This is a genomic window from Nocardia sp. AB354, from assembly GCF_049538315.1.
Classification (GTDB): Bacteria; Actinomycetota; Actinomycetes; order Mycobacteriales; family Mycobacteriaceae; genus Nocardia; species Nocardia nova.
Genome location: NZ_JBMVFU010000022.1, coordinates 57,672 through 111,160 on the forward strand (window position 1 = coordinate 57,672; position 53,489 = coordinate 111,160).

The following is a 53,489-nucleotide window of genomic DNA, read 5'->3' on the forward strand; positions in this document are numbered from 1 at the left end:
GAGAATGTGGGCGTCGAGCACGGCGCTGGCGACGATGATGTCCCCCGGCCCCGGACCGGCCCCGGCATACGGCCAGTTGAACAGTTGCAGGCTGCGCCGGAACGTGCGCAGACCGCGCTCGATATCACCTTCCGCCAGTTCGAGTTCCGCCATCCCGGCTACGACGGCACCCTTGCGGTGGTTCGGTTGCGTCACCGGTTCGTCCAATCCGACGCCGTCGTCGATGACGCCCAGCGCGTGTTCGAGTTCCCGCCGCGCATCGGCCAGCTGTCCGGCGCCGACCATGGAGACCGCGAGGAAGCTGCGCAGTTCCACACTCTCCTCGAAGCAGCGCAACTCCTGCATCAGCTCCACCGCGCGCTGGTAGTAGCCCACGGCCTCGTTGTACCGCGCCGCCTGCGAGGCCATCTGCCCGAGATGCTGGGAGCACATCGCGGTGCCCCAGACATCGCGTCCCTCGAGCAATGCGAGAGCCTCGCGCGCATCGCGGATCGACCCGGCGGTATAGCTGGCGTTCTCGCGCATATTGGCGCGCAGCAGGAAGGCGAGCGCACGGACGAGGTCGTCGCCGGAGCGGGTGCCCGCCGCCATCAAACGCACGCCGTAGGCGACATCGATTCGCGCGCAGAGCATGTCACCGAGATACCGGATGCCGGGCGTGAGATCGGCGGTGGCGAGCACGCGGCGGGCCCGGGAGCGGATCACCGCGAGGGGCCGCACTCCGGGCTCGCCGAAGGCCAGATGCATCGCCAGGAATACGTAGCTCTGCAATTCCAGATCGGCCTCGATCCGAGTGCGCGGCCCCTCGGGCGGCGGCACCGGCACGATGCGGGGCGCCCAGCTCATCAGCTCCATATGCGCGCCACGCATCACCCAGAGCATGGCGACGGGCGCGAAAACCGAGAACACCGTACGGGAATCGGCATTCTCCACGGCATGGCGCAGCACCGCCAGCAGGTTGTCGAGTTCGGCGGCCAGCGACAGCACCGTGCGGACCTGATCCGGCCCGTCGTAGTTCAGTGCCGTGTGGTGCGCGAATTGCCGTGCCCAGCAGCACATCCGATCCATCACCAGATCGGCCTCGCCGGTCGCGAGCAGCTGCTCCTCACCGAATTCCCGCACCGTCTCGAGCATGCGGTAGCGAGTGGCTACCATCTCGTCGTCGGCCAGCACGGTGAGTAGCGACTGGCTCACCAGCCCGTCCACAGCGGCCACGGCGTCGATCGAATCCGGGCCCGCGACCACGGATTCGGCTGCTTCCAAGGAGAATCCGGCGGGAAAGCGGCACAGCCGCCGCAACGCCAGCCGCTGTTCGGGCTCGAGCAGATTCCAGCTCCACTCGATCACCGCGTGCAGGGTGCGGTGGCGTTCGGGTGAGCTGCGGTCACCGGAACGCAGCAGGGCGAAGCGGTGTTCGAGCCGGCTCTCGATCTCCTCCACGCTCATGGTCCGCACCCGGGCCGCGGCCAGTTCGATGGCCAGCGGCAGCCCGTCCAGGGTGCGGCACAAGCGCGCGACGACCGCCGGATCCAGCCTCGCCGAGGGTCGCACCGCCCGCGCCCGGCTGACGAACAGCTCGGTGGCCGGCGAGCCCTGCGCGTCGATCGCCAACGGCGGCAACGGATATACCGTCTCGGCGGTGATCGCCAGCGGCGCCCGGCTGGTGGTCACCACCGTCAGATGTTCACAACTGCCGACCAGGTCGGCGACCACCTCGGCGGCCGCGTCGATGAGATGTTCACAGTTGTCCAGGATCAACAGGACGGGACGCAGCGACAGCGCCTCCCGCAACCGGCGCCGGCCGTCGATGGCCTGGTTGCGGCGCAACACATTCGCTTCGCGGGAGTATTCGTTGACACCGAGGACCGCACCGATGGCCGCCTCGATCTCCGCGCACGTCGCGGCGTGGCGCTCACCGGGGTCGCCGTCGGAAGCGGCACGCAGCGAGGCCAATTCGACCAGCGCCACCGCCTGCTTGCCCGCGATCCGCGTGCCCAGCTCGTTGGCGACGCGAGTCTTGCCGGTGCCGCCCGGACCGAGCACGGTGGTCACCCGGAACTCCTGGACGAGCTTCTCCAGTGCCACCAGATCGCCGTCGCGGCCGAGCAGCGGATTGGGGGCAGCGCGCAGGCCGAGCGCCGTATTCGGTGGCGCGGCAGCGGTTTCCGGGTGCCCGTACGGTTCCGATGACAGCGCGTGCTGGGCGGTGGACACCCGCTGTGTCGCGGAGGTGGCCTGCCCCGATTGCGGCTGCACCGCCGGATGGTCGCCGCGCAGAATCGCGGTGTTCAACGCCACGAGCGCCGGACCGGGGTCCGCACCCAATTCCTCACCCAGTCGCGTCCGCAGTCCGGCGAAGACCTCCAGGGCCTCGTTCGCGCGTCCGTCGCCGGCCAGCAAGCGCATCAGGGTGGCATGCGCGGGCTCGTCGAGCGGTTCGGCCGCGGCCGCCCGCCGCGCCACCCGCAACGCACCGCCGAGATCGCCGGCGGCCTCCCGTGCCGCCAGTTCCACGGTGTCCAGCGCCGACCAGCGCGCGGCCGCGAATTCGTGCAGCTCGTCGGCGACGGGACCGGGCGGCAGATCAGCGCCGGGTTCGCCCCGCCACAGCGCGCGTGCCCGCTGCACCAGGCCGAGGCATCCGGCGGTATCGCCGCGCTCGAACCGCAGCTGCGCCTCCCGTTCCAGGCCGCGGGCCAGGCTCAGGTCGACCTGCTCCTCGGTCAGCAGCAGCCGATACCCCGCCGGGCCGATTTCCAGTGCCCCCTCCGGCAAGACGGATCGCAATCTCGATACCTGCGTATGCAGGGCGTTCATCGGTGCGCGCGGCGGCTGCTCGCCCCAGACGTCGTCGATCAGCGCCTGGGCGCTGCGGCTGCGGCCGGGATGCACCGCCAGTGCGGCGATCAGCAATCGCGCCCGGGCGCCGGGCACCGCGACGAGATCCGCGTCACGGCGCAGCGCGACCTCCCCCAGAAGCGCCACGCGAACGCCCGTCTCGGGCAGCCTTTCGTCCCGGCCGCTGCTGTCCGGTCGGGTGTGCGTCGTCCCAGCATCCGGACGGGCGGAGTGCGATGTCGACCCGGAGCCGCTGTGATCAGGAAACATGCCGTCGCAATCGTATGTGACCGGTCGAATGAATATCGGGCGCTGCGCCGGGGCCGACCGCTCCCCGGGCCGCGTCACGTCGTGCAGTTTACTCCGATATATCGTAATAATGTTATCGACAGGGTCCGGCAGTGACACTGCGCTGCCGCCTCCGGGCTACCACCATTAGGCTGTGTCGATTCTGCCCAATGGTGAAGCCCTCCGTGGTGACACTGCGCTGCCGCCTCCGGGCTACCACCATTAGGCTGCCGGATATGGCTAGTGCAGCACAATGGCTCGAAGGCGCCCGCCCGCGGACGCTGCCCAATGCGATCGCCCCGGTCCTCGTCGGCACCGGCGCGGCCGCGTCGCTGGACGCCGCGGTGTGGTGGAAGGCCCTGTTGAGCCTGCTGGTTTCGCTGGCTCTGATCATCGGCGTCAACTACGCCAACGACTATTCCGACGGCATTCGCGGCACCGACGACGAGCGCGTGGGCCCGCTGCGACTGGTCGGTTCCGGTCTGGCGAGTCCGGCCGCGGTGCGCGGCGCGGCGATCGCCTGCCTGAGCGTGGGCGCGATCTTCGGGTTGATCCTGGTGATCACCACCGCGTGGTGGCTGCTGCTGATCGGCGCGGCCTGCCTGGCCGGCGCCTGGTTCTACACAGGCGGCAGTAAACCCTACGGCTACAGCGGTTTCGGTGAGATCGCCGTCTTCGTCTTCTTCGGCTTGGTCGCGGTGCTGGGCACCGAATTCGTCCAGGCCGAACGGCTCGACTGGGCCGGACTGGTCGGCGCGATCGCGGTCGGCGCGTTCTCCAGCGCGGTGCTGGTCACCAACAACCTGCGCGACATCCCCACCGATTCGGTGACCGGCAAGACCACCCTCGCCGTCAAACTGGGCGACACCCGCACCCGCACACTGCATCTGGTGCTGATGGTGGTGCCGTTCGTGGCCTCGCTGCTGCTGGTGCTGCGCACCCCGTGGGCCCTGGTGGGCCTGCTGGCGATACCGCTCGCCGTCCGATCCAACGCCCCGGTGCGCGGTGGGCAGCAGGGACCGGGATTGATCCCCTCACTGCGCGATACCGGTTTGGCGATGCTGGGCTGGTCCCTGCTCACCGCACTGGCGCTCGGCCTCGGCTGACGAACGGCCGCACCGCAGCGTCAGTCCCGGCCGCCCTCGGGAACCAAGACGCCGAGCACCCAGTTGACGAGGGTCACGATGACGGCACCGAAGACCGCCGCCCAGAAGCCGTCGACCCTCAGCCCGTAATCGGTGGTTTCGGTGATCTTGGCGGTCAGCCACAGCATGAGGGCGTTGATCACCAGCAGGAACAGCCCCAGCGTGACGATCACCAGCGGTAGCGACAGCAATTTCACGATCGGCTTGACCAGCGCGTTGACCAGTCCGAAGACGATCGCGACGCAGACCACGACGAGAATCTTGCCGCCGGTGCCCGCATCGGGCGGATCCTTCAATTCGATACCGCCGACCCAGGCCGCCGCGAGCCAGATCGCGAGGGCGTTGATCGCCAAACGGAGCAGAAGTGCCATGCCGCAATGCTAACGGCGGACGGGGCGGGTTACCGGTCACGCGCTGCGACCCCTCCCCGCCCCTGACGACGGGTGCGCTCGCCCCTCACGCCGCGCGGTCGAGCATCTCCTGGACCGCGCCGCGCACGCGTTCCATCCCTTCGTTCCCGCCCAGCAGTTCTCGCGTGGCCGGGTTGGGCGCGCGCAGGATGCCGAGCAGTACGTGCCCCGCCTCGATGCGATCGTCACCGCGGGAGATCGCCTCGCGCAGTGACAATTCCAGCGTCTTCTTGGCCTCGCGGGTGAAAGGGATGTGACCGAAGCTCATTCCGCCGCCGAACCGGAAACGCCCGCGGCCCTTGTCCGGAACCGGCACGGCCTCGTCGAAGGCGCCCTCGCCGAAGGTGGCCTGCACACTGTCTCGCACCGCGTCCAGATCGATGCCGATCGACTTCAACGCGGCCGCGTCCTCCTCACCCAGCGGTTCCTCCGTCCGCACCCGGCTCGGCAGCGCGCGCCGAATCGCTTCGGCGGTGATGCCGTTGTCCTCCAGCACTTGTCGCAGCTGGTCGTCGGCGCAGGTCGCGAGCCCCAGCAGCAGATGTTCGACATCGATACTGGGCGAACGCAATTCACGCGCTTCCTCCTGCGCGTCCACGACGGCGGAGCGCGCCGCCTTGGCAAATCTCTCGAACATCAGCGGATTCCGCCTTTCCGGTTGTACTTCTGATGGACCGCCTGCCGACTGACCTCGAGCGCCTCGGCGATGGCTTGCCAGGACCAGCCCTGCTTACGGGCATTGGCCACCTGGATCGCCTCGAGCCGCTCGAGCAATCGCCGCAGCGCGAGCACCGCCCGCAGCCCGACCTGGGGGTCGGGACTGCCCGCGGCGGCCGCCAGCGTTGTCGCTTCACTCATGTACGTCAATTTACGTTGACATCACGGGTGCGTCAACCAAAATTGACATCGGGTCATGTTCACCTACGGCGAACGGTGAGGAAGCGATTCCGCGGCTCAGGCGGTCCAGATACCCGTGGCGGTGAATTCGTCGAGAATCGCGTGCGAATCGGTGAGGTCCAGCCCCTGCCCCGCGACCCACTCGTCGTTGAAATACGTTCCGGCATAACGGTCCCCGCCGTCGCACAGCAGCGTCACCACGCTGCCCTCGCGGCCGGCGGCGATCATCTCGGCGACGAGGGCGAACGCACCCCACAGATTGGTTCCGGTGGAGCCGCCCACCCGCCTGCCGAGCACGTCACTGGCGTGGCGGCAGGCGGCGATCGAGGCGGCGTCGGGTACCTCGATCATCCGGTCGACCACATCGCCGATGAACGAAGGTTCCACCCGCGGGCGGCCGATTCCCTCGATCCGCGACGGCATACCGGTCTGATATCCCGAGTCGGCGACCTCGTATCCGCCGTAGAACGCCGAATTCTCCGGATCGACCACGGCCAGCCGGGTGGCGTGGCGCCGGTAGCGGATATACCGGCCGATGGTCGCACTGGTACCGCCGGTACCCGCACCGACCACCACCCAGTCCGGCACCGGGTGGGTCTCCAAAATCATTTGCTGATAGATGGATTCGGCGATGTTGTTGTTACCGCGCCAGTCGGTGGCCCGTTCGGCATAGGTGAACTGGTCCATGTAGTGGCCGTCGGACTCGGCGGCCAGGCGCACGGCCTCGGCGTAGATATCGGGCGCGCGCTCGACGAAATGGCATCGGCCGCCCTGCGCCTCGATCAGGGCGATCTTCTCGGGCGAGGTCTTCGTCGGCACCACCGACACGAAGTCCAGGCCGAGCAGTTTCGCGAAATAGGCCTCGCTGATCGCCGTCGATCCCGAGGACGCCTCGACGATGGTCGTCCCCTCGCGCACCCAGCCGTTGCAGATCGCGTAGAGAAACAGCGAACGCGCCAGCCGATGTTTCAAGCTGCCGGTCGGATGTGTGGACTCGTCCTTGAGATACAACCGCACACCCCACTCGGGCGGCAGCGGATACCGCAGCAGGTGGGTGTCGGCGCTGCGCTGCGCATCGGCCTCGATCAGCCGCACCGCATTGTCGACCCACTCCCGCGAAGTACTGCGATCGCAGTACTTCACCGCGGTACCCGCTCGCTCACTGCGCCTCCCGTGCCATGCGGGACACCCGCACCCGATCGGCGCAGCGAGCCGCTACGCGATTGTCGCTCACTGCGCCTCCCGTGCCATGCGGGACACCCGCACCCGATCGGCGCAGCGAGCCGCTACGCGATTGTCGCTCACTGCGCCTCCTCGCCGCGCAGGCGAGCTCGCAGGTTCGCTTTGTCGTTGCGGCGCTTCTCGTCGACCGCCGCGATGTCCTCGTTCACGCGCGCCCGCAGCCGCTTGAACAGCACCAGCGACAGCGGCATCGCCACGACCAACGCGAACAGCAGCGCGACGATCAGCGGGATGTCGACGTTCACCACGTGCGCCACCACCAGGATGATGGCGGCGATCACGGCGACCAGAGCCAGCCGGGCCAGGGTGTACAGCGCCAGATTGCGCGCGAGCCGCCGACCCGCCGAGGCCGGGGCCCGATCGCTCGCGGCGTCGTCGGATCGGGATGCTTCACTCACACGACCAGGGTAGGCGACGCCGCCACACCCGTTCCGACCTGCCCGGGTACCACCGAATTCGATCGCCGGATATTCGCCGAGGCAACAAACCCAGCCGTACGTATATCCGTTTTGTCTATTACTTCCCCTTTACCAACGTTAGATCGTTCGAACACCTGGGGGTCCGGGTGCAACGATGTCGCTATCTGATGAGGGATCTGTCGATTACGGAAAGGTTTGCGAATGACTGCGATCACCGCGGCGAGCCGCACGTTGGGTTCCGTCAACGGCCAGGAGGCCCTCCTGACCCCGGGCCAGGTGGCGGCGCTGTTCCACGTCGATCCGAAAACGGTCACTCGATGGGCACATGCCGGGCGGCTGGGTTCGCTGCGCACCCCGGGCGGACATCGCCGTTTCCGTGAGTCCGAAGTAATGCAGCTGCTGAAGTCGCTGACCACCGAGGCAACCCGCCCCTGAGCCGACAGGACCGCCCATTCCGGCGGTCACAGTGCGACAGGTACGCGCACGGGATTACCCTCGATGTCAGGAGGTGAGCGACGTGGCGTACCTGTTGGCACTCATCGCGGTCGTGGCTGTCGCGGTGCTGTGCTGGAAAGCGTTCGGACCGGAGCATGCGCCCCGGATCGGCATCGGACGAGGACCCGAGAAGAGACGTCGAGTCGTGGGTCCCGATGACGATCCCGAATTCCTGTGGCGGATCTCCCGCCAACATCGCGACGGCGATTCCGGCTCGGATCACTGACGCGCATATCGGTCACCTCGGGTGATGGGCCCTGAGGCGGGCTCAGCCGATGGGGCCGGCTGCGGCCAGCGCCGCCGAGACCGAATCGGCGCACGCGGGCAGTAGCGGCAGGCGCACGTGCGCGCTCGGTATCCGGCCCTGCGCCGCGAGCACCCCTTTCACCACGGTCGGATTGGCCTCGGCAAACAGTGCCCGCGCCAGCTCGACCAACCGGTTGCCGATTTTGCGCGCCGCCTCGATCCGTCCGTCCCGCCAGGCCGCGATCAACTCCGCATAGGCCGCGGGCGCCACATTCGAGCAGGTCAGAATGGCCCCCTGGGCGCCCATCGCCAGCAGCGGCGCCGCGTACAGATCGTCGCCGCACAACACCGTCGTCCGGTCGCCGACCGCAGCCAGCCACGCGACCGTGGTCTCGTCGACGACGCCGACGGCGTGTTTGAAGCCCGCGACATTCGGCAGTTCGGCCAGTTCCGTCAAGATTTCCGTATCGAGCGGCCGGCCCGTGCGATGTGGGACGTTGTAGATCAGCAGCGGCACCGGGCTTCGCTGCGCGAGCCGCCGGAAGTGTTCCACCACGCCGCGCTGCGAGGGTTTCGTGTAGTACGGCACCACCGTCAGCGCCGCCGAGACGCGCTCGTCCAGCGCGGCCAACGCGTGTTCGGAATCGGCGGTCGAATTCGAGCCGGTACCCACGATCAGCGGCACGTCACGCTCGGCGCAGACCTGGGCGCAGATGTCGACCACCCGGGCCTTCTCCTCCGCCGTCAGGGTGACCGGCTCACCGGTGGTACCCAGGGCGACGAGGCCGGAGGCGCCCGCATCGAGGACCTCGTGCGCGAGCCGGGCCAGTGCGTCGCAGGCCAGCTCGCCGTCCGCCGTGAACGGCGTGACGAGTGGAACGAAGAGACCGCTGAACGTCATGCCACCTACCCTCGTCGAGGCGTTGATTCAGGTCCAGTTCACAAATCTTCTTTCGAGCTTAAGCTGAACTTATGCTCGATGTTCGCCGCCTACGGCTGCTGCGGGAGTTGGCCCATCGCCGGACGATTGCTGCGGTCGCCGAGGCCATGTCCTACACCCCGTCGGCGGTATCCCAGCAGCTCACCGCGCTGGAACGCGAGGCAGGAGTCACGCTACTGGAACGCAGCGGTCGCCGCGTCACCCTCACCGCGGCGGCGTGCCGCCTCGTGGAACACACCGAAGCGGTCCTCGCGATTCTCGAAGAGGCGGAGGCCGAACTGGCTACCGCCGAGCTCACCGGCGCTTTGCACATCGGCGCCTTCCCCACCGCCGTGCAGCGGATACTGCCGCATGCGCTGGTCTCGCTCAGCCGGGCTCATCCGCGCTTGGAACTGCATGTGACGGAACTCGATCCGGCAGCCGTGCCCGCGGCACTGCGTGCCGGCACCCTGGATATCGCGCTCATCCAGGAATACGACTACGTGCCCGCCGAACCGGAGCCCGGCCTGGACACCGAACCGTTCCTGGAGGAACCGGTCTATCTGGCCGCCCGCACCACCCAGCCGCTGTCCGCCTACCGCGATGCGGCATGGATCTCCGGGACACCCGGAACCCTCTGCCACACCATGACCGTAAGAGCTTGCGAGGCAGCGGGTTTCGTTCCCCATATCCGCCACCGCTCCGACGATTTCGGCACCGTCCTCGCCCTGGTCGCCGCCGGGCAGGGTGTCGCGTTCATCCCCCAGCTCGCGATTCCCCTCCATCCCGAAACCGACACCACCCCGGTCGAATTGACCCCGCTCCCCATTCGCCGCCGCACCCGGATCGCCTACCGCGCCGGCACCCGCACCCATCCCACGATCTCCGCCGCCCGCACCGCGCTGCACGCCACCACCGGAACGATCCCCCCGGTGGAAGATCTCACCTGAAGCCGGCCGTCACGTCAGAGGCTCCGGCCGTCCACCACACCGCGGAGTTCTTCCGGCTCCCAGAAATCCCGCACGCCCGGAAGTTCGGACAGGTAGCGCAGGATGCGGTCCGGCGGCCAGCCGTGGGATTCGCCGAGACCGCCGGCCAGCATGCCGAGGTACCGCGCGGACGGTTTGGTCAGGTCGCTGGTCAGCGGGCTGCCCGGGGAGGTGAAGGTCAGGACCGGAATGCCATCCACGTCGTCGACGTGCCACAGGGTTTCGTAGCGGCCGTCGCCGAGTTGGACGTAGCCCCGGCGAACCACCTCGGACGGATCGAAGTCGGGGCCGTCCCCGGGCTGGCGGTGCATCTCCTGGGCCATCAGATCGCTGAACTGCCCGACGGTCAACAGGTAACCACGCGCGGCCGCGCCGGCCGGCCAGTCCGAAGGTGGACGGTGGGCGTAGAACGCGACGCCACCGCTCCACACCGGGCTCTGCCCGGCGAAATAGACGCAGCCGGGCAGTGAGAGCGGCCGGTTCCGCGCGGGCGGCGTGGGATCCCGGAAACCCCCGTAGAGACGCGGGGTGCCCGGCGGGTTGCCGCCCGCCCGGTAGTAGGTGAACCGCTTCTCGAACAAATTGGATCCGTAAGCGGCGTACCAGACGAGTTCCGCGGTCATCGGAGCTCGTTTCCTTCCGGAGTGCGCACATGCCCGACCCTACGGGAGGACACTGCCGGGCCGTCGGGATCTGCCGGCCGCCGAGCTCATTCCCGCAGGTCCTCGATGCGCCGGCGCAAGTGATCGAGTAATTTCTCCGGATCGTCGAATTCCGCGGGATCGATGGGCGTGCCGAAGCGGATACGCACCCGCTGGCGGCGGTCGAACGCGGGGCCGTCGCCGCGGGTGCGGCGCATCGGCAGCACTCGATCGGTCCCCGTAGTGCCCACCGGAATGATCGGAACTCCGGTCGCCAGCGCCAGTTTCGCCACTCCCGGTTTGTACGGTTCACTCTAGCCCGGTGCGACCAGTCGCCCTTCCGGATAGATGATCAGCACGCCGCCGTGCCGCAGAATCTGTTCCGCCTGCGCCATCGCCGACTGCCCGGACGCACTGTCGCGCCGCACCACCGGAATATGCCCCAGGCGCCGCACCAGCCACCCGACCACCGGCCACGACCACAGCTCGGCCATCGCGATGGCAATTGCCCTGCGCCGCAACGCTCCCCACAGGAACACCGCGTCCAGCATCGAGATGTGATTGCTCGCCACGATCACCGGCCCCGACTTCGGCACCAGCTCTCGCCCCGTCACGGTGACGCGCACGAGATTCGACCACGCCAGCGTGCGCAGAATTCGCCGCACGAACTGCGTGGTGAGCCATGCCCGCTTCCCCAGCCCCTTGGGCCGACGCCCGGATTGCCCGCGCCGACGCCCGGATTGCCCGTTCATTTCCACCCCCCTGATTCCAACGAACGGAGTCGATTCTCCCACGCGCCACCGACATGTTCGGGCCCCGCTGTCGTGCGCCGGCGGGGACCGGCTACCGGGAATGTGTGCGCGATCAATTCGCATCTCAACCAGAATAGGGGTAGCGGCGCATCCACTTGGTCATGATCCATTTTTCGCCGGCGAGGACCGGCGCTCCGGCGTGCTTTGTGACCGGGTCGAGCTGTCCGATGTTATTGAAGTATCGGAAATAGACGGCATTGCCTTTGCGCGGGGAAATCGAAATGTCCGCCTCGGGAAAGACAGTTTCCCCGCCGCGTTCGACGTCATTGAGATACACCAGAAGTGTCGCCGTGCGCTGTCCGCCGCGAACGAGATGAGCGGCATGCCCCGGTTGGTCCGGTGGAAAGTAGTCGAAATGGGGACGGTACTCGCCCCCGGCCCCGTACCGCAAAATTTGCAGTCCCTCACCGTTTTCCAATGGGCAGTTCATCAGGGCGGAGATCCGCCGATCGAGTCGGTCGATCAACGGGTTCTCGGACAACGTGAAATATGTGCCTTCGCTGGAGCGATTCTTGATTGTCTCCGCATGCCCGGTTTCGGGGTCGACGATCGTGGACCGTTGCAATTTGCCTTGGGACAGCTCGATCACCTGATCGCATTCCTCGGCGGAGAGCACATTGCCGAACAGAATCAGCTGCGGCCGCTCCACCCTCAACACGGAGTAGATCTCGCGGTCGTGCGCGTGAACAATTGGATCCGGCGAAACGGGACACGTGTCGTACTCGTAGGACGAATAGCCCGGGGCCTCTCCCGCCAGCATTGCACGCACCGCCGCCGAGGCCACATCCTTGTCGAATCCGCCCCTGACCATCGATTCGACTACCGATTCGACAGAACAACCCCGTGCGAGATTTACCTGAAGCCAATTCCGCCACGAAGCATCCATTGCCACCGTCACATTTACAGAGTTTATGCAATGACACCATCGGGCCGACCTTCCACTGCTGGGAATTTCACAGTGGTATCGAAGAAATGCCGCGAGGCCCGATACACATGCCTGCCCATTTCGATCGGACGCCCGGAATCATAAGGCGACCCGCCGCATGGTGAGCAACGGCGCGTTGGTGCGCTCGTCCAGCAGTTGCGCCTCGGCCCGGGTGGCACTGCGCCGCACCGATCCGCTGCCGCGCCAGGGCGATGTAAATTCCCTTGGCCCGCAGGCATTCACAGAATGCGTGCAGTTCGAGCTGATCGGGTGCGGGGGCGAACTCGGCGGGCTCCGCCGCCCGTCTCTATCGTGAACGGGTGAGTATCAGCGCGAACGATGATCCGCGCGGCACGAGTGCACGGGATCGGCGGCGGGCGGAGCTGCGCGACTATCTGCGCAGCCGCCGGGAACGGCTCACGCCCGCCGAGGTGGGCGTGCCAGAGGCCGGGCGGCGGCGCACTCCCGGGTTGCGGCGCGAAGAGGTCGCCGTGCTGGCCGGGGTCGGCGTGTCCTGGTACACGTGGCTCGAGCAGGGGCGCGATATCAAGGTCTCGGGAGAGGTGCTCGACGCGGTGGCCCGCGCGCTGCTGCTCGACGAGGCCGAGCGCGCACATCTGTATCGCCTCTCCGGTCTCAATCCGCCGCAGCGTGCGGCCGCGCCGTCGGTTCCGGCGTCTCCGCAGATGCAGGCCCTGCTCGACGCATGGGCTCCGCGCCCGGGATACATCAGGGACCGGCACTGGAATTTCACCGCCGTCAACGATGCCGCGCGCCGCGTATTCGGTTACGGCGACACCGATCACAACTGCCTGGTGTCCTACTTCACCAATGCCCGCTACCGCGTCCTGCATCAGCAGTGGTCGGAGAATGCGCCGGGCGTGGCAGCCGGCTTCCGCGCCGACTCCGCCCGCTATCCCGACGATCCCGAATTCGACCGCATCGCAACCGATCTCGCCCAGGTCAGCCCGGAGTTCGCCGAACTGTGGGCGCGCCACGACGCCGCCGAACACAGCGTCGCGGTGAAGGCCGTCGAACATCCCGACGTGGGCTTGCTGATCTTCGACGCCACGCTGTTCCCGGTACCCCACCACCCCGGCCACCACCTGATCCTGCACAACCCGCGCCCCGGCACCGACACCGCCGAACGCCTGGAACGGCTGTTGCAGCCTGGTGGTGCCACACCCAGGATGAGCTGACACTGCCTCCTCGACTTCCGCGCGCCGAGGATCGTTGTCATGAGCACTACACAGATGCAGGCGATCACCATCCCCGAATTCGGTCCCGCGGAGGTGCTGCGGCCGGCCACCGTCGACATCCCGGAACCCGGTCCCGGCCAGGTTTCCATCGACGTCGCCTATGCGGGAGCCAACTTCGCCGAGGTGCTGTATCGGCAGGGCGTCGTCGGTGTGCCGTTGCCGTTCGTGCCGGGTATCGAGGTTTCGGGCCGGATCCGCGCGGTCGGCCCGGATGTGACGGACCTGACGGTCGGCCGGCAGGTCGCGGCGCTGACCATCGTCGACAGCGGCGGTTACGCCGAGGTGGTCGTCACCTCCGCGGCGTTGGTCGCACCGCTGGACGGCCTCGACCTGAGCCTGGATCTCGCGGCGGCGCTGCCGTCCAACAGCACCACCGCCTTTCTCGTCCTCGACCGCGTGGCGCGCATCGAACCCGGCGAGAGTGTGCTGGTGCACGCGGCAGCGGGCGGCGTCGGCAGCCAACTCGGCCAGGCCGCGCGATTGCTCGGCGCGGGCCGGGTGGTCGGCACCGTCGGCAGCGCCGAGAAGATCGAGGTAGCCAGATCTTTCGGCTATGACGAGGTGATCCTGCGCGAGGACATCTCCGGTGCAGGGGAATTCGACATCGTGGTCGATATGGTCGGTGGCCCGGCCCGCCGCGCGAGCCTGGACCGGCTTCGTCCGCTGGGCCGAATGATCGTGATGGGCAACGCGTCCGGCGCCGAGGACGTCGGAGTTTCGACGAACGAGCTGTGGTTCACCAACAAGACGGTCTCCGGATTCAATCTCGCCGCCTTCGCCGCCGCCTACCCCGCCGAAGCGGGCGCCGCCCTGCGGCGGGCAGTCGAAGCAGCCGCTCGTGGCGCACTTCGCGTCCAGGTCGAGTCCCTGCGGTTCGAGCAGGTTGTCGAGGCTCACCGTCGCCTCGAATCAGGAACGAGCACAGGCAAGTTGGTGTTGGCGACGGCGAAAGGATGACGGCCGCGGCCGGGATGCGCTCCCGTTTGCGGCCTCGGCGCCCGGGTACTGCTGAGAAGCCGCACACCGGAATCCATTCGGCCCGGACGCTCGCGGCACAGAAGGAGTGATCATGAACTTGTTGCTGGCTGCCGCCCACACCGATCCGGAAGCGGCCGGATTCATCCTGCGCGGTGTCAAAGGAATCTTCGTCGCCATCGGCAGCATCATCGCCGCGTTCATCTGCGCCGCCATCGCCGCAGCCAAGGGCCGCAACCCGTTCGGGTGGGGGCTACTGGGCCTGTTCTTCAGCATCCTGACCCTCATCGTGGTCGTCGTCATTCCCAGCAAGAAATCCTGACCGTTCGATTCGCATGACGTCGGAGGTAATGGACTCCAATCGCCCGCACGGGCAGAGTCGGAACGGTGAATGATGCCGCGCTCACCCGCACCGTCGTCGAAGATCTGCTGGCCCGCATGGCCGCCGGCGATCCGGGGAACATCGCCGCGTTGTACGCCCCGACGAGCGACTGGAAACTGAACTGGCCGGAAGACGAGCACGGCCGCGTCGCGACCCCGTGGATCACACACCGCTCCACCCGCGCCGACGCGGCCGCGCATTTCCGCGCAATCGCCGAGCACCATATTCCCGAAGAGGTCGATACGGTGGTCGAGCGAATTCTCGTCGACGGCCCGGATGCGGTGGTACTGGGCGAAATTCGCCAGACCGCACGCGCGACCCGTCGCCCCTACCGCGCACGGTTCGCCCTTCACCTGACAGTCGAGAACGGCCTGATCACCCGTCACCACGTCTACGAGGACAGTCTTGCCGTCGCCCGGGCGTTCGATCCGGAGTGACGGAACCCCTGAACTTTTCGTGCAAACCTCGCCAATTTTTTGAGTTTTCCGCAAATCTCGCGAAGGTTTGCACGAAAAGTTCGGCCCCGGGTTTTTTTGCTAGAGACCAGCGCCGATCCACGCCGCGAATCCCAGCAACCCCTCGGACTGACGGCGCTGCGCGGCGGCGATGCCGTACACGGTTTCGCGCACCGAAGGATGCAGTCGCGTCTGCTGCGGCGCCGCGGCGCGGGCTTTGTTGAGCGCCGCCAGCGCTCGATCCGGCTTACCGGACATCAACCACGCCCGCGCATTGTCCTGCCAGTGATGGCCGAGGCGCGGTGCGGCGACGTCGGACGGGATCCGCAGTTCCGCGCCTTCGCGGGCCGCCCTGCCGGGATCACCGGCTTCCAATTCCACGGCGCAGGCATGAATCTCGACGTTGCCCGGGCCGAAATCTGTTGTGTACAAGTCGCTCTCATGGCTCATCGGCCGCGCGATGTCACGCGCGGCGGCGATGTGGTCCTGCGCGAGTTCCAAACGGCGGCCGCGTGCGGCAACGATCGCCGCCCGCAGGTGCCCGTAACCGCGTAAAACCCGCTCTCCCTCGGCGTCCCCCGGTACCAACGCCATCCCTCGTTCCACCAAATTCATTGCCACATCGGTTGAATCGTGCGCCATGAGCAGCCGCGAGCGCTTCATCAGGCTGCGAACCGCATATCCGGGGTCGTCGGCGCGCGACGCGACGGTATCGAGCCGGTCGAGCAACAGAGCGGTCAACGACGAGTATCCGAGCCGACAGCATGCCCCTTCCGCGGCGATGTAGGCCGCGCACAGCATGCCGTACGCAGCGGCGCGCTCGGCGTCATCGGCCGCCGTCTCGGCCGCACCGTGCAGACGTCGAATCAGATTCGGCAGCAATGCAAGAGCGCGACGCGTGCGATCGTTGTGCAACGCGGCTTCGACGGTATCGAGTTCCGCACGCAACTCCGCAGTGGTCGTCGGCTCCAGCGCCTGGACATACGAACCTTCGGCAAGCACGGCGCGCAACTCGGGAAGGCCTTCGAGGGGGCCGTCCTCTTCGAGCGTCTCGAGATAGGGCGTGCCCTGCAACCTGTCCGGGTCTACCCCCAGCGCCCTGGACACCGCCGCGATGAACCCCGGCGACGCGACCTCTCGCCCCTGCTCGACCGCCTTCACCATCGACAGTGAGTAGTTCGCGCGCGCCGCCAACTGGCGCTGCCCCAAACCGGCAATCTTGCGCTCGGATGCGATCCGCCGCCCCACGTGTTCGCCCATGCTCCGAGAGTAGATCGATACCGCCGCCCTGTCCCCCTGTCCCTTCACTGGTCCTCGGGGCTCCTACCTGCGTCGAATCTGACATACACAGACAGGAGGGGTAGGGATGAGAACACGTCCGACAGCGCTGGCCTGGATCGATTTGGAGGTCAGCACTGCACCGAATTGGGATGCGGCACAGGTGAAACGACTCGCCCGCCACCTCGGCTACGCGCTGATCTGGCCGGTACCGCATCGGACGATTCCACTGATCGACCAGCTCCGCACTGCCGACGTGGATGCCATCGTCATGCCCACACCCGCCCATCTCGACGCCCGCACCCTCGACCTGGTCATGCACCTCGCAGACATCGAAACCGCCTGTCCTCGATTGTCTTTCGCACGATGGAACGCCTCCGGAGCCCGGGCGTGACTCCGAGCGAGCGCGCCGTCCTGCGTACGCTCGCGCCGGGCGGCCTCCTCACTGCCGCCCAGTTGCAACGGGCCACAGCTCACACCACTCGAAGCATCCGCAACGCCCTGGCTCGCCTGCACGCGCGCGGCCTGATCGTCCCGAGCCGGGACCGCGCCCGATGGCAGCTGAGCCCGCGTGGTCGCGCCGTCGCCGCGACGATCCGGTGATCGGCCTGCTGATCGCCGCGGGCCTCCCGACGACCGTATTTCTCTGGGCCGCGTACTGGCCGACCTGTACGGGCGAAATTTTGTTCCGGCCGAGGCGTTCGTACTCGGCGGACGATCTCCACCGCACCGCATCGTCATCGTCTATCGGCGACGGCGACGGCGACGGCGACGGCGAACGTCCCGCAGGCCGGCATGACCACCGGCCACCCCGGACGTCCGCGGAGAGCCTGCGACGCCGTGACCGCCCGCGCCCACCGGCGAATGTCAACAGCGCGGCTCGAGAGGAGGCAGTGCCCCACCCGTTGGGCGGCTCAGACCCACAGAAGTGGGGCACCGGTTCATCCCCTGACAACGGAGGCCGACGTATCCGCTCCCCATGGAGGGCAACCTCCGCGCACACACGGTAACCGGTACACACCCTCCGGTTAGGTCGCATTAATGCGATTGCAATGAATCGTTACCTACTTGACGCGGCCGGCGCATAACCCCGCAGGTACGGCAGATTTTGATGTCTACGCAGGTTGACAGGGCTTTGTCCAGATCCACTCCGCAGTTTCGACGTCCAGCGCGCAGGTCGCAAGATTGCGCAACAGGAGCGGGGCGAAGCCGCAAGTCCTCGCAACTGCCCGCGCCGGCGCCTCACCCTGCGGCGGCGAGTGCGGCCGCCATGCGGTCCAGCAGAAGTTGCCGCTCTTGCCTGGTGGGGGCGAGTTCGGCGGCTCGTTCCAACTCGGCGGCGGCGTCGTGATGCCGGCCGAGCCGGGTGAGGAAATCGCCGCGGACCGCGCCGAGCAGGTGGTATCGAGCCATCCGCCGGTCGGCGAGCAGCGGCTCGGTCGCGGCCAGTGCGGCTTCCGGGCCGTCGACGTGGGCAAGCGCGACGGCCCGGTTCATCTCGACCACGGGAGACGCGGTGAGCTGGGCGAGAGCGTCGTAGAGAGCGAGGATGGCGACCCAATCGGTATCACCGAAGGCGGCGGCGCGGGCATGACATGCGGAGATCGCCGCCTGCAGCGAATACGGCCCGAGCGGGCGCCCCAGATCGAAGGCACGGTCGAGCATGCCGAGACCGTGTTCGATCAGCGTGCGGTCCCAGCGGCGGCGGTCCTGATGCTCGAGTTGGACCGGAATGCCGTTGTCGTCGACTCGGGTGCGAAATCTCGACGCCTGCAGTTCCATGAGCGCCGCGAGGCCGAACACCTCGGGCTCCGCCGGGAGCAGGCCGGCCAGGACCCGTCCCATCCGCATGGCCTCGGTCGCGAGGTCGGCGCGGACGATGCTCTCGCCGGAGGAGGCCGAATATCCCTCGTTGAAGATCAGATACAGGACCTCGAGCACCGCGCGCAGGCGCTCGGGCAGTTCCCCGGCCGAGGGCCCCTCGACCGGCACCCGAGCCTCCGCCAGCGTGCGCTTGGCGCGCGAAATGCGCTGACCGATGGTCGCCGAGGGGCAGAGGAACGCGCGGGCGATCTCCTCGGTGGTCAGGCCGCCGAACAACCGCAGGGTGAGCGCCACCCGCGACTCGGGCGAGAGCACCGGATGGCAGGTGGTGAAGACCATGGTGAGCAGATCGTCCGGAATGGGGGTGAGCGCCTCGGCGCTCACGTCCGGCAGTTCGCCGTCCTGCCCGGCGAGCAGGAGCGGCGCCTTCTTACGCGCCGTCTCCTCCCGCCGGGCACGGTCGATCGCCTTGTGCCACGCGGTGCTCATCAACCATGCGCCGGGCCGGGCCGGCACGCCCTCGGCGGGCCACTGCTCCAAGGCCGCCACGAAGGCCTCGGAGGCCAGATCCTCGGCGATGTCGAGGTCCCCGATGCGGCGGGCGAGCGTGGCGATCAGCTGAGGAGCCTCGATCCGCCACAGCGCCTCGACCGATTCGCGCAGTTCCATCGGTCGGCAGGGTTCAGTCCGAGGGCCGGTGCTGCAGCTGCTCGCTGCGGGCCAGGGTCTCGGCGTCGACGGTCTCGGCGAAGTCGTCCATGTCGAAGAGCGGGCGAATCTCCAGAACCTGGGAATCTCCGTAGGACGGATCGAACGGGCAGCGCTTGGCCCACTCGACGGCCTCCGCCAGCGAGCTGACCTCCCAAATCCAGTATCCCGCAATGACTTCCTTGGATTCGGTGAAGGGGCCGTCGATCACCGATGTCCCGGACGTCGAGAACGCGACCTTCGCCCCGGTGCTGCTCGGTTGGAGGCCCTCGCCGCCGAGCATGATGCCGGCCTTCACCAACTTCTCGTTGAAGGCCTGCATCTTTTCGAACATCTCCTGGGTCGGCTGCCCCTTGCCCTCATCGGCGGCATCGCCCTTGGTCATCACCATCACGCGCATGACGAAACCTCTTTCTCAGTGGGTGCCGGCCACGCGGCGCAGCAGGTCGGCGATGTATGCGGGGTCGACAGCGTCGCCCTCGCCGAAGTCGACAGCCTTGCGGTCGCCGGACCCCAGCGAACGAAGCACCCCCGGTACCGGCTCGATGTCCTGTGCGCCGAAAACCATGAACGAGACCTTAGCCGCGGCCACGTGCAACACCGCGACGTTCGTCCCGTCGACCGTGAAATGTGGCTTGCCGTACCGGAATACCTCCACCACACCCGGCAGGGTGCTGTGCACGGTCTCGCGCAGGCTCGTGCAGATTCCGGTCTGCCAGTTCTTCTTACCGTCGATGTAGGCGGTGACGTCGGTGTTCATCTCGTTCTTCCCTCTGTGGCTGGGCCGGCCGGTCCGGCTCTCGACAACTCCTTCGTGCGACCGTCCGGGATTTCGACACGGAAGGAGAAACTTTTTTTCCGGGGAGCCCTTGGTCACGGCGGCACCGACGTTCGGCCCTACCGGTGCGACGGGTGAGGTGCATACGGTCGAGACACGAGCGGCGCCGGAGTCGCATCCGCGGCGATCACGGCGGCTGTTCCTCAGCGAAGGCAAGCCGATGACGGACACGCGCGAATCTCATCTCAGCCAGTCCGACCTGTTCTCGTGGAGTATGGAGCGCGACGCGATCCTGCGGTCGACGATCGTCTCGGTCGTGATGCTCGACGCGGAGCCGGACTGGGAACGCCTGGTGCAGGCCATCGATCGCGGCACCCGGGTGGCCCCCCGCTTCCGGGATCGGCTGGTCGCCCTGCCTGCCGGTCTCGCGCCACCACGCTGGGAAGCCGACCCCGATTTCGACCTGTCCTGGCATATGCGGCGGGTCGCCCTACCGGCCGCGGTCGACCGCACGGCGGTATTCGAATTCGCCCGCGTCGAGGCCATGACGGCCTTCGACCCGGTCCGCCCGCTGTGGCAGGTGACCGTGCTCGGCGATGTGGCCGGTGGTGGCAGCGCGCTGGTGCTCAAGGTGCATCACTGCCTGACCGACGGATTGGGCGGCATCCAATTGGCCAACGAGATCGTCGATTTCACCCGGGCCGGCGGCGAACCGCGTCCGGATCCCGAGCCGGCCCCGGAGAGCCGCGGTGGACTGCTCGACATCGTCGGGTGGAACTGGGCGGTGGGATCGGAGTTGCTGCGCGGCGGACTCGCGCATGTCCTGCCGCTGGCCCGGCATGCCATCACCCACCCGCTGGGCACCGTCCGCGACGGCGTGGCTCTGGCCGTATCGATCGGCAAACTGGCCCGGCCGGTGGTCGACACCCTGTCACCCGTGATGACGAAACGCGGTCTGGCACGCCAGTTGTCGACCGTCGACGTGCCGATGGAGCCACTGCGCCGAGCCGCGCACTCGGTCGGCTGCACCGTCAACGACGCGTTCCTGGCAGGGGTGGTGCTCGGTCTGCACCGCTACCACGAATTGCACGACGGGCAGGTCGAGCGGTTGCGGGTCACGATGCCGGTCAGCGTGCGGAAAGCCGACGACCCGATCGGCGGAAATCGCATCACTCTGGTCAGGTTCGCACTCCCGGCCGACATCACCGATCCCGCACTGCTCATGCCCGTGCTCGACGGAATCGTGGTCGGCTGGCGCCACGAGCCGGCAATCCCGTATTCGGCCGCCGTCGCCGCCACGCTCAACCGATTGCCGGTCGCCATGGTCACCGCCATGCTCAAGCACGTGGACTTCGTGGCATCGGACGTCCCGGGCTCACCGGTGCCCATCTTCATCGCCGGCGCCGCGGTGGAGCGGATGTACGCCTTCGGCCCCACCATCGGAACGGCCTTCAACGTCACCCTCATCTCACATATCGACACCTGCTGCGTAGGCATCAACGCCGACAGCGCCGCGGTGCCCGACGTGGATGTCTTCACCGATTGCCTCGACGAGGGCTTCCGCGCCGTGCTGGCGGTGGGCGAACAGGCCGGTTGAGATACGCGCAGCTGCCGCAGCCGTGCTAGGTGTAGTAGTTGCCGACGCCGGTCTTCAGCCCGGCCAGCTGGGCGGGATCGTGGCCGAACACGACGGTGGCGCCGGTCCGGTCGGCGATGGCGCGGATCCTTTCGACGGACTGGAACCAGGCGACGGTGTCGTAGACGATGCCTGCGGCGATGGCGGGCGGCCCGTAGCTTTCGCTGCGGTACAGCGAGTCCGAGCTGAACAGCATGGCGCCGGTGTCGGCGAGGTCGACCAGCAATGACAGGGTCCCCGGAGTGTGGCCCGGGGTGCGCAGCAGCGTGACACCGGGCAGCAGCTCGGTGTCCTCGTCGATGGTGGTCAGCTCCAATCCGTCGTAGTCGGGCCGGAAGTAGGCGCCGTTGCTGTAACCGTCGAAGCCGAACGCTCCCTTCTTCTCCTCCGCGTCGACGACGATCGTGGTGCGAGTGCCGGCCCACAGCTGCGCGTTCCCGGCATGGTCGCCGTGCAGGTGGGACAGCACCAGATAGTCGATGTCCCCCGGCTCGAGGCCGAGCTGCCTCAGCCGCGAGTCCAGCCACATGTCCTCGGTGACGGAATCGACCGGAAAGAACTTGTCCATACCGGTTGGGCCCCAGCGCTTTTCCCAGTCCCGGGGAACCCCGGTGTCCCAGAGCAGCTTCGTGCCGTCGGGATGCTCGATATACACCACGTAAGTGGGGACCTCGACCCAGTCGCGGGGCGGATGCTTGTCGGCACTCGTGGCCATATGCCCCGGGTCGATCAACAGCCAGGTGAGGTCGCCGTGCATGGTCCCGGTCGGCAGGATCGTCAGCCTGATCTTGTCGATCCCGGCCGGACCTCGATCCGCTGTCCCCGTACTGCCAGATGTAGCACCCATCCGATCAGCCCCTTCGCCTCGGCGCCTTCCCTGGCTGACAGATCGACCCTATGACTGCGGTCGGGTCCACGGCTAGAGGACCAAGGGCCCAGGTGAGGAATCGGGCGGATGCAGCGCCCGACGTCGGTGAGACACCGGCGTGGGCCCGCTGACGGAGCTAGTTGAGGCCCGCGTACGAGTGCAACCCGCTCACCACGATGTTGATGATGAACACCGTTCCTGGTATTTGCGGTGATTGGCTGGCGATGGCTCCGTGTGCCTGACCTGGTGTTTTTGGTTCGCAACGTTGGCTCGGTAGGGCACCGCTGGGCCGCGCTGCGTACTTACTGCGTACCGAGCGCGTGACAAGGTCATGCCTTGGCACCTACGCCCAATTCCGACAGCTCACCAACTCGGAGGTTTACTCCACCGTCCGACCGTTGGGGGCATCTGGTTGCTGTAGAAGTGCTGCTTGGATAGCTTCCCCCACCAGTGCCCGCCAGGGCCGTCGGTCTTGAGACCCCGCAGTGCTCCGGCAAGAGGCTTGGTGCCCGGATTGACGGTGCCGACCGGAACCAGCGTCCGGGCGATTCCCAACGGCAGTCCTAGATCGGAGTCGTTAGAGATGACGATGGCCGCATCGACATGCTGCATGAAGACATCGGCCAACAGGTGGGTAGCGACATTGACATCGGAACCCTTTTCTTCCCGGACTTGGACACGTGCCATGAATACGTCGCCGTTCTGGTCCCACACGGGGAGGCCAGCGGGGAGCACCTCGTTGCCATTCGGTTTGATGACCCGGGGTCGGCCGGAGGGTAGTACGTCGGCAAGCGGCAGTGTTTTGGCCCACGCAACGTAGCGACCCAGCTGGAGCACATCGATCGATCCGTGCTGCTTCAGGGCCTTTAGGTAGGCGTCTTGACGGGCGTACCCGCCGGGGCTGTCGCCGGCATCTACTTGCGCGGTGCAGTAGACAACGCGGTCGATGGTTGCACCTTGCCAGCCACAGAGACGCTGTGCGAGTGCCCGGACATCGAGCCAGCGCCATCCAGCGGTCCCCCGCCCACAGTGGTCACGCATGCCGTAGTAGAGGTTGTAAGCATCGACATAGACACCAACTCGCACGAGGATCCAACTTACACCCGCTGGACAGGTGGTCGATGCAAAAAAAAGACCCAGCCCTAACGAGAGGACTGGGTGAGTGATTACCAAGGTAGGGCGTAGCGCCCTACGTGTCAACCACGTGCGCTGAGGGTGTCTGACGACACAGCAACAGCGCGCGCTATCGGCAGATTGTCCAATTTGCGCCCTCTTGGCGCTCAGCGGATAGCTCGCCTACCCGCCCACGGGCTACTCTCCCCGAGCCTTCCTCATACTTGCCGCCTTCGGTGGAAGTCGGGTGTGCCAAGGATGCCGTTGACACCGCGTAGCGGACACGAGCAGGTGTTCCCGACTTCTTTTGGCTGGAGCGAGCCAATCTCAGCTATGAGGAAGGGAGGCAGGCCAACGCAAGTTGCAAGAAGGCACCGAGTGTCCCGAACGGGACAAAGTGATCTGTCATCGAGCGACCCTGAAACTCAGACTCCGGACCGCGCGCACACTTAAGGCATGGTGGAGCAAGAAGACTCGGCTGTTCGCCTCCCCGCGGCCAAGGCGACCATGAGATGGACTATGACCGCTTCTGTCAGTGTTCGTAACTACAGGGCAGCCGTGCATCTATGGTCGGCGCGGCGGTCGGCGCGCGAGAGTCGAGCGATCGAGGCGGACTTGGTTGGTACGCAACAGCCGAGCATCGAGTTGCAGGCTGTTGCGACGAACTCTGTCCTGCTTTCCGTTGCGTTCATGGAAGCGACGATCAACGAGATCCTCCAGGACATCGCCGACTCGAAGCCCGGCGAGCTTAACCGTCGTTGTGCTGGCATAGACGAGGACACCGCCGCACTGCTCCGAGAGCTCTGGAAACGCCCGCTTGAGCGATCCGCGGTGTTGGACAAGTACCAGGTGGCGTTGACTGCGGGCAGGAAACCGCCGCTTCACATGGGATCTAATCCATATCAGGCGGCAAGCAAGTTGGTTTCGCTCCGCAACAGCCTCATTCACTTCAAGCCCGAGTGGCAGACAGACGAAGATGATCTCAGCCACTATCAAGAAAAGAGCTTGAGGGGATTGTTCGCTGATAGCGCCATATTCACGGGACCTGTCGCTCCATGGTTCCCAACCGCATGTTTGGCATCTGGTTGTGCGGAGTGGGCACACAAGAGCGCGACGGATTTTGTTGATCGCTGGTGGGCAGCGATGGGCCTGACTCGGGACTACCACGACGATCTGCGCGGAATGCCCGCTCCGTAACCATCATCGTTTGGGCTCCAGATCACTTCAACGCGGCGGCGCGCGAATCGGGAGCGCGGTTCCCAACCACAGCCGGTTGACCGGGCCGGGTGTCAGCCGATTCGGGATCAGCTGCGGGAGGTCAGCCGGGTACGGCTCTCGTCGTGCCCAGCACTGCTCGGTTGTTGAAGAAGGCGGCCAGATCGGATCACGGACCCTTCTGCCACGGCGCACACGTGCCGCCGACGTGCCGACGCGCCGCGGCGACGCCTCATCAGCCGCGCTGCGCGTCGTAGCGCGGCGGCGGCGCGTATGCGCCGCCGCAAGCGCCCTTGATCCTCTATAGCCAAATTCGGCAACGACCTATGCAGGTGAGTGCATTTGCTCGCCGAAACAGCCTGTGCGCGGCAAGACTTGGAGCATGGCTGAGCTTGCGCTGACGGCGGACCGTCGTGAAGAACTGGCCGGGTTGTTGGGCGACGAGGCACGGTTGCGGGCCGAGTATCCGAAGGTGGCGGAGTATCTCGATACCGCGCCGATGCTGCCGGGGACGGGGGACGACCGGGCGGATGCCGCGTTCGATTTGCGGCTCGTGCACTACATGACGGGCGGGCCGTCGGCTAGCGCGAATCCGTACTGGGACATCGTCGGGCCATCGGTGTCCGAACGTGACGGGCACCGGGTTGTGGACGGTGGCCGGCCTCGAGGAAGCGCGCGGCTGGGATTCGCGCAGACCATCTTGCAGGCCGCCTACGCGTACGCGATTCCGTCACCGGAGACCGTGGCGTGGGTGCGTCAATTCTGCAATGGGCGTTCGGTAGTCGAGCTCGGAGCTGGCCGCGGCTACTGGGCTGCGCAGTTGGCGAGCGCCGGTGTGGACGTGGCGGCGTATGACTCGGAACCGCCGGACCGGTCCGAGAATCCGTCGTTCACTCGGGCCGAGGGCCAAGCGGACGTGTGGTCGAGCGTTGGTGATCTCGGGCAATTCGCTGTGCGGTCAGTCGGCAGTGCCGATGAGGTTCTGTTTCTGTGTTGGCCTCCCGGTTGGGGCAACACGATGGCATCGGACGCGCTGGCCGCCTTCGAGGCGAACGGCGGTCGCCGGTTGGTCTACATCGGTGAGCCTAAGGGCGGAAAGACGGGCGATGACGCCTTTTTCGATGCGCTGGACTCGCGATGGAAGATCGAATCAGAGGATTCGAAATTCGTCTCTTGGTGGAATCTCGCCGATCGAGCTCAGGGCTGGGTCCGTCAATAAAAGAACCGCCGGTCATCCACAGTCGGATGACCGGCGGTCCCGCAGAGCTCTAGTTCTCGGTAGCCGATTCCAATTCCGGCTTCAAACTCATGCGGAAAACAAACGCGTAATAGCGATCCCTCGGATAGGAAACATCCGAGACCATGATTACCCGGCCCGTCGCGGTGATGTAGCGCTGATGGACAGTCTTCACGAGGTCACCGGGGGTGGTTTTCAACCACTCAGCGTGTGACGGTACCGGGATGCTGTCCGCCACTGTTTCCTCGAGTGTGGCGGCATCGGAGGTGTCCGCTACGTCGACGGGCTGGTAGCTGTCAGAGACGGAGATAGGCCGGCCATCTTCGCTGGCGCGAGTAACGACGTGGGTGATCTCTTCGCCGACTGCTACGCCGAGAGCATCGGCCAGCGCCTCTGTGGCCGGAACCTTCTCCGTTGCCCGGTCGATCTGAACCGTGGCGTCAGACTCGTTCGCGAACGTCACTTCCGGGTCCTCCATCTGACGTTCGGGCGAGATACGGATCAGGTTCGGCCGGTCCGACACGAACACACCGCGCCTGCGTACAGACCGAACAAGTCCTTGACTCTGAAGCAGCTCGAGCGCCTTCCGGACAACGATGTCGGAGACGTTGTTGCGGGCGGCGATTTCCGAATAGCTCGGGAGCTGAGTTCCGGGCGGCAATTCTCCGCCGCGAATTCGGCGAGCATATTCGCCTGCGATGGAAACGTAGGCTGGTTCCGCCATGAGGCTCATCCCTTCAATTCGAAAATCATTAGCGAGTCGAACTCGGAACTAGTGTAGCGCACTTCGTATACGTAATTGGATGGATAGCCGGCTTATCGCCAGAGACATTCACGCATTCGAATCTGTATCCGAATTGACAACCTCCGGCTCAGCACGGTTCATTCGGCGATCAGAGGGACGACGCTCCGGCCAGTACGCCACCAGGCAATACACACCCACCGACAGCGGCAGGACCACAAGAAGAAGTCCGAGGGTTCCCCAGGTGCTCACCCCCGCCCCCCGCTCTGCTGCATCGGCCACCTCGCGAACGACAGCCGAGGTAAGACGGCCTCGACATCAGCTAGACCCATGAGGCTGTTCAGGGTGAGCGGGTCCAGATGGTTCGCCGAAGGGACGATCACCGCGTCGACATCGGCCGTGCGGACTTGATCCGGTAACGGCAACAACGAACTCGCCGGCCAGATGAGGGCGTAGCCCAGATGCCTCGCCAGGCGCTGCACCTGGGCGCGATCCCAGTCCGGCGCGACGGTCACATCGGGGTCGATCCACGCGAGAGCCGTAGGGCGGAATCTCATTGCGCACACCTTCTTGTCCCGTGATGCCGCGTGTCGATGGATCAGCAAGTCCTCAACCGGCGGCAATAGCGTCCTTACATCGCCCAGCGTATACGAAGATACGTATACGAACAAGACATCTTCAGTGCACTGACCAGCGGATTTGATCTTTCTCGCCCTTCGTATACGCAAACTCCTTGTGCGTATACGCAGCTACGTATACGATGAACTCACCGCCGCCACCAAGCGCGGCGAGAGTCGAAATACCCCCAGACGCAAGGAGATCCAGTCATGGCACTCAAAGATCTGCGCTTCAACGTCGCGTTCAACGAAGCATTCGAGAAGGGCCTCGTCCTCGTCGGCGAGATCGAGCCCGACACCGAGTACAACCAGAACCGCAACGCTCCGGCTCGTCAGAAGGTCGACCCTGTGACCGGTCTGCGGCAGTGGAAGGCCACCGCCACCAACCCGGCCGAGACGAACCCCAAGAAGTCGAGCATTCAGGTGATCTTCCTGGCGGACGTGGCTCCGGTGCCCTCGACTCCCGAGGTTCTGCCCGGCATGCGCTCGATCGTGCTGGAGAACGTCACCCTTCAGCCGAAGGTGACCGGTCAGGGCGAGTTCAAGACCCTGGGTTGGACCGTGCGGGCTACCGGCATCGCGGGCGACAACTCCGGCGCCAAGGTTCCCGCGGCCGATCCGGGTGCGGCTCGTCCGGCTCGCGGCGACGCGAAGGCTGCGTGATCGCCATGTCGTTCATCAGCGCACACATCAGCAAGTTCGATGGCATCGAGGCCGAGTACTGCCCGGCGCGCGATACCGCATCGGGGCCGATCCGGGCCGCGGTGAGCGTGGAGATGAACCACGAGGTCATTGGGCATGCGCGGCTGTATCTGTCGATCGAGGATGCTCGCACCCTGGCTGAGCAGCTGCCGCAGATTCTGATGATGCACGACGTGGCTGAGCGTTTGGCGGCGGAGAAGGCTGCCTGATGTTCACGCCTGAGCGGGGAATGCGTGCGGCGCGGGTGTTCGCGGTCCTGGTGATCGTGGGCGTCGGCGCCGCCGCCTTCCGGCTGTCGTTCGCCACGCTGCGGGATCTGGCCAAGCTGGCGCATATTCCCGCGTCGGATGCGCGGCTGTTCCCCCTGATCATCGACGGCACGATCGTTCAGGCCACCGCCGGCGCTTTGGTCCTGGCCAAGTCGGCGGAACGGAAGTTCTTCACCTGGGTTCTGGTGGTCGGGGCGCTGGTGTCGGTGGCGGGCAACAGCATCCACGCCGTAGCGGCGGGCAAAGAACTTCCGGCGTGGCTGTGCGCGATCGTGGCGGCCATCGCCCCGGTATCGCTGCTTGTGGATACCCACGGCCTGGCGGTGCTGTTCCGTGCCGCACAAGATAGCGCGGCCCCGGTCGCTACTCCGGCGACGGCTGTGGCCGCTGAGGACACCGCGCCGACTTTCGATGAGTTTGAGGAACTTACGGCCCCCGAACCGCCTACCCCGGCGGTGCCCGCTCCGCCAGCGGTGGCACAACCGATACCTGTTTCTCGACCCGTGCAGCCTCCGTTGCTGCCGGTCTCTGTCCCGATCGGAAGCTGATCTGTGATGGAAACTAGTCTGAATGATGCTGCGGCCGTGGGTGCTACGGCTCTGGCTGTCACCGCCGTCGCTCTGGGTGTGGCCGGTGTTTTGGCGTTCGGTCCGCGTCACGACGTGGCCCCGGCCGCTGTCGAGCACACCACCGCCAAACCGGGGTGCGTCATGTTCTGCGACGAACCCACACCCACCGCCCCGGATTCCCACGGCTGCACCATGTTCTGCCACGAACCGGGATTGCCCCCGGCCGATGTGCAGGGCTGCCAGCTGCTGTGCGGGCTCGACGACTCGAAGGAGCCCTGGCAATGACCGTCGTCGACATGGTCCCGATCGCGGCCTCAGCTGTGGGCGCGCTCGTCTTCGCGGCACACATCCTGCCGTGGGGCCGCCGCCCCGCCACCACCACCGCCGAAGGTCTGGAACGCGAATTGGCCGAGGCCCCGGAGATTCTTCGCCCGGCCATCCTGTCGTTCGCTTCACCCGTGCACTCGCAGCTGATGTTTTCGCTGCTCAAGCTCGGTTCGCCTGAGACCGGGTTCCCGCGTGTGGAGTGGTGGGACTACTCCCGCCACGGCCTGACCGTCGACCTGCTGATGCGAGGCGGGCAAACCTTGGCCGACTGGACCAAGGACGACACTCGCTCCCGCATCGCCGATCACGTCGGCGTCGAACAGGTCACCGCGTCCTCTCCCGCTCCGGGCTGGGTACGGCTGGAACTGCGAGTGCACGACACCCTGGCCGAATCGGTCACCACCGACACCCCCGACACCGTGGCTGCCGGTGTGGACCTGGAAGCGGTGCGGGTTGGTGTGCGTGAGGACGGGGCACCGTGGCTGCTGCGAATCCTGTACTCGCACATCCTTCTTGCCGGTGCCACCGGTTCGGGTAAGGGCTCGGTGTTGTGGTCGATCCTGGCCGGCCTCGGCCCCGCGATCAAAGCCAAGCTGGTCGATGTTCGCATGGCCGACCCGAAGGGTGGTGCCGAGTTCGGGCGCGGTGAGAACCGGCTGTTCACCCGGTTTGCCACCACGGCCGACTCCATCCTCGGCATGCTGACCGAAGCCCGCGACGAGATGGACGAACGCCTGGCCCGGATGCGGGCAGCTGGGGTGCGCAAGCTGGTGCCCAGCATCGATGAGCCACTGATCCTGATCATCATCGACGAAGCGGCGTCGCTGTCGTCGTATGCCGACCGCACCGAGCAGGAAGAGTTCCGGAAGCTGACCGGGCTGTTGCTGTCCAAGGGCCGCGCTGCCGGTGTCTCGGTCATCGCCGCGTTGCAGGACCCGTCCAAGGAGACGATGCCCAACCGGCAACTGTTCCCGGTCCGCGTCGGTCTCCGGTTGGACGAACCGACCCAGACGGCGATGGTCCACGGGCAAGGTGCCAGGGACCGGGGCGCGTACTGCGACCGCATCCCCGAGACAACGCCCGGTGTCGGCTACGTCGGCGAAGACGGAACCACCGAATTCGTTCGCGTGCGGGCGTTCTGGATCGACGACGACCAGGCCGACGCTCTGGTGAACCTGTATTCCCCGGCTCCCGTGATCACCGGACCGACCGAGGACTACACCGGGTTCGACCCCGACGACCTGGGCGACGACGACATCCCCGGTGACGGCTACACGGGACCGGTGGCGGCATGAAACGCGGACTCGTCACCGAAAACCACGTGGTCATCTACTGCGATTCCTGCGGCGACCTCTACACCGACGCCCGCGGGGACGCGGTGTGTTTCACCTCGACCCACCAGGCCGCCTACTACCTCGCTGGCGGCCGCAATGGCTGGCTCTACGACGGTGACCGCATCACCTGCGACGGCTGCGCGATCACCGCCGAATGCGACCTGCGCGGCCACCGCTTCCCCTCCACGAACACTCTTCGCCGCTGCGACCGCTGCGGTGCCCCGGACGACGAACAGGAGAACCCGAAATGAACAAGCACAACAGCGAATACGCCGATGTGATCGACCTGCACGCGCGTCGCCGCTGCCAGCTCGAAGCCCGCGGACTCGACCCGATCGGTATCGCGGTCAACATCCTCGCCGAAACCGGCACCGTGTTTGGCCACGGCTACGACCCCGACGGAGGGGACTGGGCGGCATGAGTATCAAACATGTTGCGCCGCATGTGAACCCGATCGTGCAGGCGGCAGCGGACCGGGTGCGGAAGTCCAAGCGGCGCAAGGTCAAGAACCTCCCCGCCAACCGGAAGCCCAACAGACAACCGGGGCTGTTCGACGAATCCGAGGTAAAGCAGTGAGCACCACAACCAAAACCACCACCACTATCCGGACCCGCCGCGACCCTCTAGAGGACATCGTGACCCTGGTCCTAGCCGCGATCGGCTGGGTAGTGATCTCGGTGTTCCTCGCGGCCTGGTGGGCGCTTCTGTTCCCGATGATCTCGCTACCGATCGCCGCGATAGCCGGCCTTTTCTGGTTCTATGGCTGGCTGCCCGCCTTCGGAATGACACTCGCCTCGATCGCTGCGCTGGCGCTGTGGCGGGTGAAGGGTCCGGAATCGTTTTCTCGCTGGATCTCCGGTCGTGCCCGGTCGCGGTTCCTGCGTTGGTGGCGCTACCGGCGGCAGTGGTCGGCCTGCCTGGACGACTGCCATCTATCGGTGCGCGACGACCTGGGTCACGCGGTGCGGACTCCGCGGCTGATCCATGTCGAGATCGGCCAAGCCACCGACGCCGTGCAGGTCGCGATGGTCCGTGGGCAATGCCCCGACGACTGGACCAACCGCACCACCCATCTCGCCCACGCCTTCGGCGCCAGAGAATGCCGCGCCACCGTCACCGGCCCCGGTCGTATGCAGCTGATGTTCCGGCACGGCGATTCCCTCGCCAAACCGGTCACCACCACGTTCCCGCACATCCCTGGCGGACTGGGCGGACCGCCCCTCAAGCGGGGAGACGACGCCGCGTGACGACCGACAACGACTGTGCGGGAGGCCCGACCATGACAGACACGACGACTGCCGCCGATCCGGCCTCCCTCGGGCCGGTCCGGGAAACCGCGGCTGATCGGCGTTCGATGCCGAACCTGTACGACATCGCGCAAGCGGCGGCCGACAAGCATGGGGAGTGCCGCCGACCGATCCCGATGTACTCGTTCGATCCCGACACCGGGGAATCGAAATACGTTGGCGCACCCTGCAAATCAACCGTCGAAAGCGTGTGCCCCTCGTGCGCTGCTCGGGCTCGTGCTTTGCGGATGCAGCAGGCCCACGAAGGCTGGCACATCGAACACGAACCAGTCGACGACAAGCGCGAACCCACCGACCAGCAACGCGAACTGGTCGAGACCCGCGCCCGGTTGATGGACGATTACCAGCGCGCCAAGGCCCAGGACGATCACGACCAGATGGCCGGCATCCGGGAGAGCGTGGCGGATCTGGATGCGGAGTTGCGGGCGACCGGTGTACGCGGGCGTCTTCCTGCGCTGGACCCTGCGCCGAAATCGGAGCGCAAACGGTCGACCCGCCGCCGCCAGGACGTGCCCGACCTGCCCCGCAAGAAGATTGACAAAACCACAATCGGCCGCCAGTACGCGGGCAAGTACCGGCCCTCGACCTTCGCCACAGTCACCTGCGACTCCTACGGGCGGGTCAACCCGGACGGTTCCCCGGTCAACCCGGAAGCCTACGACTACCGGCGCGCTGCCCGTGACATTGTGTTCTGGCCCGCGCTGTTCGACCGGTTCGTCCAGAACTACCGGCGCGCAACCGGCCGCGACATCCAGTACTTCGCCACCGTCGAACCGCAGCGGCGCGGTGCCCCGCACATTCACATGGCAATCCGCGGCACCGACCCCAAGGCGCTGATTCGGCAAATCGTGGCCGCGACCTATCACCGAGTTTGGTCCAGGGCATTCACGTTGCACCGCGCGACTCTCAAAAGACCGTAGAGCAGTGGGCAAACGAGTGGCTGAAGGGGTACGCGAACCACCGCGAAACGACTGTCGAACTGGCGACCTGGCACGTCAAGAAGATCAACGAGGGGTTGGGATCGCTGCAATTGTCGGCGGTGCGGCCGTCCACGGTGAAGAAGTGGATGGTGGCGCTCAAGGATGAGGGCCTGGCCGACAGCTACGTTTACAGCCTGCACTCTCGATTGGCTCAGATCCTCGGTGACGCGATGCACGACGGCCTGTTGGCCCGCAATCCGTGTTCGCGCCGTACGTCGCCGAAGACTGGACAGCAGAAGGTCTATGTAGCGACCTCCGAGCAGGTCTGGGCCCTGCATGATGCGATGCCGGCACATCTTCGCGTGGCGGTACTGCTCGGCGCGTTCGTGGGTCTTCGAATCTCGGAAGCTGCTGGACTGCGGACCGCCGATGTCGATTTCGTGAACGGGGTCGTGCAGCCTCGCCAGCAGTGGCCTGCGCGAGAGTTGAAGACGGAGTCAAGCACAAAGCCGGTGCCGATTCCGGCCGAACTCGTCGCGATGCTCGAAGAGTCGGCCAAGGTCTTTCCTGGTGATCATCTGGTCTGTGATGAATTCGGCAAGCCGGTCTCGCCTTGGGTGATCGGGTGGCATCTGCGGGCAGCGAAGGAGAAAGTTCACGACCTGCCCGAGGCGTTCAGCTTCCAGGACTTCCGGCACTTCTACGCATCTTTGCTCATCCGCCGAGGTGCCGATATCAAGGCCGTCCAGGCTCGCCTACGCCACGGCAGCGCCATCACGACTCTGCGGTACTACGCCCATCTCTGGCCCGATGCCGACGAGACAACGCGTACCGCGGTTGGTGCCGCGATCAAGGATTGGCCCGGTTCCACTGCGTACTCACTGCGTACCGAGACAGAAGAGACGGACTCTACGGATGACCAAGACGGCGGGAATGCGCAGGCAGAAGCCGTTTAGTTGAGTCCCGCGTACGAGTGCAATCCACTCACCACGATGTTGATGATGAACAAGTTGAACAGCATCGCGACGAAGCCGGCGACGTTGATCCAGGCGGCCTTGGTTTCGCGCCAGCCGGAGGTCGCGCGGGCGTGCAGGTACGCCGCGTAGATGACCCAGGCGATGAAGGAGACGGTTTCCTTCGGGTCCCAGCCCCAGAAGCGGCCCCACGCGCTTTCGGCCCAGATGGCGCCGAGGATGATGCCGGTGCCGAAGAGGGGGAAGGCCACGACCGTCGTGCGGTAGGCGAGGCGGTCGAGGGTGCGGGCGTCGGGGAGGCGGCGGGCGAGGGCACCGAGCGGGTTGCTCGACTCCTGGCCTTCCGGCTGGTGCATGCGCAGCAGGAACAGCAGGCTCGCCACACCGGAGAGCATGAAGATGCCGCTGCCGATGCTGACGATGGTGACGTGGATCGGCAGCCAGTACGACTTCAGCGCCGGAACCACGGGCGCGGCGTCGGCGTAGAGCACCTGGCCGGCCAAAAACATCAGGATCAGCACCGGAACCAGCAGGAACACCCACATCGCGCGGTACCGGCGGTCGTGGATGAACACCAGGCCGGTGACCATCGCGGCCGCGGTCGCCATGGTGATGAACTCGTACATGTTGCCGAGCGGGAAGCGGTGGGTCGCGAAGCCGCGCAACACGATCGAGGCCAGGTGCAGGCCGATCGCGACGAAGACGACCGCGAACGCCATATTGCCGAGCTGCTCGGCCAGCGAACGCTTCGGAGCCGGCTCCAGTTTGCCGGGCACGATCGGCCGGTCCGCGCTCACTCCGGAGGAGGCGCCGACGCCGACCAGTTCGCGTTCAAGCTCCTGGGCGCTGGTCACCTTCTTCTTCGCCGAGGCGTACTGCACGATCAGCATCGCCAGCACCAGCAGGTAGACGACGAACGCCGTCTTGAAGGCGAGATTGCTGTAACCGGCGAGTGTTTCGTCGATCGGCATGTTCACTCTCCCGTGCTCTCGGTCCGGGCGACCGGGCGCTGATCCGTGGGGCTGCCGATGTCGGTGCGGTCGGAGCCCAGCAGCCGCGTCAGCAAGCGGTCGAACTCGCCGCCCCAACCCGCTTGGTCGGTGCGGGCCAGCCCACCCATTTCTACTACAGTACGTCGTTCATCGGAACCGCCGTCGTCCGGGCCTTCCGGATAGGCGCGCAACCAGATCCGCCGCCGCTTCACCAGCAGTGAGACGAGCAGCCCGGCCATCATCGTCAACGCGCACACCAGGACCCAGTTCTGCGCGGGGTCGTGGGAAACCTGCAGGTTCGCGTACTGCTGCGCCCCGTCGAAGGTGACCTTGGTGCCGTCGGCCAGTGTCGCCGATTCACCGGGCCGGAGATTGACGCGCTGCTGCTTCGTCAACCGGCCCTGTTTGATCATCTCCGGATCGAGCGAGAACAGCGACTGCGCGCGCCCGGTGTCGAGTCCGGTCTCGCCGCGATAGATGTCGATCGCCACCGCCGGATCGGTCAGTCCGGGATACGAGGAGGTCAGCAGGCTGCCGTGCATCAGTGCAGTGGGCGCGAACAGGCCCTCGATCGCGATCTGGTTCTTGCGCCGCTCATCCTCGCTGCCGTACATGCCGCCCGGCGGGTCGAACCGCATCACGCCGCTGGACAGGAAGGTGGCGCCGTCGTCGGGCCGCCACTGGATGGTCTCGGTGCGCTTCTGCCCGTTCGGATAGGTGACGGTGAACGTCGGCGCGTACCCGTGCCCCTGCAGGTAGACGCGGTCTCCGGCGACGCGCAGCGGATGGTTGACCTGGATGGTGGTGTCACGCCAGGTGTCGGTCGCCAAATCATCGCCGGTCTGATACGAGATGTCGGCGGTGAACATCTCGGCCTGGCCGTTGGGCAGATAGTCGGCCTTGAAGTCCTTGACCCGCACGCAGACCGGGGTCAGCCCGGTGCCGTCGTTGACCCGGCCGGCCTTGAATGAGTCGAAGACCGCGGGTGAGGTGGTGCAGAATCCGGGACCGCCGTCCGCGACGACGATCACGTTGCCCTCGTAGCCGAACAACTTGCCCGCCGCCACCGCGACCAGCAGGCCGACCAGGGCCAGGTGGAAGACCAGATTGCCGAGCTCGCGCAGATAACCCTTCTCCGCCGAGAGGGTCACCTCACCGGGGCGGCCGTTGCGCGCCTCGGATCCGTCCCGCACCACGGTGCGCCAGCCGCGCAGCCCGCGCCGCGCCTGCTCGATCGCCTCGGCAGGGGTGTCGCCGGTGGTGGTCGCGGCGTGGTGCGGCAGCCGGGACAGGTTGCGCGGCACCATGACCGGCGGTGTGCGCAGCGCCTTGTAGTGATCGAAGACGCGCGGCACGATGCAGCCGACCAGCGATACGAACAGCAGGGCGTAGATCGCGGTGAACCAGAAGCTGGAGAACACGTCGAACAGCTGCAGCCGGTCCATCCACGGGCCCAGGGTGCCGCGATCGGCGATGTACTTGTCGACCTTCTGCGGGTTCAGACTGCGCTGCGGCAGCAACGCCCCCGGAATCGCCGCCAGTGCCAGCAGGAACAGCAGCATGAGCGCGGTGCGCATACTGGTCAACCCGCGCCAGGCGTTGCGCAGCAGTGCGAACGCGCGGCGCGGCAGCGACTGACGCGGCGGCTTCGCGGCGGTGGACGGGGGCGTCATCGTGGCAGTCATGGGGCTCAGATCGGCAGGGTTACCTGGGAGACGAAAACATTGCGGATCCATCCGACGAACTGATCCCACATCCCGGTGACCAGTGCGAGGCCGACCACGACGAGCAGGATGCCGCCGATGATCTGGATGGTGCGCGAATTGCGCCGGAGCCAGCCGACTCCGCGCAGCGCGGTGGCCGACCCGAACGCGAGAATCACGAACGGCAGCCCGAGTCCGAGGCAGTACGCCACGATCAGCGCGACACCGCGAGCGGCCGTCGCGCCCTCGGTTCCGGCGGATACCGCCATTACGCCGGAGAGCGTCGGGCCCAGGCACGGCGTCCAGCCGAGCGCGAAGACCGCGCCCAGCAGCGGGGCGCCGACGATTCCGGTGAGCCGGCGCGGATGCATTCTGGTGTCGCGCTGCAACATCGGCACCAGGCCGAGGAACACCAGCCCCATCACGATCGTCACCACACCGCCGATGCGTTGCAGCAGTTCACGATTGACGTTCAGGGTCTGGATGACACCGAAGACCGTCGCCGAGGCCAGCACGAACACCACGGTGAAACCGGCGACGAAGAGCCCGGCCGCACCCGCGACCCGCATCCGGCCGGTGCGCAGCGCGACGGCCGCACTCTTGCCCTGGGCTTCGCCGACGGTGACCGGCGGCGCTTCGGCGCCCACGAGCCCGGCCAGATACGACAGATATCCCGGCACCAGCGGCACCACACACGGCGAGGCGAACGAGACCAATCCGGCGAGCAGGCAGGCGCCCAGCGCCAGCAGCAGCGGCCCGGTCGCCGCGGTCTGCTGGAACGATTCGCCGACGGAAGCCAATGCCGGCGAGGCGACGGCTGTCACTGCCGGCCCTCCTGCGCGACCTGGTTCACCACCGGCAGCAGATCCTCGGCCAGCAGTGACCGCAGGAAGACCGCGGCGACGCGATGCTGCCGATCGAGCACCAGCGTCGTGGGGATGACGCTGGTCGGGAATTTGCCGCCGAGCGCCAGCAGGCTGCGCATCTCGGGGTCGTAGATGGACGGGTAGCCGACGTGATTGTCGGTCACGAAGTCGCGCGCCTTGTCCTGTTGCGGGTCACGCACGTTGATCCCCAGGAAGGCGACGCCCTTGTCCTTGGACTGTTCGTAGACCTGTTCCAGCGCGGGCGCTTCGGCGCGGCACGGCCCGCACCACTGTCCCCAGAGGTTCAGTACGACGACCTGATTCGGGAAGTCGTCGACCGAGACGGTCTTGCCGGTCATCAGATTCGGCCCCGAGAGGTGGCCGATCGTGCCGCGGGCGGCCGGTGGGTCGTACCGGATATCGGTTTTGCCGCCGGGTGAGACGAAATCGAAGGTGCCGCCCTGGGCGACCGCGTCGTTACCCGACGAACAGCCGGCCAGCGCGGCGACGACCGCCACGCAGGCCAGCAGCATCGGCAGCAGACGCCGGACCGCCCCGCTCACGCCCCGGTCACCCTGGGATCCGAGCCGCCGGACGGCTCGGAGTAGACGATGTCGATCAACGTATCGCCTTGGTACACAAGCGAAGTCAGCGAGGCCAGCGAGCACTGCCGCTGCCGCGGATCGTGCCACAGCCGCTTCCCCTCCAGGAAGCGCCGCAACGTCCACACCGGCAGCTGATGCGACACCACCACGGCCTCGTGCCCGGTCGCCTCCACCCGCGCCTTGTTCACGGCGGCGAGCATGCGATGCGCGATCTGCAGATACGGCTCACCCCACGACGGGGTGAACGGATCGCGCAACTTCCACCAGTGCCGCGGCTTGCGCAGCGCGCCGTCCCCGACCGACACCCGCAGCCCCTCGAAGGTGTTGCCGGCCTCGATGAGGTTGTCGTCGGTGCGCACGATCAGCCCGTGCTGTCCGGCGATCGGCGCGGCGGTCTCCTGGGCGCGCTGCAGCGGCGAGGCGACGACCAGGGCGACGTCGTGATCGGCCAGGGTGCGCGCGACCGTCGCCGCCTGCGAACGACCCGTCACCGAGAGGCTGAAACCGGGCAGGCGGCCGTACAGGATGCCCTTGGGGTTGTGCACCTCGCCGTGGCGCATCACGTGCACGATGGTCTCGGTATCCGAGGCGACGTCGCCGGGTAGCGAGGGAATCTTGCCGGCATCGGCTCCCGAGTCCGCGCCGGGCCCCTGCGAGGGTTCGGCTTCCCCGTTCGCCGCGGCGTCCCCGGGCGACGCCGGTTCTTCGTGCGAGGGGGATTCTGTTGCGGCAGTGACGGATTCGAGCTGATCTGAGTCGCTCACGCGCGGGATCCTTCGGGTGTGGCGGCCGCGGCTGCCGCGGCGGCGGCGGGCAGTGCGGCAGCGATACGGTCGAATGCGTCCTCGTCGAGGGCAGCCGAGACGAACCAGGCCTCGAACGGGCTCGGCGGCGCGTAGACGCCACGTTCCAGCAGCGCGTGGAAGAAGGCCGGGAAGCGCCAGGTGGCGGTGGCCTTGGCGGTGGCGTAGTCGGTAACCGGACCCTCGGCGAAGAACACGCTCACCATATTGCCCGCGAATTGCACGGTGTGCGGGACCCCCGCGGTGGTCAGAGCCTCGGTGATCAGGGATCCGAGGCGTTCGGCGTTGCGGTCGAGGGCGGCGTAGACGTCCGCGTCGGCGGCACGCAGCGTGGCCAGCCCGGCGGCCACCGCCACCGGATTCCCCGAGAGCGTGCCGGCCTGGTAGACCGGCCCGATCGGCGCGAGGTAATCCATGACCTCGGCGCGGCCGCCGAAGGCCGCGGCGGGTAGTCCGCCGCTCATCACCTTGCCGAAGGTGTACAGGTCGCCCGCCACCGGATCGCGCCCGTACCAGCCCGCGGCGCTCACGCGGAAGCCCGTCATGACCTCGTCCATGATCAGCAGGGCGCCGTGTTCGCTGGTCAGCTCGCGCAAGCCGGCGTTGAATCCGGGCAGCGGCGGGACCGCGCCCATATTACCGGCGGCGGCCTCGGTGATCACGGCGGCGATCTGGCCCGGATATTCGGCGAAGGCCGTGGCGACGGCTTCGAGGTCGTTGTAGGGCAGCACGAGGGTGTCGGAGGCCTGCGCTCCGGTCACGCCCGGCGAGGTCGGCAGACCCAGGGTCGCGACGCCCGAGCCGGCATCGGCCAGCAGTGCGTCGACATGGCCGTGATAGCAGCCGGCGAACTTGACGATCTTGCTGCGCCCGGTGAATCCGCGTGCCAGCCGCACCGCGCTCATGGTGGCCTCGGTACCGGAGTTCACCAGCCGCACCCGCTGCACCGGATCGACGCGAGCGGCGATCGCCTCGGCCAGTTCGATCTCGGCCTCGGTCGGCGCGCCGAAGGACAGCCCGCCGGTGGCGGCGCGCTGCACCGCGTCCACGACGGCCGGATGGGCGTGCCCGAGGATCATCGGCCCCCAGGAACACACGAGGTCCACATAGTCGTTGCCGTCGGCGTCGGTGAGCGTGTATCCGCGCGCCGAAGCGATGAATCGCGGGGTGCCACCCACCGAATTGAAGGCCCGCACAGGCGAGTTCACACCGCCGGGAATGATCGCGGCGGCGCGTTCGAAGAGTCGGGCGGAGACCGGCACGTTTACCTGGGTCGCGCGCGGAGAAGAACTCACGACCACCAGTGTCGCAGCCCCCGCCGAAGCGGTCGACGACAGGGTGTAGTGGGGTGAGCCACCCCACAAGCCGAGGCGCCACATTGTACCCCCACCGACCCGACCAGCAGTTTGCCGAGAGTTTCCTCACACGCGCCGGTCAGCGGCGTTACCGCAACACGCGGCGTAAATTTCCTGCCATAAGGGTTGTCGCTGAGTTGCCCATGCGTAACCTCGTACCCACCATCACGCTCACGGCCGGGAGGGTTCATGCGGAAAGCAGTATTCGGGGTAGCCCTGTTGACAACCCTCGTCGGCTCGGTCGCGGCGGCGACTCAGGCGGCCGCCGTGACGCCGGTGGTCCAGCCCGACCAGCAGCGCGCCGGAGTCATCCTCACCCACGACGAGACCGCCGCACTGGGCGACGGGCCGATTCCCGCACTGGTCACCATGGTCGTTCCGATGAACCGGATCGGGGCGGGCCTCAAACCGGACACCCAGCTCTATCACGACGAGAACGGCAATGTGCACGCCTCACTGCGGCAGGTGATCGAGGAGGCGGCGAGCCATCCGGACGGGAGCGTCGTGGTGATGGCGAACGTCCCCGGATCGCACGGCACGCGCCTGCTCGACGTTTTCCAGCAGTGGCACTGACCGACGCGGTTCAGGAGACCGGAACGCCCAGGCACAGCAGGGCATAGCCGGTGGACAGCAGGCAATTCAGTGGCGTGGGAAGCAGATCCAGCAGCGAGACCTGATCGGCGCGCAGCGGAGAGACCGCGCCGATGGCCTGCGGATCGGCGGAACTCGCGCCGGTAACGCTCGGCCCGGACGTCTGCGAGGCGGTCGCCGAAGCGTCTGCGGCCGAGGGGCTTTCGGGGGCCGCGGTGGCCACGGCGACCGGCGCCATACCGATCGCCGCGGCTGCGAGAATTGTGAACGAGGTCTTCCGCACTGCTCGGGTGCGCGTCATGGTGCTCATTTTCCGGCAATACCCACAACACTCGATCCGCTATCGGGCGACGCGCCGCGAATTCGGGTGCGGCTGTGGCGAACAGGCGTGTCAGCGCGGGCGAACCGCGCACCGCACCACCAGATCGATGGCCGCGAGGCCCGCGGCCGTGACCAGTACGGTGGCCAGCGCGAGCCACGGACCGGCGTAGTGGGTGGATTCGAAGGCGGGCTGATCCCCCGCCGCCGCGAACCAGGTCCGATGGACACCGAGCCGCCAGCTGGGCACGGCGGCCACCGCGCAGACCACGACCAGCACCAGATCGAGCAGGATCCACAGCCGGCGCATCACGCCACGTCCTCCTTGCCCTCGACAACCTCGTCGTCCCCGGAACAGCTCACCGCGCCCGCCGGAGCTTCGGCGCCATCGGACTCGTTCGGGGCGGCGGTCTCGATCTTCGCCGACCGGGGCGCCGCTGGTTCCTCGGTCACGGGCGCCGAACCCTCGGCGAGCCGGTCGAGCGCGGCGCTCAACTGCGCGCGCAACTGCCGATGATCGCGCGCCCAGGCCTGCACCATGGCGCCGTCGCGCAATTTCAGGCCGATGCCGCGGCGGCGGCGCGGCACTCCGGTCAGCTCACCCAGTGCGCGGGCCGACTCCCAGGGCTCGTCATCCCACGATTCCTCGTCGAGTTCGGGAAAGACTCGCGCGATCGAACTCAGCGGCAGCGTTTCGGTGCCCGCGCGCAGCACGGAGTCGGTGAGTTCGACGCTGACGTGACGTTTTCCGGCCACGACCTGCAGAGTCACGAATCCGGCGAGCAGAATCGCGCAGAAGGCGAGGCCGAACCAGTGCACCGGGCCGCGCCGCAGCGCGAGTTCCAGGATCAGCACGAACAGACAGAGCAGCGGGCCGTAGGCGACCGTTCGCCAGCGGGCACCGGGCTCACTGAACAGCACGGAATCCGGCCGCACCGCGGCGGTGGGTTGGGCGTCGCTCACGCAGGACCTCCGAATACGACGCGCGTGCCGGCGCGAGCGGGTGGCGGCGAAGTCAGCCGACCTTCCCCGGGAGCAGCAGGCCGGCGAGGGTGAGCAGCGCCAAGAGCAGCAGCAAACCCATCACCAGAACATCGCGTCGAATGCTTTGTCGCTGCTGAATCACCACGCGCATCGATGTCTCCGATCCACCGAAGCCATCCGTGCTGCGCTCTCATCGCGGTAGCCGATCGATGCGACCACCGACCGAAAAACCACATCCGAAGAACAACGCACAATCAACGACTTTCAGTTCCCGAGCTCTCTGTGACAACCCTCACCATACATCCCGGTCGGCACGCGACAAATTCGGCCTCGCGTCTCAGTGGCCGTTCGCTCGGAAAAACGCCTCGGATTCCTTTCTGCGGCAGAGGAATACGGCTCCGCAGGCCAGAACCGCCTGTAATATCGCCGCGGCCCCAATCAGCACCGCCGGGCCGCCGGCGACCGCGCCGAGGCCGAACATCGACCCGATGGCGCCGAGCACCAGCACCACGGTCGCCACATCGGCAACCGTGCGCGCCCACAGTCGGCCGCGGCCGAGTTGGTACACCACGGCCACCGCGCCGATCCCGGCGGCGAGGCCGTAGGTGAGGACCAGCACCTCGAGAATCGAGACCACCAGCTCCATCTGCGCCACGCTGAAGTCGGGCCGCTCGCCGTGCAGCTGGTCGTAGAAGTCCTGGGCGACCTGGCGGCGATTGCCGAGGCGGTCGACCGCGCCGAGGATCAACCGCAACACCCCGAGCGCGACCACGGCCCACCACAGCTGGCAGGCGGTGCGCACATCCTCGGGTCTGGTTCGAATGCCGGGCTCGGCCGGGAGGGTCGCCGGATTCACGACAGCCAGTGCGCGGCCTCGGTGGCCCAGTAGGTGAGCACGATGTCCGCGCCCGCCCGGCGGATGCCGAGAAGCGATTCGAGGATGGCGCCGCGGCGGTCGATCCAGCCGCGTTCGGCGGCGGCGGTGATCATCGCGTACTCGCCCGAGATCTGATAGGCGGCGACCGGAACCGGCGAATGATCGGCGACATCGCGCAGGATGTCGAGATACGACATGGCCGGCTTGACCATCACGATGTCGGCGCCCTCGGCCAGGTCCAGTTCCAGCTCACGCAGCGATTCCCGCCGATTCGCCGAATCCTGCTGATATGTCCGGCGATCGCCCTGCAGCGACGAGCCGACGGCTTCCCGGAACGGGCCGTAGAACGCCGAGGCGTATTTGGCCGCGTAGGCGAGGATCCCGGTATCGATATGACCGGCCGCATCCAGTCCGGCGCGGATCGCACCGACCTGGCCGTCCATCATGCCGCTGGTGCCCAGCAGTTCGGCGCCGGCCTCGGCCTGGGCCAGCGCCATCTCCACGTAGCGTTCCAGGGTCTCGTCGTTGTCGACGGAGCCGTCGCCGGCCAGGACACCGCAGTGCCCGTGATCGGTGAATTCGTCCAGACAGGTATCGGCCATCACGACGGTGTCACCGCCGACCTCCTCGGCCAGCGCGCGCAGGCCGCGATTGAGGATGCCGTCCGGGGCACTGGCCTGGCTACCCACCGCATCCTTGTCCTCCGGACGCGGCACGCCGAACAGCATCAGCCCACCGACGCCCGCCCCGACCGCCTCGGCCGCGGCCTTGCGCAGCGAATCCATCGAATGCTGGTACACACCGGGCATCGAACTGATTTCGCGCGGTTCGGCCAGTCCGTCGGCGACGAACATCGGTAGTACCAATTGCCTTGCTTCCAAGGTGGTTTCGGCGACGAGGCGACGCATCGCGGGGGTACGACGCAACCGCCGCGGGCGGTCCATTCCGGTCATAACCGCACGATACGCCGCGCGGGAGCCCGGCTCCCAGGCACCTCCCGACCGGTTGGCGTGGGTCACACCCGGCAAATCACGGGCGACGCACCGGCGACGCGGGCGCGGCGCCGAAACCCGTTGCGGCGAGCGGTTTTTGTCGGTGCCCTCCGGTAGAATCGAAGATGTGTTCGAGGGGATTCGTCAACAGTCGAACCGGCCTCGGTAGCGCGCTACTGCCCACGGCGCGCAACCGATCGATCGGCGGTGGGACGGACTGCCCATATCCGTCCCGCCTTCGATTCGGCCCATCGACGACCCGATGAATCTCCATCCGAGGGGAGGATTCTCATGCCCACCGCACCGACGATCATCGATCCCTACGCGCCGCTGGTGAAACAGGCCCTACCGGCCGGCCGGCCGCGCTCCTGGTACGTCATGCACAACCGCAGGTTGAAGGCCATGCGGCTGGCCATCGCCCTGCTCGACTCCGGCGTCTACCGCGCCAACCTCGCCGACAACCAGACCATTCGGCACACCGCCGAGGTCGTCGGCATCCGGCCACCGTCGAACAAGACCTGCAGCCTCGTCCGCGACCTGATGCGCGTACGCCGGGTGTGAGTGCCTCTTCCTCAGTACCGCTCAGCGGCCCCGGTTATCGAGCCGCTCAGCGGCTGCGGTCATCGAGCCGCTCAGCGGCTGCGGCGGCTCTTCTTGCGCGGCGGGGGCAGCAGGCCCTCGGCGCGCAGGTGGGCGGCGTGTTCGGCCAGGGCGTCGACCAGCGGGCCGACCTGGGCGATCTCGGGTTGCACATCCACGCGCAGGCCGAATTCGATTGCGGTCTCGGCGGTTTTGGGGCCGATGCAGGCAACGATGGTGCGCGCGTGCGGCTTTCCGGCGATACCGACCAGATTCCGGACCGTGGACGAGGAGGTGAACAGCACGGCGTCGAAACCGCCGGTCTTGATCATCTCCCGGGTTTCGGCCGGCGGCGGCGAGGCCCGCACGGTGCGGTACGCGGTGACATCGTCGATCTCCCAGCCGCGGTCGCGCAGGCCCTCGGCCAGAGTTTCGGTGGCGATATCGGCGCGCGGCAGCAGCACGCGGTTGACCGGGTCGAAAACATCGTCGTAGGGCGGGAAGTCGGCCAGCAGACCTTCCGAGGACTGCTCACCGCTGGGCACCAGTTCGGGATTGATACCGAACGAGCGCACCTTGTCGGCGGTCGCCTCACCGACGCAGGCGATCTTTACACCGGAGAAAGCCCGTGCGTCCAAACCGAATTCGCCGAACTTCTCCCACACCGCGCGCACGGCGTTGGTCGAGGTGAACACGACCCACTGGTAGCGCCCGTCGACCAGGCCCTTGACCGCGCGCTCCATCTGCGCGGGGCTGCGCGGCGGCTCGACGGCGATGGTCGGCACCTCCATCGGGATGGCGCCGTGCATGACGAGCTTCTCGCTCATCTCGCCGGCCTGCTCCTTGGTGCGCGGCACCAGCACGGTCCAGCCGTACAGCGCCCGCGACTCCCACCAGGACATCTTGGCGCGCTTCTCAACCTCCTTGCCGACCGTGACCACCAGCGGTCCGACCAGTTCGGAAGCGGCGGAGTTCAGGGTGGCCAGCGTCGCCTCGATGGTGCGCTGCTGCCGGGTGGTGCCGCGCACGGTCACGGCCACCGGGGTCTGCGGGGCGAGACCGTGCTCGACCAGCGCGCTCGCCGTTTCGGCCAGGTGGCCGGAGGTGGCGTGCAGCACCAGCGGGCCGGGAGCGGCCGCGACCGAGGCCCAATCCACCTCACCGCGCACGTCGACCTCGGTGTGCGAGGAGCCCAGGGCGATACCGGCGTAGGCCGGAACCGTGGTCGCCGAGGGCAGCCCGGGCAGCACCTCGAAGTTCATATGCGACCGGGTGACGGCGTTGACCTCGGAGATCACCGAATCGGTGGTCATCGGATCGCCGGAGACCAGCCGCACCACATCGTGTCCGGCGCGGGCCTCGTGGACCAGCGTCTTCGCGACCTCGGCCGGCTCGCCCAGCGCGGGGCGCACATCGACGGCGGATTCCCCGTCGGGACCCGGCTCGACGGCGGTGCCGATCATGGCCAGCACGCCCTTGTCGACATCGGGGTCGGTGAACGCCAGCCGGGCTCGTCCCAGCACCTCGCGGGCGCGGACCGTGAGCAGTGCCGGGTCACCAGGACCCGACCCGACGAACAAAATCCGACCGGGATGTTTCTTGGTGGCTCGGCTCATGGCTTGTTCTCCATCGGGCTGGGATTGGTGAAGTCGGACGCGCCGGCGGATACCTCGCCGGCCAGCAGGTCGCGCGCCCCCAGCTCCAGGAGCTCACGCGCCAGATCGCGGCCCAGCTGCTCTGCGTTCGCGAGCGAGCCGACCGCCGAGGCCCGGATGACATCCGAACCGTCGATCGCCGCCGCGCCGCCGCGCAGCGACAGTTCCTCCACCACGCGGCCCTCGTCGTCGAGCGATTCGACGACTTCGGCGAGCGCACCGACCGGCGCCGTGCAACCGGCTTCCAGTTCGGCGAGCAGCGCGCGTTCGGCGACAACCGTGGCGCGACTGCCCGGATCGTCGAGGGTGGACAGGATGCTGACGAGATCGCTTTCCTCGCTGCGGCATTCGACCGCGAGCGCGCCCTGGGCCGGTGCCGGCAACATCTGCACGGGCTCCAGGGCCTCGGTGACCGAACCGAGCCGGTCCACGCGGGACAGCCCGGCCCGCGCGACGACCACGGCGTCGAGTTCCCCCTCGGCGACCTTGCGAAGTCTGGTGTCGATATTGCCGCGCAGCGGCACGATCTCGAGGCCGAGGCCGAGGGCGCGCAACTGGGCGGCACGCCGCGGTGCGGACGTGCCGACCCGGGATCCGGCGGGCAGTTCGCCCAGTACCAGACCGTCGCGGGCCACCAGGGCGTCACGCGGATCCTCGCGCGGCGGTATCGCGGCGATGGTGAAGCGCGGGTCGGGCGCGGTGGGCAGATCCTTGTAGGAGTGCACCGCGATATCGACGGTCCCGGCGGCCAGTTCCTCGCGCAGCGCGGCGGTGAACACCCCGACACCGATCTTCTCGACCGGATCGGAGGATTTGTCGCCGGCCGTCTTCACGATCACCAATTCGGCGTGCTGCCCGGCGGCGATCAGCGCGTCGCGCACGGTGCCTGCCTGGGTCAGTGCCAGCACGCTGCCGCGGGTGCCGATCCGCCACGGGGTATCCGTGGTGCCACGTCGCGTCATGTTGTGCTCCTGCGTGTCGACCCCGGTGGCCGCGCCCCCGAATGCGGTGGCCGTATCAGCGCTCACTGCGGATGCCCCTGTTCGTCTCCGAGATGGCTCGTGGTGAAGTCGTCGGCCAGTTCGCCGCCGAGAGTGGCGATTTCCATCGGCGCCGCAACCGCTTGTGCCGCACCGGGTTTCAATTCGAACAGCTCACGCAGCGCCTCGGCGTAGCTGCCGCCGCCGGGCGCCGAGGCCAGCTGCTTGACCCGGACCGTGGGCGCGTGCAGCAGTTTGTCGACCACCCGGCGCACCGTGCGGGCCACCTCTTCGCGCTGCGGATCGCCGAGATCGGGCAGTTTGGATTCCAGCCGCATCAGCTCCGCCTCGACCACCTCGGCCGCGCGCTGGCGCAGGGCCGCGACGGTCGGGGTCACCTCGGCCATCCGCTGGCCGGACAGATATTTGGCGAGTTCCTCGGCGACCAGGGCGCGCGCGGCGCTGGTGTCGTCGGCCGCCGCACCCGCCGCGGGATCACGCTGCAGCGTCTCCATGTCGATGACGGTGACATCCGGCAGTCCTGCCACCGCGGGATCCACATCGCGCGGCAGGCCCAGATCGCAGATCACCATCTGATGTCCGGCGCGGGAGACGTTGAGCGCCCGGTGGGCGTCGGCCAGGCTCACCACCGAACCGACCGCGCCGGTGCTGGTGATCACGATGTCGGCATCGGCCATGGCGTTCACCAGATTCGACAGCTCCATCGCGGTCGCCGGTGCGCCGTGCATGGTGGTCGCGGTGTGGGCCAGCCGCTGGGCCCGCTCGAGAGTGCGGTTGACCACGACGATTCGGCCGATTCCGGCCCGTGCCAGATGGGCCACCGACAGCCCGCCCATCGCGCCCGCGCCGACCACGACCGCGGTGCGGCCGGCCAGGTCGCCGAGCACGTTCGCGGCGCGCTCCAGGGCGACCGACACAACCGAGGCGCCCGCGCGGTCGATCCCGGTCTCCGAATGCACCCGCTTGCCGACGCGCAGGGCGTGCTGGGCCAATTCGTGCAGGGTGCGCCCGGCGGCCTGCTGGGCGTCGGCGGCGGCGTACGCCGAGCGGATCTGGCTGAGCACCTGCTGCTCGCCGACGACCATCGAATCCAGGCCGCTGGCGACCGCGAACAGATGTTCCGCCGCCGCCTCGCTGTAGCGCACGTAGGCGTGCCTGGTCAGTTCGGGCAGTGGCAGATCGGAATGCTTGGCCAGCAGATCGCCGACCTCGGCCAGGCCGCCGTGGAAGGCGTCGACCACGGCGTAGATCTCGACGCGGTTGCAGGTGGAGACGATCATCGCCTCGGAGATGTGCTGGGAGGCCAGCATGCGATCGGTGAGCTTGGGCCGGTCCTCCTCGGTGACCGCGACCTTCTCCAGCACCGCCACGGGAGCGCTGCGATGCGAAATTCCGACGAGAAGCACACTCATGGTGCGACCACCGATCCCTTGCTGGTTGGCTCCGTTGCCGAATGCGAGGTTGTCTTGCGGGGTGTGGGCTGGTGGGCCGCGCGTCCAGCCATCCGGCGCCCGATCGGGGTGGAGACCGCGTGCACGGTCTCCCCCGCGGCGACGCGCTCGGTGGCCGCCGGCTCGGTCGCCTCGAGTTCCGCGCTGCGAGCGCGCTCGAACGACAGCATCTGCAGTTCGACGGCGAGGTCGACGCGGCGGACCTCCACGGTGGCCGGAACCGCCAGGTTCACCGGCGAGAAGCTGAGAATGCACTGCACCCCGGCGGCGACGAGTTCGTCGCAGACGGCTTGGGCCGCGGCATCGGGAACGGTGACCACCGCGATCGTGGGCGCGAGTTCGGCGACCGTGGTCCGTAGCCGGGCGGTGTCGAGCACCCGCAGCCCGGCGACCGAGGCGCCGATCACCGCGGGATCGTTGTCGAAGATGCCGACCATGGTGAATCCGCGCCGCGAGAATCCGCCGTAACCGGCCAATGCCCGGCCCAGATTCCCGGCGCCGACCAGGATCACGCGATGGCCGTCCGCCAGGCCGAGAACGTCTTCGATGCGGTTGCGCAGCTTGGCCACGTCGTAGCCGACGCCGCGAACACCGTTGGGGCCGAGGAAGGATAGATCCTTGCGAAGCTTGGCCGAACCGACACCCGCCGCGACAGCCAGTTCTTCACTCGATACGATGAGCACACCCTCGTCGGCCAGGACGGCGAGCACTCGGAGGTAGGTGGCCAGACGGGTCACCGTCGCCTGCGGGATGTCCTTGTTGATGGATTTGCCGGAAACGCTGTTCAGAGCTCTGCCGGAGACGCCACCTGGCGTCTCATGCTGCTCTGTCACGTCGTTCGGCTCCTCGTCCGGCCGGGGGGTAGTGTCCGGGTTTTCGCTTGGTCCACCGCCGACACCGGGCACAGGCATCGGTCTCGGATCGGTATTGGTACACGGGGTGCGGTTGCGTCCGCCGCCAGAAGCAGGCGGGTCGCGTGTCACCACCGTAACCGCTTGTGAAGCCCTGCACAAAGTCGGTGAATTCAGTCACTCTCCACTCGTCGGCTCCACGAATGCCTGCTCACATTCAACCGCCGTGTAGCACCGGCTTCGGCGCAGGCACGCCGGACCCTCGATTTCCCCGCGCGAATGCGGCGATTCGCGGCTAATCGCAGGTCTGTCGGCACGGTGGCATTTAATGGCGATATGAGTACTGCCACGCATTCGGTGACTTTGCTGACCCGCGAGGGCTGCGGTATGTGCACGGTCGCACTGACGCAACTGCGCGCCATCTGCGCCGACTTCGGGCTGGAACCGGCGACCGTCGATGTGGACGCGGCGGCGGCCACCGACCCGTCGCTGCGGGCCGAGTTCGGCGACCGGCTGCCGGTGGTGCTGCTCGACGGCCGCGAACACAGTTACTTCGACGTGGACGAATCCCGGTTGCGGGCCGATTTGAGTCGCTGAGCACACATCGCCGAGCAGCCGTCGGGACAACGCTGTGCTCGGCTAATGTTGGAGTGTTCGCGCGAACAGGCGGAGGTACTGGTGCCGGAACGATCGAAAGATGCGAGGACGGGCTTCATCGCGGGAAGGTTCGGCGAATTCCCGGCGCGCTGGGGGCAGGGTCTGTCGGACCAGCTCACGCGGATCGCGCGCAGCCCGTTCGGGCCCAGCGAGGAGGAGGTACGCGCCAACCTCGCCGGTGAGGCCAGCGCCGATGCCGCCCTCGCGCTGCACGACGCGGAATTGGCCGAAACCTATGGCGCCGAAGCCGATTCGGAATTACCGCCCCATGCGCGCCCGCCGCGCGACCTGACCGCTGCGGCATTTTTCGACGTGGACAACACGATGGTGCAGGGCGCCTCGATCGTGCACTTCGCGCGCGGCCTCGCGGCGCGGAAATATTTCAAGACTTCCGACCTCGTCGATATGGCCTGGAAGCAGGTGAAATTCCGGGTCACCGGTAAGGAAAGCCAGGGCGATATGGCCAGCGGCAAGGAAAAGGCGCTGTCATTCATCGCCGGCCGCTCGACTGCCGAACTCGCGGCCCTGGGCGAGGAAATCTACGACGAAATCATCGCCGACAAGATCTGGCCCGGCACCCGCGCGCTAGCGCAAATGCATCTGGACGCCGGTCAGCAGGTGTGGCTGGTGACCGCCACGCCGGTGGAACTCGCGCAGGTCATCGCGAAGCGCCTGGGATTGACCGGCGCGCTGGGCACGGTCGCCGAAAGTGTGGACGGCGTCTTCACCGGACGGCTGGTCGGCGATATTCTGCACGGCCTGGGCAAGGCACATGCGGTGCGCACCCTGGCCATTCGCGAGGGGCTCAATCTCAAACGCTGCACGGCCTATTCCGACAGCCACAACGACGTGCCGATGCTCTCGCTGGCCGGTACCGCGGTGGCGATCAACCCGGATTCGGACCTGCGTGAGGTCGCCAAGAATCGCGGCTGGGAGATCCGCGATTTCCGCACCGGACGCAAGGCCGCCAAGATCGGCGTTCCCACCGCATTGGCGCTGGGTGCGGCCGGTGGGGCGGCGGCGGCCGTCCTCACCCGCAGGCGCGAACAGCACGGCTGAGATTTTCCGGAAGGAAACGATCGAGCCTCCTCGCCGCAGCGAGGAGGCTCGATTTCTCCGGCTCTGTTCCGGCGTCAGCCGGTAAAGGGGTTACGCCGCTTGGTGAGCAGTTTGTACAGCGTCTGCTGGATGGTCTCGCGGACCTGATCGGTGACCTCGAACATCGTCATCGGATCGTCGGCGGCCTCGGCCGCATAGTCCTCGGTCGCGATGGGCTTGCCGAATTCGATGGTCCACTTCGACGGCAACGGGATCGCGCCCAGCGGTCCCAGATGCGGAAATGTCGGAGTCACCGGGAAATACGGCAATCCGAGCAGGCGTGCCAACGGCTTGATGTCGGCGAGTTTCGGATAGATCTCCTCGGACCCGACGATCGAGCACGGAATGATCGGCACACCGGTTTTCACCGCCGCCGAGACGAATCCGCCGCGCCCGAAGCGCTGCAGCTTGTAGCGCTCCGAATACGGCTTGCCGATGCCCTTGAAGCCCTCGGGGAACACCCCCGCGACCTCGCCCGACCGCAGCAGCCGCTCGGCGTCGGCGGGGCAGGCCAGGGTGTGGCCCGCCTTGCGGGCCAGCCCGCCGACCACCGGCGTCTCGAACACCAGATCAGCGGCCAGCAAGCGCAGCGACCGATGGGCGGGATGCCGGTCGTGCACGGCCAGCTGCAGCATCAGCGCGTCCAGTGCCACCACGCCGGCGTGATTGGAAACCACCAGCGCACCACCGGTGGACGGAATGTTGTCGATGCCGTTGACATCCACCCGGAACCACAGATCCGACAGTGGCCGCAGGGTCGGCAGGATGACCGATTCGAGCAGATGCTCGTCCCGCCCGAATTCGTCGACCTGGTAGTCCCCGGTGAGGCGGCGGCGGGCGAAATCGGCGGTATTGCGAATACCGTCGGCCACCGCACTCCGCACCAGATCACCCAGCGAGCGCGGCGGTGCCGATTCGGCCAGCCGCTCGGTCAGCGAGGTCACCGGCTGCAGGGCCGACTCTCCGGGCCAGCGCCGCGACGCCGGGCGCTGCCGGGCCTCGAAATCCGTCTCGTGCAGGTGAATGACTTTGGCCACGTCGTTCATCGATGTGCTCCCGTCCCGGCCCCGACGAGGCCGAGGAGTCTGTTTTCTGCAGCGTCGATCCAGCGCGGATCGATGACGGGCCGCAACGCTGCGCCCCCGATGAAGTCGTCGAACGCCTGCACCGTCGTCCAACGCGGTGCGAAGCCGAGTTCGGTACGCATTCTCGTGGTGTCCAATCCACAGCCGAAGTGGAAGTAATCGATCTGCTCGGTGGTGAACTCACGCATCACCGGGCCCATGAACGACCGGCCGACCGTCTGGAAAACACTCATCGGCACCGGTAGTTCGACGCGACCGGCGCGGCGGATGGCTTGCGACAATGCCAGCGCCCCGTCACCGGCGACATTGAAGGTGCCGCCGGGTGCGGAATGCGCGGCATGCGCCAGCACCGCGATCGCGTCCTCTTCGTGCAACAGCTGCATACGGGGGTCGCGGCCGAAGATCGTCGGCGTGATCGGGGAGCGGAAATACTGCACGCCCCGGCCCGCCAGACGCGGCCCCACTATCGGTGCGAATCGCAGGATCGTCGCGGCGATATCCGGACGCCGGCGCGCCATTCCGCGGACGAATCCCTCGACCTCGATCATGTCGCGCGCGAACCAGCCCTTCGGCGGCGTGCGCGCACTCATTTCCTCGGTGAATTTCGCCGGATCCTTCGGACCGCAACCGTAGACCGCCGAGGAGGAGCGGACCACGACACGGCGCACACTCGGCGCCTTCTGGCAGACCGCCATCAGCTGCATGGCGCCGAAGACGTTGTAGTCCTTCATCGCCGCCCGGCCGCCACCGGCGGGCGGGCGGGACAGTACGGCCGGATGCACGACGGTGTCGACCTTATTTCCGTCGATCACCTTGCGAATCAACGGGTTTCGAATATCGGCGCGCACGAACTCGGCGCGTCCCATCCGGCGCAGCAGATCGCGACTGGGCATGCGGGCATCGACCGCGATGACTCGTTCGATCGCGGGATCGGCCGCCAGCCGAGTGACGACATTGCCGCCGAAGAAGCGGCTCGCGCCGGTGACGAGGACAACTTTGGGCGGCTGGTCGTTGCGGCCAGCCGTACGCCCGTCCCGCATATCCGAACCCACGCCGAATCCCACCTGTGCACCCCTGCTTGGCTAGTTCCGTTAACCAGAGTAGCGGCTGTTACGGAGGTGGCCGAGAGTATTAACCAGGATCTAACGATGACTTCAGTCACCGGAAACAAATGCCGAAGCCCGCCACCCAAGTCGGCGGCGGGCTTTCAGCTAATTTCCAGCGTGTAAGTTTACTTGCCGAGTTTGCGACGCTGCACGCGCGTACGGCGA

Annotated in this window: 65 protein-coding genes (2 of these 65 cut by a window edge); 28 read left to right on the plus strand and 37 right to left on the minus strand. The window is 67.1% G+C overall.

Annotated features, from left to right (window positions below; translation table 11 throughout):
* Positions 1-2,985, minus strand: partial view of an AfsR/SARP family transcriptional regulator gene (locus ACPCUW_RS26715; protein WP_423427879.1) — the 5' portion only. The gene continues 366 nt to the left of window position 1, outside the view; the window shows 2,985 of its 3,351 coding nt (coding positions 1-2,985); the start codon lies at positions 2,983-2,985; the stop codon falls past the left edge of the window.
* A 377-nt stretch (positions 2,986-3,362) separates the two neighbouring features.
* Between ACPCUW_RS26715 and ACPCUW_RS26720 the strand changes: the two genes are divergently transcribed.
* On the plus strand, positions 3,363-4,232 hold the full coding sequence (locus ACPCUW_RS26720) for a 1,4-dihydroxy-2-naphthoate polyprenyltransferase (protein ID WP_030516237.1): 870 nt from the start codon (positions 3,363-3,365) through the stop codon (positions 4,230-4,232).
* Between the two features lie 20 nt (positions 4,233-4,252).
* Here the strand turns inward: ACPCUW_RS26720 and ACPCUW_RS26725 are convergent, their stop codons facing one another.
* The 5 genes from ACPCUW_RS26725 to ACPCUW_RS26745 all read right to left on the minus strand — a co-directional run bounded on the left by ACPCUW_RS26725 (position 4,253) and on the right by ACPCUW_RS26745 (position 7,218).
* On the minus strand, positions 4,253-4,642 hold the full coding sequence (locus ACPCUW_RS26725) for a phage holin family protein (RefSeq protein ID WP_423427881.1): 390 nt from the start codon (positions 4,640-4,642) through the stop codon (positions 4,253-4,255).
* Positions 4,643-4,727: 85 nt separating this feature from the next.
* Complete coding sequence (locus ACPCUW_RS26730; protein ID WP_063015403.1) at positions 4,728-5,318, minus strand: Clp protease N-terminal domain-containing protein; 591 nt, start codon at positions 5,316-5,318, stop codon at positions 4,728-4,730.
* Positions 5,318-5,539, minus strand: a complete 222-nt coding sequence (locus tag ACPCUW_RS26735) for a helix-turn-helix domain-containing protein (protein WP_030516234.1) — start codon at positions 5,537-5,539, stop codon at positions 5,318-5,320. Before ACPCUW_RS26735 ends, ACPCUW_RS26730 begins: the two co-directional genes overlap by 1 nt.
* A 96-nt stretch (positions 5,540-5,635) precedes the next feature.
* Positions 5,636-6,721 (minus strand): PLP-dependent cysteine synthase family protein, encoded by a 1,086-nt coding sequence (locus ACPCUW_RS26740; RefSeq protein ID WP_423427884.1) that lies wholly within the window; start codon positions 6,719-6,721, stop codon positions 5,636-5,638.
* 158 nt (positions 6,722-6,879) lie between these two features.
* Positions 6,880-7,218 carry a DUF4229 domain-containing protein gene (locus ACPCUW_RS26745; protein ID WP_030516232.1) on the minus strand — a complete coding sequence of 113 codons (339 nt, stop codon included), beginning with the start codon at positions 7,216-7,218 and terminating at the stop codon, positions 6,880-6,882.
* A gap of 222 nt (positions 7,219-7,440) precedes the next feature.
* Between ACPCUW_RS26745 and ACPCUW_RS26750 the strand changes: the two genes are divergently transcribed.
* A complete protein-coding gene (locus ACPCUW_RS26750; RefSeq protein ID WP_051025198.1) occupies positions 7,441-7,674 on the plus strand; it encodes a BldC family transcriptional regulator in 234 nt (77 codons plus the stop codon).
* An 82-nt stretch (positions 7,675-7,756) separates the two neighbouring features.
* Positions 7,757-7,960, plus strand: coding sequence for a hypothetical protein (locus tag ACPCUW_RS26755; protein ID WP_063027011.1), 204 nt, complete (start codon positions 7,757-7,759; stop codon positions 7,958-7,960).
* A 42-nt stretch (positions 7,961-8,002) separates the two neighbouring features.
* Here ACPCUW_RS26755 and dapA read toward each other — a convergent pair whose 3' ends face one another.
* Positions 8,003-8,881 carry a 4-hydroxy-tetrahydrodipicolinate synthase gene (dapA, locus tag ACPCUW_RS26760; protein ID WP_423427886.1) on the minus strand — a complete coding sequence of 293 codons (879 nt, stop codon included), beginning with the start codon at positions 8,879-8,881 and terminating at the stop codon, positions 8,003-8,005.
* 71 nt (positions 8,882-8,952) lie between these two features.
* Here dapA and ACPCUW_RS26765 point away from each other — a divergent pair, with 71 nt between their 5' ends.
* Positions 8,953-9,849: a LysR family transcriptional regulator gene (locus ACPCUW_RS26765; protein ID WP_423427888.1), complete on the plus strand. Its 897-nt coding sequence runs from the start codon at positions 8,953-8,955 to the stop codon at positions 9,847-9,849.
* Positions 9,850-9,863: 14 nt separating this feature from the next.
* On the opposite strand, the gene ACPCUW_RS26770 is transcribed toward ACPCUW_RS26765, so the two are convergent.
* The 4 genes from ACPCUW_RS26770 to ACPCUW_RS26785 form a co-directional block, all read right to left on the minus strand.
* Positions 9,864-10,511, minus strand: a complete 648-nt coding sequence (locus tag ACPCUW_RS26770) for a histone deacetylase (protein WP_423427890.1) — start codon at positions 10,509-10,511, stop codon at positions 9,864-9,866.
* 86 nt (positions 10,512-10,597) lie between these two features.
* Entirely contained in the window at positions 10,598-10,822 is a 225-nt protein-coding gene (locus tag ACPCUW_RS26775) for a lysophospholipid acyltransferase family protein (protein ID WP_423427892.1), read from the minus strand.
* A 21-nt stretch (positions 10,823-10,843) separates the two neighbouring features.
* A complete protein-coding gene (locus ACPCUW_RS26780) occupies positions 10,844-11,281 on the minus strand; it encodes a lysophospholipid acyltransferase family protein (RefSeq protein ID WP_423427894.1) in 438 nt (145 codons plus the stop codon).
* Between the two features lie 124 nt (positions 11,282-11,405).
* A complete protein-coding gene (locus tag ACPCUW_RS26785; protein WP_423427896.1) occupies positions 11,406-12,239 on the minus strand; it encodes a 2OG-Fe(II) oxygenase in 834 nt (277 codons plus the stop codon).
* A 347-nt stretch (positions 12,240-12,586) separates the two neighbouring features.
* Between ACPCUW_RS26785 and ACPCUW_RS26790 the strand changes: the two genes are divergently transcribed.
* The 4 genes from ACPCUW_RS26790 (at position 12,587) to ACPCUW_RS26805 (ending at position 15,319) form a co-directional block, all read left to right on the plus strand.
* Positions 12,587-13,465, plus strand: coding sequence for a helix-turn-helix transcriptional regulator (locus ACPCUW_RS26790; protein WP_423427897.1), 879 nt, complete (start codon positions 12,587-12,589; stop codon positions 13,463-13,465).
* Positions 13,466-13,504: 39 nt separating this feature from the next.
* Positions 13,505-14,482, plus strand: a complete 978-nt coding sequence (locus ACPCUW_RS26795; protein WP_423427898.1) for a quinone oxidoreductase family protein — start codon at positions 13,505-13,507, stop codon at positions 14,480-14,482.
* Positions 14,483-14,594: 112 nt separating this feature from the next.
* A complete protein-coding gene (locus tag ACPCUW_RS26800) occupies positions 14,595-14,822 on the plus strand; it encodes a deoxyribodipyrimidine photolyase (protein WP_227463165.1) in 228 nt (75 codons plus the stop codon).
* Positions 14,823-14,887: 65 nt separating this feature from the next.
* Positions 14,888-15,319, plus strand: a complete 432-nt coding sequence (locus ACPCUW_RS26805) for a nuclear transport factor 2 family protein (RefSeq protein WP_423427900.1) — start codon at positions 14,888-14,890, stop codon at positions 15,317-15,319.
* A 99-nt stretch (positions 15,320-15,418) separates the two neighbouring features.
* On the opposite strand, the gene ACPCUW_RS26810 is transcribed toward ACPCUW_RS26805, so the two are convergent.
* Positions 15,419-16,597 carry a helix-turn-helix domain-containing protein gene (locus ACPCUW_RS26810; protein WP_423427901.1) on the minus strand — a complete coding sequence of 393 codons (1,179 nt, stop codon included), beginning with the start codon at positions 16,595-16,597 and terminating at the stop codon, positions 15,419-15,421.
* Positions 16,598-16,703: 106 nt separating this feature from the next.
* On the opposite strand from ACPCUW_RS26810, the gene ACPCUW_RS26815 reads away from it, so the two are divergent.
* Positions 16,704-17,009 (plus strand): hypothetical protein, encoded by a 306-nt coding sequence (locus tag ACPCUW_RS26815; RefSeq protein ID WP_423427903.1) that lies wholly within the window; start codon positions 16,704-16,706, stop codon positions 17,007-17,009.
* Positions 17,006-17,218, plus strand: a complete 213-nt coding sequence (locus ACPCUW_RS26820; RefSeq protein ID WP_146098770.1) for a MarR family transcriptional regulator — start codon at positions 17,006-17,008, stop codon at positions 17,216-17,218. Before ACPCUW_RS26815 ends, ACPCUW_RS26820 begins: the two co-directional genes overlap by 4 nt.
* 639 nt (positions 17,219-17,857) lie before the next feature.
* Here the strand turns inward: ACPCUW_RS26820 and ACPCUW_RS26825 are convergent.
* From ACPCUW_RS26825 to ACPCUW_RS26835, 3 genes are read right to left on the minus strand one after another with little or no spacing between them, the layout of a single operon-like run.
* On the minus strand, positions 17,858-19,108 hold the full coding sequence (locus ACPCUW_RS26825) for an RNA polymerase sigma factor (protein WP_423427905.1): 1,251 nt from the start codon (positions 19,106-19,108) through the stop codon (positions 17,858-17,860).
* A gap of 13 nt (positions 19,109-19,121) precedes the next feature.
* Positions 19,122-19,547, minus strand: coding sequence for a YciI family protein (locus ACPCUW_RS26830; protein ID WP_423427906.1), 426 nt, complete (start codon positions 19,545-19,547; stop codon positions 19,122-19,124).
* 15 nt (positions 19,548-19,562) lie between these two features.
* On the minus strand, positions 19,563-19,907 hold the full coding sequence (locus tag ACPCUW_RS26835; RefSeq protein ID WP_423427908.1) for a DUF1801 domain-containing protein: 345 nt from the start codon (positions 19,905-19,907) through the stop codon (positions 19,563-19,565).
* A 238-nt stretch (positions 19,908-20,145) separates the two neighbouring features.
* Between ACPCUW_RS26835 and ACPCUW_RS26840 the strand changes: the two genes are divergently transcribed.
* Positions 20,146-21,522 (plus strand): wax ester/triacylglycerol synthase domain-containing protein, encoded by a 1,377-nt coding sequence (locus ACPCUW_RS26840; RefSeq protein WP_423427909.1) that lies wholly within the window; start codon positions 20,146-20,148, stop codon positions 21,520-21,522.
* Between the two features lie 25 nt (positions 21,523-21,547).
* On the opposite strand, the gene ACPCUW_RS26845 is transcribed toward ACPCUW_RS26840, so the two are convergent.
* On the minus strand, positions 21,548-22,408 hold the full coding sequence (locus ACPCUW_RS26845) for an N-acyl homoserine lactonase family protein (RefSeq protein ID WP_423427911.1): 861 nt from the start codon (positions 22,406-22,408) through the stop codon (positions 21,548-21,550).
* A 384-nt stretch (positions 22,409-22,792) separates the two neighbouring features.
* Positions 22,793-23,515, minus strand: a complete 723-nt coding sequence (locus ACPCUW_RS26850) for an NYN domain-containing protein (RefSeq protein ID WP_423427912.1) — start codon at positions 23,513-23,515, stop codon at positions 22,793-22,795.
* A gap of 483 nt (positions 23,516-23,998) precedes the next feature.
* Here ACPCUW_RS26850 and ACPCUW_RS26855 point away from each other — a divergent pair, with 483 nt between their 5' ends.
* Positions 23,999-24,739, plus strand: a complete 741-nt coding sequence (locus tag ACPCUW_RS26855) for a hypothetical protein (protein WP_423427913.1) — start codon at positions 23,999-24,001, stop codon at positions 24,737-24,739.
* Positions 24,740-25,139: 400 nt separating this feature from the next.
* Complete coding sequence (locus tag ACPCUW_RS26860) at positions 25,140-25,976, plus strand: hypothetical protein (protein WP_423427915.1); 837 nt, start codon at positions 25,140-25,142, stop codon at positions 25,974-25,976.
* A 49-nt stretch (positions 25,977-26,025) separates the two neighbouring features.
* On the opposite strand, the gene ACPCUW_RS26865 is transcribed toward ACPCUW_RS26860, so the two are convergent.
* A complete protein-coding gene (locus tag ACPCUW_RS26865) occupies positions 26,026-26,718 on the minus strand; it encodes a GntR family transcriptional regulator (protein ID WP_423427916.1) in 693 nt (230 codons plus the stop codon).
* A gap of 266 nt (positions 26,719-26,984) precedes the next feature.
* Positions 26,985-27,293 (minus strand): hypothetical protein, encoded by a 309-nt coding sequence (locus ACPCUW_RS26870; protein ID WP_423427917.1) that lies wholly within the window; start codon positions 27,291-27,293, stop codon positions 26,985-26,987.
* 270 nt (positions 27,294-27,563) lie between these two features.
* Here ACPCUW_RS26870 and ACPCUW_RS26875 point away from each other — a divergent pair, with 270 nt between their 5' ends.
* From ACPCUW_RS26875 to ACPCUW_RS26925, 11 genes are read left to right on the plus strand one after another with little or no spacing between them, the layout of a single operon-like run.
* Positions 27,564-28,016, plus strand: a complete 453-nt coding sequence (locus ACPCUW_RS26875; protein ID WP_063026908.1) for a hypothetical protein — start codon at positions 27,564-27,566, stop codon at positions 28,014-28,016.
* The gene (locus ACPCUW_RS26880; protein WP_423427918.1) at positions 28,013-28,264 is read left to right on the plus strand and encodes a hypothetical protein; all 252 of its coding nucleotides are present in this window, start codon (positions 28,013-28,015) and stop codon (positions 28,262-28,264) included. The genes ACPCUW_RS26875 and ACPCUW_RS26880 overlap by 4 nt, the downstream gene beginning before the upstream one ends.
* Positions 28,264-28,872 (plus strand): DUF2637 domain-containing protein, encoded by a 609-nt coding sequence (locus ACPCUW_RS26885; RefSeq protein ID WP_423427919.1) that lies wholly within the window; start codon positions 28,264-28,266, stop codon positions 28,870-28,872. The genes ACPCUW_RS26880 and ACPCUW_RS26885 overlap by 1 nt, the downstream gene beginning before the upstream one ends.
* 36 nt (positions 28,873-28,908) lie before the next feature.
* Complete coding sequence (locus ACPCUW_RS26890; protein ID WP_423427920.1) at positions 28,909-29,178, plus strand: hypothetical protein; 270 nt, start codon at positions 28,909-28,911, stop codon at positions 29,176-29,178.
* Complete coding sequence (locus ACPCUW_RS26895) at positions 29,175-30,515, plus strand: FtsK/SpoIIIE domain-containing protein (protein ID WP_423427921.1); 1,341 nt, start codon at positions 29,175-29,177, stop codon at positions 30,513-30,515. The genes ACPCUW_RS26890 and ACPCUW_RS26895 overlap by 4 nt, the downstream gene beginning before the upstream one ends.
* Positions 30,512-30,805 carry a hypothetical protein gene (locus ACPCUW_RS26900; RefSeq protein ID WP_423427922.1) on the plus strand — a complete coding sequence of 98 codons (294 nt, stop codon included), beginning with the start codon at positions 30,512-30,514 and terminating at the stop codon, positions 30,803-30,805. Before ACPCUW_RS26895 ends, ACPCUW_RS26900 begins: the two co-directional genes overlap by 4 nt.
* The gene (locus ACPCUW_RS26905; RefSeq protein ID WP_423427923.1) at positions 30,802-30,975 is read left to right on the plus strand and encodes a hypothetical protein; all 174 of its coding nucleotides are present in this window, start codon (positions 30,802-30,804) and stop codon (positions 30,973-30,975) included. Before ACPCUW_RS26900 ends, ACPCUW_RS26905 begins: the two co-directional genes overlap by 4 nt.
* Complete coding sequence (locus ACPCUW_RS26910) at positions 30,972-31,130, plus strand: hypothetical protein (protein WP_423427924.1); 159 nt, start codon at positions 30,972-30,974, stop codon at positions 31,128-31,130. The genes ACPCUW_RS26905 and ACPCUW_RS26910 overlap by 4 nt, the downstream gene beginning before the upstream one ends.
* Positions 31,127-31,801 carry a hypothetical protein gene (locus ACPCUW_RS26915; protein WP_423427925.1) on the plus strand — a complete coding sequence of 225 codons (675 nt, stop codon included), beginning with the start codon at positions 31,127-31,129 and terminating at the stop codon, positions 31,799-31,801. Before ACPCUW_RS26910 ends, ACPCUW_RS26915 begins: the two co-directional genes overlap by 4 nt.
* A 32-nt stretch (positions 31,802-31,833) precedes the next feature.
* Positions 31,834-32,781, plus strand: coding sequence for a replication initiator (locus ACPCUW_RS26920; RefSeq protein ID WP_423427926.1), 948 nt, complete (start codon positions 31,834-31,836; stop codon positions 32,779-32,781).
* Complete coding sequence (locus tag ACPCUW_RS26925; RefSeq protein ID WP_423427928.1) at positions 32,733-33,737, plus strand: tyrosine-type recombinase/integrase; 1,005 nt, start codon at positions 32,733-32,735, stop codon at positions 33,735-33,737. The genes ACPCUW_RS26920 and ACPCUW_RS26925 overlap by 49 nt, the downstream gene beginning before the upstream one ends.
* On the opposite strand, the gene ccsB is transcribed toward ACPCUW_RS26925, so the two are convergent.
* The 6 genes from ccsB to hemL form a co-directional block, all read right to left on the minus strand.
* Positions 33,734-34,726 carry a c-type cytochrome biogenesis protein CcsB gene (ccsB, locus tag ACPCUW_RS26930; RefSeq protein ID WP_423427930.1) on the minus strand — a complete coding sequence of 331 codons (993 nt, stop codon included), beginning with the start codon at positions 34,724-34,726 and terminating at the stop codon, positions 33,734-33,736. The two genes, ACPCUW_RS26925 and ccsB, sit on opposite strands and share 4 nt — an antisense overlap.
* A 2-nt stretch (positions 34,727-34,728) precedes the next feature.
* The gene (gene resB / locus ACPCUW_RS26935; protein ID WP_423427932.1) at positions 34,729-36,432 is read right to left on the minus strand and encodes a cytochrome c biogenesis protein ResB; all 1,704 of its coding nucleotides are present in this window, start codon (positions 36,430-36,432) and stop codon (positions 34,729-34,731) included.
* Between the two features lie 5 nt (positions 36,433-36,437).
* A complete protein-coding gene (locus ACPCUW_RS26940) occupies positions 36,438-37,274 on the minus strand; it encodes a cytochrome c biogenesis CcdA family protein (protein ID WP_423427933.1) in 837 nt (278 codons plus the stop codon).
* Complete coding sequence (locus tag ACPCUW_RS26945; protein ID WP_030516208.1) at positions 37,271-37,849, minus strand: TlpA disulfide reductase family protein; 579 nt, start codon at positions 37,847-37,849, stop codon at positions 37,271-37,273. The genes ACPCUW_RS26940 and ACPCUW_RS26945 overlap by 4 nt, the downstream gene beginning before the upstream one ends.
* A 26-nt stretch (positions 37,850-37,875) precedes the next feature.
* Positions 37,876-38,481 carry a histidine phosphatase family protein gene (locus ACPCUW_RS26950; RefSeq protein ID WP_063018597.1) on the minus strand — a complete coding sequence of 202 codons (606 nt, stop codon included), beginning with the start codon at positions 38,479-38,481 and terminating at the stop codon, positions 37,876-37,878.
* 200 nt (positions 38,482-38,681) lie between these two features.
* Entirely contained in the window at positions 38,682-40,019 is a 1,338-nt protein-coding gene (gene hemL / locus ACPCUW_RS26955; protein ID WP_423427935.1) for a glutamate-1-semialdehyde 2,1-aminomutase, read from the minus strand.
* A gap of 249 nt (positions 40,020-40,268) precedes the next feature.
* On the opposite strand from hemL, the gene ACPCUW_RS26960 reads away from it, so the two are divergent.
* Entirely contained in the window at positions 40,269-40,652 is a 384-nt protein-coding gene (locus ACPCUW_RS26960) for a hypothetical protein (protein WP_030516205.1), read from the plus strand.
* Between the two features lie 10 nt (positions 40,653-40,662).
* Here the strand turns inward: ACPCUW_RS26960 and ACPCUW_RS26965 are convergent, their stop codons facing one another.
* The 5 genes from ACPCUW_RS26965 to hemB all read right to left on the minus strand — a co-directional run bounded on the left by ACPCUW_RS26965 (position 40,663) and on the right by hemB (position 43,802).
* On the minus strand, positions 40,663-40,980 hold the full coding sequence (locus tag ACPCUW_RS26965; protein ID WP_423427937.1) for a hypothetical protein: 318 nt from the start codon (positions 40,978-40,980) through the stop codon (positions 40,663-40,665).
* Between the two features lie 81 nt (positions 40,981-41,061).
* Positions 41,062-41,301 carry a hypothetical protein gene (locus ACPCUW_RS26970; protein ID WP_146098768.1) on the minus strand — a complete coding sequence of 80 codons (240 nt, stop codon included), beginning with the start codon at positions 41,299-41,301 and terminating at the stop codon, positions 41,062-41,064.
* Complete coding sequence (locus ACPCUW_RS26975) at positions 41,298-41,924, minus strand: hypothetical protein (protein ID WP_227463167.1); 627 nt, start codon at positions 41,922-41,924, stop codon at positions 41,298-41,300. Before ACPCUW_RS26975 ends, ACPCUW_RS26970 begins: the two co-directional genes overlap by 4 nt.
* Positions 41,925-42,309: 385 nt before the next feature.
* A complete protein-coding gene (locus ACPCUW_RS26980; RefSeq protein ID WP_423427939.1) occupies positions 42,310-42,828 on the minus strand; it encodes a hypothetical protein in 519 nt (172 codons plus the stop codon).
* Complete coding sequence (gene hemB, locus ACPCUW_RS26985; protein WP_063018577.1) at positions 42,825-43,802, minus strand: porphobilinogen synthase; 978 nt, start codon at positions 43,800-43,802, stop codon at positions 42,825-42,827. The genes ACPCUW_RS26980 and hemB overlap by 4 nt, the downstream gene beginning before the upstream one ends.
* 330 nt (positions 43,803-44,132) lie before the next feature.
* Between hemB and ACPCUW_RS26990 the strand changes: the two genes are divergently transcribed.
* Entirely contained in the window at positions 44,133-44,402 is a 270-nt protein-coding gene (locus ACPCUW_RS26990; RefSeq protein WP_063018575.1) for a hypothetical protein, read from the plus strand.
* 71 nt (positions 44,403-44,473) lie between these two features.
* Here the strand turns inward: ACPCUW_RS26990 and ACPCUW_RS26995 are convergent, their stop codons facing one another.
* The 4 genes from ACPCUW_RS26995 to ACPCUW_RS27010 all read right to left on the minus strand — a co-directional run bounded on the left by ACPCUW_RS26995 (position 44,474) and on the right by ACPCUW_RS27010 (position 49,360).
* Positions 44,474-46,036 carry a uroporphyrinogen-III synthase gene (locus ACPCUW_RS26995; RefSeq protein WP_030516198.1) on the minus strand — a complete coding sequence of 521 codons (1,563 nt, stop codon included), beginning with the start codon at positions 46,034-46,036 and terminating at the stop codon, positions 44,474-44,476.
* A complete protein-coding gene (gene hemC, locus ACPCUW_RS27000) occupies positions 46,033-47,037 on the minus strand; it encodes a hydroxymethylbilane synthase (protein ID WP_036525108.1) in 1,005 nt (334 codons plus the stop codon). The genes ACPCUW_RS26995 and hemC overlap by 4 nt, the downstream gene beginning before the upstream one ends.
* 62 nt (positions 47,038-47,099) lie before the next feature.
* Entirely contained in the window at positions 47,100-48,488 is a 1,389-nt protein-coding gene (locus ACPCUW_RS27005) for a glutamyl-tRNA reductase (protein WP_423427940.1), read from the minus strand.
* A complete protein-coding gene (locus ACPCUW_RS27010) occupies positions 48,485-49,360 on the minus strand; it encodes a redox-sensing transcriptional repressor Rex (protein WP_423427942.1) in 876 nt (291 codons plus the stop codon). Before ACPCUW_RS27010 ends, ACPCUW_RS27005 begins: the two co-directional genes overlap by 4 nt.
* 354 nt (positions 49,361-49,714) lie before the next feature.
* Between ACPCUW_RS27010 and ACPCUW_RS27015 the strand changes: the two genes are divergently transcribed.
* Positions 49,715-49,975: a glutaredoxin family protein gene (locus ACPCUW_RS27015; protein WP_030516194.1), complete on the plus strand. Its 261-nt coding sequence runs from the start codon at positions 49,715-49,717 to the stop codon at positions 49,973-49,975.
* 81 nt (positions 49,976-50,056) lie between these two features.
* On the plus strand, positions 50,057-51,094 hold the full coding sequence (locus tag ACPCUW_RS27020; RefSeq protein ID WP_369801565.1) for an HAD family hydrolase: 1,038 nt from the start codon (positions 50,057-50,059) through the stop codon (positions 51,092-51,094).
* 74 nt (positions 51,095-51,168) lie between these two features.
* Here ACPCUW_RS27020 and ACPCUW_RS27025 read toward each other — a convergent pair whose 3' ends face one another.
* From ACPCUW_RS27025 to ACPCUW_RS27035, 3 genes are all read right to left on the minus strand, one after another.
* Positions 51,169-52,179 carry a lysophospholipid acyltransferase family protein gene (locus tag ACPCUW_RS27025; RefSeq protein ID WP_063018572.1) on the minus strand — a complete coding sequence of 337 codons (1,011 nt, stop codon included), beginning with the start codon at positions 52,177-52,179 and terminating at the stop codon, positions 51,169-51,171.
* Entirely contained in the window at positions 52,176-53,258 is a 1,083-nt protein-coding gene (locus ACPCUW_RS27030) for an NAD-dependent epimerase/dehydratase family protein (protein ID WP_063018591.1), read from the minus strand. The genes ACPCUW_RS27025 and ACPCUW_RS27030 overlap by 4 nt, the downstream gene beginning before the upstream one ends.
* Positions 53,259-53,449: 191 nt before the next feature.
* A protein-coding gene (locus ACPCUW_RS27035; RefSeq protein WP_003402602.1) for a 30S ribosomal protein bS22 crosses the window boundary here: on the minus strand, positions 53,450-53,489 show its final stretch. The gene runs 62 nt beyond the window's last position; only the last 40 of its 102 coding nucleotides appear in the window; its start codon lies beyond the right edge, outside the window; it ends in the stop codon at positions 53,450-53,452.

Excerpts from the sequence above, each read along its gene's own strand:
- ACPCUW_RS26870 (WP_423427917.1), bottom strand. The coding sequence starts at position 27,293 with ATGAGATTCCGCCCTACGGCTCTCGCGTGGATCGACCCCGATGTGACC.
- ACPCUW_RS26720 (WP_030516237.1), top strand. The coding sequence starts at position 3,363 with ATGGCTAGTGCAGCACAATGGCTCGAAGGCGCCCGCCCGCGGACGCTG.
- ACPCUW_RS26840 (WP_423427909.1), top strand. The coding sequence starts at position 20,146 with ATGACGGACACGCGCGAATCTCATCTCAGCCAGTCCGACCTGTTCTCG.
- ACPCUW_RS27030 (WP_063018591.1), bottom strand. The coding sequence starts at position 53,258 with ATGCGGGACGGGCGTACGGCTGGCCGCAACGACCAGCCGCCCAAAGTT.
- ACPCUW_RS27025 (WP_063018572.1), bottom strand. The coding sequence starts at position 52,179 with ATGAACGACGTGGCCAAAGTCATTCACCTGCACGAGACGGATTTCGAG.
- ACPCUW_RS26830 (WP_423427906.1), bottom strand. The coding sequence starts at position 19,547 with ATGCGCGTGATGGTGATGACCAAGGGCGATGCCGCCGATGAGGGCAAG.
- hemB (WP_063018577.1), bottom strand. The coding sequence starts at position 43,802 with ATGACCGGAATGGACCGCCCGCGGCGGTTGCGTCGTACCCCCGCGATG.
- ACPCUW_RS27005 (WP_423427940.1), bottom strand. The coding sequence starts at position 48,488 with ATGAGTGTGCTTCTCGTCGGAATTTCGCATCGCAGCGCTCCCGTGGCG.
- ACPCUW_RS26795 (WP_423427898.1), top strand. The coding sequence starts at position 13,505 with ATGAGCACTACACAGATGCAGGCGATCACCATCCCCGAATTCGGTCCC.
- ACPCUW_RS26845 (WP_423427911.1), bottom strand. The coding sequence starts at position 22,408 with ATGGGTGCTACATCTGGCAGTACGGGGACAGCGGATCGAGGTCCGGCC.
- ACPCUW_RS26920 (WP_423427926.1), top strand. The coding sequence starts at position 31,834 with ATGACAGACACGACGACTGCCGCCGATCCGGCCTCCCTCGGGCCGGTC.
- ACPCUW_RS26875 (WP_063026908.1), top strand. The coding sequence starts at position 27,564 with ATGGCACTCAAAGATCTGCGCTTCAACGTCGCGTTCAACGAAGCATTC.
- ACPCUW_RS26960 (WP_030516205.1), top strand. The coding sequence starts at position 40,269 with ATGCGGAAAGCAGTATTCGGGGTAGCCCTGTTGACAACCCTCGTCGGC.
- ACPCUW_RS26825 (WP_423427905.1), bottom strand. The coding sequence starts at position 19,108 with ATGGAACTGCGCGAATCGGTCGAGGCGCTGTGGCGGATCGAGGCTCCT.
- ACPCUW_RS26735 (WP_030516234.1), bottom strand. The coding sequence starts at position 5,539 with ATGAGTGAAGCGACAACGCTGGCGGCCGCCGCGGGCAGTCCCGACCCC.
- ACPCUW_RS26885 (WP_423427919.1), top strand. The coding sequence starts at position 28,264 with ATGTTCACGCCTGAGCGGGGAATGCGTGCGGCGCGGGTGTTCGCGGTC.
- dapA (WP_423427886.1), bottom strand. The coding sequence starts at position 8,881 with ATGACGTTCAGCGGTCTCTTCGTTCCACTCGTCACGCCGTTCACGGCG.
- ACPCUW_RS26730 (WP_063015403.1), bottom strand. The coding sequence starts at position 5,318 with ATGTTCGAGAGATTTGCCAAGGCGGCGCGCTCCGCCGTCGTGGACGCG.
- ACPCUW_RS26855 (WP_423427913.1), top strand. The coding sequence starts at position 23,999 with ATGGTGGAGCAAGAAGACTCGGCTGTTCGCCTCCCCGCGGCCAAGGCG.
- ACPCUW_RS26990 (WP_063018575.1), top strand. The coding sequence starts at position 44,133 with ATGCCCACCGCACCGACGATCATCGATCCCTACGCGCCGCTGGTGAAA.
- ACPCUW_RS26895 (WP_423427921.1), top strand. The coding sequence starts at position 29,175 with ATGACCGTCGTCGACATGGTCCCGATCGCGGCCTCAGCTGTGGGCGCG.
- ccsB (WP_423427930.1), bottom strand. The coding sequence starts at position 34,726 with ATGCCGATCGACGAAACACTCGCCGGTTACAGCAATCTCGCCTTCAAG.
- ACPCUW_RS26750 (WP_051025198.1), top strand. The coding sequence starts at position 7,441 with ATGACTGCGATCACCGCGGCGAGCCGCACGTTGGGTTCCGTCAACGGC.
- ACPCUW_RS26905 (WP_423427923.1), top strand. The coding sequence starts at position 30,802 with ATGAACAAGCACAACAGCGAATACGCCGATGTGATCGACCTGCACGCG.
- ACPCUW_RS26800 (WP_227463165.1), top strand. The coding sequence starts at position 14,595 with ATGAACTTGTTGCTGGCTGCCGCCCACACCGATCCGGAAGCGGCCGGA.
- ACPCUW_RS26810 (WP_423427901.1), bottom strand. The coding sequence starts at position 16,597 with ATGGGCGAACACGTGGGGCGGCGGATCGCATCCGAGCGCAAGATTGCC.
- hemC (WP_036525108.1), bottom strand. The coding sequence starts at position 47,037 with ATGACGCGACGTGGCACCACGGATACCCCGTGGCGGATCGGCACCCGC.
- ACPCUW_RS26910 (WP_423427924.1), top strand. The coding sequence starts at position 30,972 with ATGAGTATCAAACATGTTGCGCCGCATGTGAACCCGATCGTGCAGGCG.
- ACPCUW_RS26995 (WP_030516198.1), bottom strand. The coding sequence starts at position 46,036 with ATGAGCCGAGCCACCAAGAAACATCCCGGTCGGATTTTGTTCGTCGGG.
- ACPCUW_RS26770 (WP_423427890.1), bottom strand. The coding sequence starts at position 10,511 with ATGACCGCGGAACTCGTCTGGTACGCCGCTTACGGATCCAATTTGTTC.
- ACPCUW_RS26815 (WP_423427903.1), top strand. The coding sequence starts at position 16,704 with ATGAGAACACGTCCGACAGCGCTGGCCTGGATCGATTTGGAGGTCAGC.
- ACPCUW_RS26950 (WP_063018597.1), bottom strand. The coding sequence starts at position 38,481 with ATGCGCCACGGCGAGGTGCACAACCCCAAGGGCATCCTGTACGGCCGC.
- ACPCUW_RS26945 (WP_030516208.1), bottom strand. The coding sequence starts at position 37,849 with ATGCTGCTGGCCTGCGTGGCGGTCGTCGCCGCGCTGGCCGGCTGTTCG.
- ACPCUW_RS26860 (WP_423427915.1), top strand. The coding sequence starts at position 25,140 with ATGGCTGAGCTTGCGCTGACGGCGGACCGTCGTGAAGAACTGGCCGGG.
- ACPCUW_RS26725 (WP_423427881.1), bottom strand. The coding sequence starts at position 4,642 with ATGGCACTTCTGCTCCGTTTGGCGATCAACGCCCTCGCGATCTGGCTC.
- ACPCUW_RS26965 (WP_423427937.1), bottom strand. The coding sequence starts at position 40,980 with ATGAGCACCATGACGCGCACCCGAGCAGTGCGGAAGACCTCGTTCACA.
- ACPCUW_RS27015 (WP_030516194.1), top strand. The coding sequence starts at position 49,715 with ATGAGTACTGCCACGCATTCGGTGACTTTGCTGACCCGCGAGGGCTGC.
- ACPCUW_RS26765 (WP_423427888.1), top strand. The coding sequence starts at position 8,953 with ATGCTCGATGTTCGCCGCCTACGGCTGCTGCGGGAGTTGGCCCATCGC.
- ACPCUW_RS26900 (WP_423427922.1), top strand. The coding sequence starts at position 30,512 with ATGAAACGCGGACTCGTCACCGAAAACCACGTGGTCATCTACTGCGAT.
- resB (WP_423427932.1), bottom strand. The coding sequence starts at position 36,432 with ATGACTGCCACGATGACGCCCCCGTCCACCGCCGCGAAGCCGCCGCGT.
- ACPCUW_RS26835 (WP_423427908.1), bottom strand. The coding sequence starts at position 19,907 with ATGAACACCGACGTCACCGCCTACATCGACGGTAAGAAGAACTGGCAG.
- ACPCUW_RS26865 (WP_423427916.1), bottom strand. The coding sequence starts at position 26,718 with ATGGCGGAACCAGCCTACGTTTCCATCGCAGGCGAATATGCTCGCCGA.
- ACPCUW_RS26780 (WP_423427894.1), bottom strand. The coding sequence starts at position 11,281 with ATGAACGGGCAATCCGGGCGTCGGCGCGGGCAATCCGGGCGTCGGCCC.